Source organism: Luteimonas sp. A478, from assembly GCF_054052025.1.
Genome location: NZ_JBSVRF010000001.1, coordinates 683348 through 740650, shown reverse-complemented (window position 1 = coordinate 740650; position 57303 = coordinate 683348). Strand labels below are relative to the sequence as shown.

50 protein-coding genes and 2 tRNA genes (2 of these 52 only partly in view) are annotated in these 57303 nt (G+C 65.5%); 40 read left to right on the top strand and 12 right to left on the bottom strand.

All coding sequences use genetic code 11. The features are described 5' to 3' along the window. The 7 genes from pstC to ACW7G3_RS03405 form a co-directional block, all read right to left on the bottom strand. A protein-coding gene (gene pstC / locus ACW7G3_RS03435; protein WP_456972460.1) for a phosphate ABC transporter permease subunit PstC crosses the window boundary here: on the bottom strand, window positions 1-811 show its 5' portion. It extends 158 nt beyond the left edge of the window; only the first 811 of its 969 coding nucleotides appear in the window; the start codon lies at window positions 809-811; its stop codon lies off the left edge, out of view. Window positions 812-833: 22 nt separating this feature from the next. Then, complete coding sequence (gene pstS, locus ACW7G3_RS03430; RefSeq protein ID WP_456981058.1) at window positions 834-1904, bottom strand: phosphate ABC transporter substrate-binding protein PstS; 1071 nt, start codon at window positions 1902-1904, stop codon at window positions 834-836. 148 nt (window positions 1905-2052) lie between these two features. Next, window positions 2053-2172, bottom strand: a complete 120-nt coding sequence (locus tag ACW7G3_RS03425; protein WP_456972456.1) for a DUF2474 family protein — start codon at window positions 2170-2172, stop codon at window positions 2053-2055. Then, window positions 2169-3170, bottom strand: a complete 1002-nt coding sequence (gene cydB / locus ACW7G3_RS03420; protein WP_456972454.1) for a cytochrome d ubiquinol oxidase subunit II — start codon at window positions 3168-3170, stop codon at window positions 2169-2171. Before cydB ends, ACW7G3_RS03425 begins: the two co-directional genes overlap by 4 nt. 4 nt (window positions 3171-3174) lie before the next feature. Beyond that, window positions 3175-4629 (bottom strand): cytochrome ubiquinol oxidase subunit I, encoded by a 1455-nt coding sequence (locus ACW7G3_RS03415; protein WP_456981056.1) that lies wholly within the window; start codon window positions 4627-4629, stop codon window positions 3175-3177. Between the two features lie 71 nt (window positions 4630-4700). Further along, a complete protein-coding gene (gene greB / locus ACW7G3_RS03410; RefSeq protein ID WP_456972450.1) occupies window positions 4701-5207 on the bottom strand; it encodes a transcription elongation factor GreB in 507 nt (168 codons plus the stop codon). Between the two features lie 13 nt (window positions 5208-5220). Next, the gene (locus tag ACW7G3_RS03405) at window positions 5221-6729 is read right to left on the bottom strand and encodes a helicase HerA-like domain-containing protein (RefSeq protein ID WP_456981055.1); all 1509 of its coding nucleotides are present in this window, start codon (window positions 6727-6729) and stop codon (window positions 5221-5223) included. Window positions 6730-6895: 166 nt separating this feature from the next. Here ACW7G3_RS03405 and ACW7G3_RS03400 point away from each other — a divergent pair, with 166 nt between their 5' ends. Continuing rightward, the gene (locus ACW7G3_RS03400; RefSeq protein WP_456981053.1) at window positions 6896-8398 is read left to right on the top strand and encodes a transglycosylase SLT domain-containing protein; all 1503 of its coding nucleotides are present in this window, start codon (window positions 6896-6898) and stop codon (window positions 8396-8398) included. Between the two features lie 120 nt (window positions 8399-8518). Here the strand turns inward: ACW7G3_RS03400 and asd are convergent, their stop codons facing one another. Then, window positions 8519-9376: an archaetidylserine decarboxylase gene (asd, locus tag ACW7G3_RS03395; RefSeq protein ID WP_456981052.1), complete on the bottom strand. Its 858-nt coding sequence runs from the start codon at window positions 9374-9376 to the stop codon at window positions 8519-8521. Between the two features lie 16 nt (window positions 9377-9392). Further along, window positions 9393-10043: an SCO family protein gene (locus ACW7G3_RS03390; RefSeq protein WP_456981050.1), complete on the bottom strand. Its 651-nt coding sequence runs from the start codon at window positions 10041-10043 to the stop codon at window positions 9393-9395. A gap of 84 nt (window positions 10044-10127) precedes the next feature. Here ACW7G3_RS03390 and prmB point away from each other — a divergent pair, with 84 nt between their 5' ends. The 33 genes from prmB to rbfA all read left to right on the top strand — a co-directional run bounded on the left by prmB (window position 10128) and on the right by rbfA (window position 44089). Continuing rightward, the gene (gene prmB, locus ACW7G3_RS03385) at window positions 10128-11090 is read left to right on the top strand and encodes a 50S ribosomal protein L3 N(5)-glutamine methyltransferase (protein ID WP_456981049.1); all 963 of its coding nucleotides are present in this window, start codon (window positions 10128-10130) and stop codon (window positions 11088-11090) included. A gap of 4 nt (window positions 11091-11094) precedes the next feature. Further along, window positions 11095-12210, top strand: a complete 1116-nt coding sequence (aroC, locus tag ACW7G3_RS03380) for a chorismate synthase (protein WP_456981047.1) — start codon at window positions 11095-11097, stop codon at window positions 12208-12210. Continuing rightward, a complete protein-coding gene (locus tag ACW7G3_RS03375) occupies window positions 12203-13249 on the top strand; it encodes an aspartate-semialdehyde dehydrogenase (RefSeq protein ID WP_456981046.1) in 1047 nt (348 codons plus the stop codon). Before aroC ends, ACW7G3_RS03375 begins: the two co-directional genes overlap by 8 nt. A 58-nt stretch (window positions 13250-13307) precedes the next feature. Next, a complete protein-coding gene (locus tag ACW7G3_RS03370) occupies window positions 13308-15269 on the top strand; it encodes a FimV/HubP family polar landmark protein (protein WP_456981044.1) in 1962 nt (653 codons plus the stop codon). Window positions 15270-15304: 35 nt separating this feature from the next. Beyond that, on the top strand, window positions 15305-16087 hold the full coding sequence (gene truA / locus ACW7G3_RS03365; RefSeq protein ID WP_456981042.1) for a tRNA pseudouridine(38-40) synthase TruA: 783 nt from the start codon (window positions 15305-15307) through the stop codon (window positions 16085-16087). Beyond that, window positions 16084-16767, top strand: coding sequence for a phosphoribosylanthranilate isomerase (locus ACW7G3_RS03360; protein ID WP_456981041.1), 684 nt, complete (start codon window positions 16084-16086; stop codon window positions 16765-16767). Before truA ends, ACW7G3_RS03360 begins: the two co-directional genes overlap by 4 nt. Further along, on the top strand, window positions 16760-17971 hold the full coding sequence (trpB, locus tag ACW7G3_RS03355) for a tryptophan synthase subunit beta (protein WP_456981040.1): 1212 nt from the start codon (window positions 16760-16762) through the stop codon (window positions 17969-17971). Before ACW7G3_RS03360 ends, trpB begins: the two co-directional genes overlap by 8 nt. Then, a complete protein-coding gene (gene trpA / locus ACW7G3_RS03350; protein ID WP_456981038.1) occupies window positions 17968-18771 on the top strand; it encodes a tryptophan synthase subunit alpha in 804 nt (267 codons plus the stop codon). The genes trpB and trpA overlap by 4 nt, the downstream gene beginning before the upstream one ends. Before the next feature lie 146 nt (window positions 18772-18917). Then, window positions 18918-19808: an acetyl-CoA carboxylase, carboxyltransferase subunit beta gene (accD, locus tag ACW7G3_RS03345; protein ID WP_456972423.1), complete on the top strand. Its 891-nt coding sequence runs from the start codon at window positions 18918-18920 to the stop codon at window positions 19806-19808. After that, on the top strand, window positions 19805-21154 hold the full coding sequence (glmM, locus tag ACW7G3_RS03340; RefSeq protein ID WP_456981036.1) for a phosphoglucosamine mutase: 1350 nt from the start codon (window positions 19805-19807) through the stop codon (window positions 21152-21154). The genes accD and glmM overlap by 4 nt, the downstream gene beginning before the upstream one ends. A 19-nt stretch (window positions 21155-21173) precedes the next feature. Then, window positions 21174-22112 carry an isopenicillin N synthase family dioxygenase gene (locus ACW7G3_RS03335; RefSeq protein WP_456981034.1) on the top strand — a complete coding sequence of 313 codons (939 nt, stop codon included), beginning with the start codon at window positions 21174-21176 and terminating at the stop codon, window positions 22110-22112. Between the two features lie 78 nt (window positions 22113-22190). After that, window positions 22191-22943: a triose-phosphate isomerase gene (gene tpiA, locus ACW7G3_RS03330; protein WP_456972831.1), complete on the top strand. Its 753-nt coding sequence runs from the start codon at window positions 22191-22193 to the stop codon at window positions 22941-22943. Between the two features lie 17 nt (window positions 22944-22960). Continuing rightward, on the top strand, window positions 22961-23383 hold the full coding sequence (gene secG / locus ACW7G3_RS03325) for a preprotein translocase subunit SecG (protein ID WP_456981033.1): 423 nt from the start codon (window positions 22961-22963) through the stop codon (window positions 23381-23383). A gap of 48 nt (window positions 23384-23431) precedes the next feature. Continuing rightward, window positions 23432-23516, top strand: a tRNA-Leu gene (locus ACW7G3_RS03320). Window positions 23517-23760: 244 nt separating this feature from the next. After that, complete coding sequence (locus tag ACW7G3_RS03315; protein ID WP_456972415.1) at window positions 23761-24117, top strand: NADH-quinone oxidoreductase subunit A; 357 nt, start codon at window positions 23761-23763, stop codon at window positions 24115-24117. After that, window positions 24108-24695, top strand: a complete 588-nt coding sequence (locus ACW7G3_RS03310) for a NuoB/complex I 20 kDa subunit family protein (protein WP_456981032.1) — start codon at window positions 24108-24110, stop codon at window positions 24693-24695. The genes ACW7G3_RS03315 and ACW7G3_RS03310 overlap by 10 nt, the downstream gene beginning before the upstream one ends. Further along, window positions 24688-25476 (top strand): NADH-quinone oxidoreductase subunit C, encoded by a 789-nt coding sequence (locus ACW7G3_RS03305; RefSeq protein WP_456972410.1) that lies wholly within the window; start codon window positions 24688-24690, stop codon window positions 25474-25476. The genes ACW7G3_RS03310 and ACW7G3_RS03305 overlap by 8 nt, the downstream gene beginning before the upstream one ends. 77 nt (window positions 25477-25553) lie before the next feature. Further along, entirely contained in the window at window positions 25554-26783 is a 1230-nt protein-coding gene (locus ACW7G3_RS03300) for an NADH-quinone oxidoreductase subunit D (RefSeq protein ID WP_456981155.1), read from the top strand. A 5-nt stretch (window positions 26784-26788) separates the two neighbouring features. Beyond that, on the top strand, window positions 26789-27316 hold the full coding sequence (nuoE, locus tag ACW7G3_RS03295; protein ID WP_456981030.1) for an NADH-quinone oxidoreductase subunit NuoE: 528 nt from the start codon (window positions 26789-26791) through the stop codon (window positions 27314-27316). A gap of 11 nt (window positions 27317-27327) precedes the next feature. Then, entirely contained in the window at window positions 27328-28698 is a 1371-nt protein-coding gene (nuoF, locus tag ACW7G3_RS03290; RefSeq protein ID WP_456981153.1) for an NADH-quinone oxidoreductase subunit NuoF, read from the top strand. Then, the gene (nuoG, locus tag ACW7G3_RS03285) at window positions 28695-30941 is read left to right on the top strand and encodes an NADH-quinone oxidoreductase subunit NuoG (protein WP_456981028.1); all 2247 of its coding nucleotides are present in this window, start codon (window positions 28695-28697) and stop codon (window positions 30939-30941) included. Before nuoF ends, nuoG begins: the two co-directional genes overlap by 4 nt. Continuing rightward, window positions 30938-32035: an NADH-quinone oxidoreductase subunit NuoH gene (nuoH, locus tag ACW7G3_RS03280; RefSeq protein WP_456972404.1), complete on the top strand. Its 1098-nt coding sequence runs from the start codon at window positions 30938-30940 to the stop codon at window positions 32033-32035. The genes nuoG and nuoH overlap by 4 nt, the downstream gene beginning before the upstream one ends. Next, window positions 32032-32520 (top strand): NADH-quinone oxidoreductase subunit NuoI, encoded by a 489-nt coding sequence (nuoI, locus tag ACW7G3_RS03275; RefSeq protein WP_456972402.1) that lies wholly within the window; start codon window positions 32032-32034, stop codon window positions 32518-32520. Before nuoH ends, nuoI begins: the two co-directional genes overlap by 4 nt. A 4-nt stretch (window positions 32521-32524) precedes the next feature. Next, window positions 32525-33178 (top strand): NADH-quinone oxidoreductase subunit J, encoded by a 654-nt coding sequence (locus ACW7G3_RS03270; protein WP_456972400.1) that lies wholly within the window; start codon window positions 32525-32527, stop codon window positions 33176-33178. Continuing rightward, window positions 33175-33498 carry an NADH-quinone oxidoreductase subunit NuoK gene (nuoK, locus tag ACW7G3_RS03265; RefSeq protein WP_343256860.1) on the top strand — a complete coding sequence of 108 codons (324 nt, stop codon included), beginning with the start codon at window positions 33175-33177 and terminating at the stop codon, window positions 33496-33498. The genes ACW7G3_RS03270 and nuoK overlap by 4 nt, the downstream gene beginning before the upstream one ends. 7 nt (window positions 33499-33505) lie before the next feature. After that, entirely contained in the window at window positions 33506-35551 is a 2046-nt protein-coding gene (gene nuoL / locus ACW7G3_RS03260; protein WP_456981027.1) for an NADH-quinone oxidoreductase subunit L, read from the top strand. A 13-nt stretch (window positions 35552-35564) separates the two neighbouring features. Next, window positions 35565-37073, top strand: a complete 1509-nt coding sequence (locus tag ACW7G3_RS03255) for an NADH-quinone oxidoreductase subunit M (RefSeq protein ID WP_456972396.1) — start codon at window positions 35565-35567, stop codon at window positions 37071-37073. A gap of 13 nt (window positions 37074-37086) precedes the next feature. Beyond that, window positions 37087-38544, top strand: a complete 1458-nt coding sequence (nuoN, locus tag ACW7G3_RS03250; protein WP_456981025.1) for an NADH-quinone oxidoreductase subunit NuoN — start codon at window positions 37087-37089, stop codon at window positions 38542-38544. Between the two features lie 83 nt (window positions 38545-38627). Next, window positions 38628-38704: transfer RNA gene (locus tag ACW7G3_RS03245), tRNA-Met, on the top strand. A gap of 182 nt (window positions 38705-38886) precedes the next feature. After that, on the top strand, window positions 38887-39444 hold the full coding sequence (gene rimP, locus ACW7G3_RS03240; protein ID WP_456981023.1) for a ribosome maturation factor RimP: 558 nt from the start codon (window positions 38887-38889) through the stop codon (window positions 39442-39444). A 28-nt stretch (window positions 39445-39472) separates the two neighbouring features. After that, window positions 39473-40984: a transcription termination factor NusA gene (gene nusA, locus ACW7G3_RS03235; RefSeq protein WP_456981022.1), complete on the top strand. Its 1512-nt coding sequence runs from the start codon at window positions 39473-39475 to the stop codon at window positions 40982-40984. Between the two features lie 136 nt (window positions 40985-41120). After that, window positions 41121-43709: a translation initiation factor IF-2 gene (gene infB / locus ACW7G3_RS03230; protein WP_456981021.1), complete on the top strand. Its 2589-nt coding sequence runs from the start codon at window positions 41121-41123 to the stop codon at window positions 43707-43709. Between the two features lie 11 nt (window positions 43710-43720). After that, window positions 43721-44089, top strand: coding sequence for a 30S ribosome-binding factor RbfA (gene rbfA, locus ACW7G3_RS03225; protein ID WP_456972824.1), 369 nt, complete (start codon window positions 43721-43723; stop codon window positions 44087-44089). Window positions 44090-44098: 9 nt separating this feature from the next. Here the strand turns inward: rbfA and ACW7G3_RS03220 are convergent, their stop codons facing one another. Then, complete coding sequence (locus ACW7G3_RS03220) at window positions 44099-44452, bottom strand: hexameric tyrosine-coordinated heme protein (protein WP_456981019.1); 354 nt, start codon at window positions 44450-44452, stop codon at window positions 44099-44101. Between the two features lie 97 nt (window positions 44453-44549). On the opposite strand from ACW7G3_RS03220, the gene truB reads away from it, so the two are divergent. The 5 genes from truB to ACW7G3_RS03195 all read left to right on the top strand — a co-directional run bounded on the left by truB (window position 44550) and on the right by ACW7G3_RS03195 (window position 52946). Beyond that, complete coding sequence (gene truB, locus ACW7G3_RS03215) at window positions 44550-45509, top strand: tRNA pseudouridine(55) synthase TruB (protein WP_456981018.1); 960 nt, start codon at window positions 44550-44552, stop codon at window positions 45507-45509. Between the two features lie 174 nt (window positions 45510-45683). Continuing rightward, window positions 45684-45944, top strand: a complete 261-nt coding sequence (gene rpsO / locus ACW7G3_RS03210; RefSeq protein ID WP_456972382.1) for a 30S ribosomal protein S15 — start codon at window positions 45684-45686, stop codon at window positions 45942-45944. A 141-nt stretch (window positions 45945-46085) separates the two neighbouring features. After that, window positions 46086-48191, top strand: a complete 2106-nt coding sequence (pnp, locus tag ACW7G3_RS03205) for a polyribonucleotide nucleotidyltransferase (protein WP_456981017.1) — start codon at window positions 46086-46088, stop codon at window positions 48189-48191. A 204-nt stretch (window positions 48192-48395) separates the two neighbouring features. Next, window positions 48396-51881, top strand: a complete 3486-nt coding sequence (locus tag ACW7G3_RS03200) for a YadA-like family protein (protein ID WP_456981015.1) — start codon at window positions 48396-48398, stop codon at window positions 51879-51881. Between the two features lie 447 nt (window positions 51882-52328). Beyond that, on the top strand, window positions 52329-52946 hold the full coding sequence (locus tag ACW7G3_RS03195) for a hypothetical protein (RefSeq protein ID WP_456981014.1): 618 nt from the start codon (window positions 52329-52331) through the stop codon (window positions 52944-52946). Between the two features lie 21 nt (window positions 52947-52967). Here the strand turns inward: ACW7G3_RS03195 and ACW7G3_RS03190 are convergent, their stop codons facing one another. Then, window positions 52968-54365: a GntP family permease gene (locus ACW7G3_RS03190; protein WP_456981012.1), complete on the bottom strand. Its 1398-nt coding sequence runs from the start codon at window positions 54363-54365 to the stop codon at window positions 52968-52970. A gap of 179 nt (window positions 54366-54544) precedes the next feature. Here ACW7G3_RS03190 and ACW7G3_RS03185 point away from each other — a divergent pair, with 179 nt between their 5' ends. Further along, window positions 54545-56791, top strand: a complete 2247-nt coding sequence (locus ACW7G3_RS03185; protein ID WP_456981010.1) for a TonB-dependent receptor — start codon at window positions 54545-54547, stop codon at window positions 56789-56791. Between the two features lie 46 nt (window positions 56792-56837). Here the strand turns inward: ACW7G3_RS03185 and ACW7G3_RS03180 are convergent, their stop codons facing one another. Next, window positions 56838-57303: the 3' portion of a restriction endonuclease gene (locus ACW7G3_RS03180; RefSeq protein WP_456981008.1), read on the bottom strand. The gene runs 446 nt beyond the window's last position; 466 of the gene's 912 nt are visible here — the last part of the coding sequence; its start codon lies beyond the right edge, outside the window; it ends in the stop codon at window positions 56838-56840.

The window sequence follows — 57303 nt, the reverse complement described above, 5'->3', positions numbered from 1 at the left end:
TGGTGCCCGGCTCGAGCAGGGACGGCGACAGGCGCACGCTGTTGCCGATCACGAACGCGACCGCCATGGTCTCGCCCAGCGCACGGCCAAGACCCAGGAAGATGCCGCCGATCACCGCGGAGCGGGTGTAGGGCAGCACGATGTCCCAGCTCACTTCCCACTTGGTGGAGCCGAGCGCGTAGGCCGATTCCTTGAGCCGGGTAGGGACCGTCAGGAACACCTCGCGCATCACCGAAGTGATGAACGGGATCACCATGATCGCCAGCACGAAGCCGGCGGTAAGCGTGCCGATACCCAGCGGCGGGCCGCGGAACAGGATGCCGAAGCCGGGAATGGCGCCCAGGTACTGGTTGAGCCAGGGGGTGACGTACTCCGTCATCACCGGTACCAGCACGAACAGGCCCCACATGCCGTAGATGATCGAGGGAATTGCTGCCAGCAGTTCGATGGCGCTGGCGACGGGGCCACGGATCCAGCGCGGCGCCACTTCGGTCAGGAAGAAGGCGATGCCGAAGCTGATCGGCACCGCGATGATCATTGCGATCACCGCGGTGACAATCGTGCCGTAGATCGGCGCCAGGGCGCCGTAGCGGTTTTCAACCGGGTTCCAGTCGGAGGTGAGGAAGAACCTCCAGCCCTGTGACACCAGCGCGTCGCGACCGCCCCACAGCATGGACAGGGCGGCTGCCGCCAGGGCCAGCATCACCAGTACCACGGTGCCGCCCAGCACCAGCCGGAACAGCCGGTCGTTGCGGGTGTCGCGCTGGTCGTGGCGGGCCTTGGGGCCCGCTGGAATAACGGTGGTATTCATCCTGGAGCCGACCGGTCCGGTGTCAGTCGGCGCTGAAGCCGAATTCGCTGGCCCAGTAGGCCTCTACCTGGGTCACCAGGTCTGCGGGCAGCGGCACGTAGTGCAGGTCGCTTGCCTGCGAGGTGCCTTCCTTGAGGGCCCAGTTGAAGAACCCGAGGGCGGCCTGCGAGCGTGCAGCATCGGCAGGCTGCTTCGGCATCAGGATGAAGTTGGTGGCAGTGATCGGCCAGGCGTTCTCGCCCGGGGCATTGGTGATCACCAGGTTGAAGTCCGAAGCGCCTGCCCAGTCGGCGGTGGCAGCGGCGGCGGAGAACGTCTCCTCACTCGGTCCGACCCAGTTGCCGGCGGCATTCTGCAATGACGCGTAGGGCATGTCGTTCTGCAGCGCGTAGGCCAGTTCGACGTAGCCGATCGAGCCGCGGATCTGCTTCACGTACGAGGCCACGCCTTCGTTGCCCTTGCCGCCAACGCCGCTCGGCCACTGCAGCTGGGTGCCTTCGCCGATCCGGTCCTTCCAGCTGCTGCTGACCTTGGACAGGTAGTTGCTGAAGTTGAACGTGGTGCCCGATCCATCGGAGCGGTGCACGATGTTGATCTCAACTTCCGGCAGATCAATGTCCGGATTGAGCCCGGCGATGGCCGGATCGTTCCAGTTGCTGACTTCGCCAAGGAAGATATCGGCCAGGATGCCGCCGGTCAGGCGCAGCTCGCCCGGCTCGATGCCTTCCAGGTTGAACACCGGAACCACGCCGCCGATGGTGGAGGGGAACTGGCCCAGCCCCGCTTCAGCCAGTTCTTCACTGGATAGCGGCGCGTCGGACGAACCGAAATCCACGGTGGCGGCCTTGATCTGGGCAATGCCGCCACCCGATCCGATCGATTGGTAATTGACCCGGTGGCCGGTGGCTGCGTTGTAATCGGCCGACCAGCGCGACATCAGCGGATACACGAACGACGCGCCCGCGCCGGAGATTTCGCTGGAGGACGCGGCGCCCGGCTGGCCATCATCGCTCGACGGTTGGCATGCGGACAGTCCGAACACCAGCGGCAGGGACAGGGAGAGAATGGCAAGACGAACCGGCTGCAGTTTCATGCGTGCTCCAGGAGGAGTGCCGGCGTTGCCGGCGGATGACACCATGAAATGATGTTTTTGTTACAGCTTGATGACACCACGACGAAATACTGTCATCGAAGGCGTATTCGGGCGCTGTTGCGTGCTTGAGCCTGAACGTGACATGGACTCAGCCGATCCACAGGCGCAGGAACCAGGCCACGGTTCCCACCGTTGCCAGCCCAGCGACCCAGAGGGCGAACAGCCAGGCCAGCCGTTTCCACAGGGGGCCGGGACCGGTGGTGCTCAATGGTAACCCTGGTCACGGACCTTGCCGCGGAAGACCCAATAGGACCATCCGGTATAGGTGAGGATGATCGGGATCAATACCACGGCGCCCACCAGCATGAAGACCAGGCTCGAATCCGGTGAGGCCGCGTCATGGATGGTCAACGCCTGAGGCACCACGTACGGGAATACGCTGATGCCCAGACCCACGAAGGTCAGCGCAAACAGGGCAAGCGTGAGCAGGAACGGCGCCAGTTCGCGGCCCCGGCGCAGCGTGCGCCAGAACGCATAGGCCATCACCACCGTCAGCAGCGGCACCTGCGCGGCCAGGAAGACCGTTGGCGTGGTGGTCCACCGGTGGTGGTAGTCGTAGTCCAGCCCCACGGTTGCCAGGCTCACCAGCGCGATGCCGGCCAGCATGACCACGCCCAGGCGCGAGGCGTAGCGGCGGACTTTCGCCTGCAGCTCGCCCTCGGTCTTGAGCACCAGCCAGGTGGCGCCCAGCAGCGCGTAGCCGGCCACCACGCTGAGCCCGGTGAGCACGGTGAACGGCGTCAGCCAGTCCCACCAGCCCCCACCGTATTCACGCCCGTCGACCTCGATGCCCTGGATCAGGGCGCCGAGGATCATGCCCTGGGCCATTGCCGCCACCGTGGAGCCGCCGTTGAAGGCACCGTCCCACCACGCCCGATGCGCGGGGTCGCGTCCGCGCGCCTCGAACGCCACACCGCGGAACACCAGTGCCAGCACCATCGCTATCACCAGCGGGTAGACCGCGGTCATGATCACCCCGAACGCGAGCGGGAACGCGGCCATCAGGCCGCCCCCGCCGAGCACCAGCCAGGTTTCGTTGCCGTCCCACACCGGCGCGACGGTGTTGATCGCCTGATCACGCTCGCTGCCGATCCCGAGCGCCGGCAGGATGATGCCGATCCCGAGGTCGAACCCGTCCATCACCACGTAGGCGAACACCGCGAACAGCAGGATCAGGGCCCAGACCAGGGCAAGGTCGAGTTCCATGGCGTCAGTCCTCCCCGGCCATTTTCATCGCCGGTCCCGGGGTGATGCCGGCCGTGCGGATCGTGGCTTCGTCTTCGTCCATCGGCCGCTCGGACGGCTGCACGCCCTTGGCCATCAGACGCAGGATGTACAGCGTGCCCAGGCCGAAGACGATGAAGTAGACGATTATGAAGGCGATCAACGAAGTGCCCACCGCGGAGGCGTCCAGCGCGGAGGCGCTTTCGCGCGTGGTCATGAAGTTGTAGACCGTGTACGGCTGGCGGCCGACCTCGGTGGTGATCCAGCCGGCGATCACAGCCACGAAACCGGTCGGGGCCATCAGGACGGCCGCCCGGTGCAGGGCCGGCCAGTCATGCAGCCGTTTTCGCCAGCGCGCGTACAGGCTCCACGCGCCCAGGGCGATCATCAGCATTCCGATGCCGACCATCACCCGGAACGACCAGAACACCGGCCCCACCGGCGGCCGGGATTCCTCGGGGATCGTCTCCAAGCCATCCATCGGCGCGCTGGGGTCGTGCTGGAGGATAAGCGAACCCATCCCGGGAACCTGCAGTGCGTAGCGCACCTCGCCCGCCTCGGTATCGGGGATCCCGAACAGGATCAGGGGCGCGCCGTCCGGATAGCTCTGGTAGTGGCCCTCGATGGCCATGATCTTGGCTGGCTGGTGTTCAAGCGTGTTGAGCCCGTGGAAATCGCCGATCAACAGCTGCATCGGCGCCACGATCGCGGCCATCCACATCGCCATTGAGAACATCGTGCGCGCCCCGGCCAGGGAGCTGGTGGCCGCGGGGTCATCGCCATCCAGGCGCGTCCCGGCCCGACGCTGCTTGAGCAGGTGCCAGGCGCCCACGCCGCCTACCGCGAACGCCGTGGTCAGATAGGCACCGGTCAGGGTATGTGCGAGCCGGTACGGGAAGCTGGGATTGAAGATCACCTCCCACCAGTTGTCCGGGACGAACTGGCCGACATCATTGATGCTGAAACCCGTGGGCGTGTGCATCCAGCTGTTGGCGCTGAGGATCCAGAACGCCGACAGGAACGTGCCGAACGCCACCAGCAGGGTGGCCATGAAGTGCAGGCGCGGGCCGACCCGGTTCATGCCGAACAGCATCACCCCGAGGAACCCGGCTTCGAGGAAGAACGCGGTCATGACCTCGTAGGCCATCAACGGCCCGATGATCGGTCCGGCACGGTCGGAGAACACCGCCCAGTTGGTGCCGAACTGGTAGGTCATCACGATGCCCGAGACCACGCCCATGGCGAAGGCGACCGCGAAGATCTTTACCCAGAAGCGGAACAGGTCCAGATACACCTGTTTCTTCGTACGCAGCCAGCGCCACTCGAGCACGGCGAGGAAACTTGCCAGCCCGATGGTGAAGGCTGGAAAGATGAAGTGGAAGCTGATCGTGAACGCGAACTGGAGTCGCGCCAGGAACAAGGCGTCAAAGTTTTCGAACATGGCGAGGCGACGCTAGCACCGTCGATGTCAGCGTGGCGTTCACATCCGGGTCACTTTCCTCGGGGGCGCGGTTAATCCAATTCGTATTGGACGTCGATGATGACGAACGAGACGGTGCCGCCCGGCAGTTCCGCCTGGAACTCATCGTCAAGCCGCTTCTTGAGCATCGCCCGCGCCAACGGGGAATCGATGCTGATCCAGCCCTTGGGCGCGTCGGTCTCATCCGGGCCGACCACGCGGTAGCGAACGGTGTCGCCGCTGTCCTGGTCTTCAAGCTCCACGGTAGCGCCAAAGAACACCGCTTCCGGGTTCGACGGCACGGTGTCGACCACCCGCAGCGTCTGCAGCCGCTTGCTCAGGTAGCGCACCCGGCGGTCGATGCCGCCAAGCTGCTTCTTGCGGTAGGTGTATTCCGCGTTTTCGGACCGGTCGCCCTCGGCGGCGGCCGCGGCCAGGGCGCGCACCACTTCCGGGCGCTGCACGCGCCACAGGTCGTCCAGCTCGGCCTTCAGGCGGGCGTGGCCCTCGGGCGTGATCAGGGCCGTGCTCTTGGGTGGGGGCGGGCGCCAGCGGCTCATGTGGGTTGCCTGCTCACCGGATCCGGATGCTGCCGAGGATATTGCGCACAACGCGGTTGGTGACCGTGCGTGCAGCCTGTTTGCCGGCCGCCTGGACCACGCCCTGTCGGCGGGAGGTGCCGAACAGGAACTCGCTGACCATGCGGCCGATGCCGCCGCCCTCATCAGCGGCCTTGGCTTTGGCCTCAGGCGCGTTGGCCTGTGCAGGCATCTCCGCGGCGCGTTTCGCCAGGATCTCTGCCGCCGACTCCCGGTTGATCGCCGTGTCGTACTTGGCCCCCACCGGGCTGCCGGCGCGGATCCGCGCACGCTCCTCGCCGGTGATGGCGCCCATGCGGCAGCGCGGGGGCGCAATCACCGTGTGCTCAACTGGCATGGGGATGCCCCGGCCTCTATCAGATACGTCCTGCAACGTGGACACCAGGGCTTCGCCGGTGCCCAGTCGGGAAATCGTGTCCACCACGTCAAGGTCGGGATTGCCCACGAAGGTCTGGGCGGCAGTGCGCACCGCCTTCTGGTCGCGCGGTGTGAAGGCACGCAGGGCGTGCTGCACCCGGTTGCCAAGCTGGCCGAGGATTTCATCGGGCACGTCATCGGGGAACTGCGAGCAGAAGTACACGCCCACGCCCTTGGAGCGGATCAGGCGCACCACCTGCTCGATCCGCTGGCGCAGCGCCGTCGGCGCATCCTTGAACAGCAGGTGGGCCTCGTCGAACACGAACACCAGCTTCGGCTTGTCCAGGTCGCCCACCTCGGGCAGGGTTTCGAACAGTTCCGACAGCAGCCACAGCAGGAAGCTGGAATACAGGCGCGGGCGCAGCAGCAGCTGGTCGGCGGCAAGGATGCCGATCACCCCGCGGCCATTGGTAGTGGTGCGCATCAGGTCGGAAAGTTCCAGGGCAGGCTCGCCGAAGAACTGTCCGCCGCCGTCCTGTTCCAGCCGCAGCAGGGCGCGCTGGATCGCGCCCACCGACTGGGAATTCACCAGGCCGTATTCGGCCGAGACCGCCTTGCGCTCTTCGATGACCAGCGCCAGCAGGGCGCGCAGGTCGGCCAGGTCCAGCAGCAGCAGGCCGCGGTCATCGGCCAGCTTGAACACGATGTCGAGCACGCCGGACTGGGTGTCGTTGAGATCCAGGATCCGGCCCAGCAGGGTCGGACCCATCTCGGTCACCGTGGTCCGCACCGGGTGGCCGAGCTTGCCGTACAGGTCCCAAAGGATGGTGGGACTGCCTTCCACGGTGAAGCCGTCGATGCCCATCAGGTCGGCGCGCTTCTGCAGGCCCTCGTTGATCGTGCCGGGGACCGCCAGGCCGGCCACGTCGCCCTTCATGTCGGCCATGAACACCGGCACGCCGGCGCGAGAGAAGGACTCGGCCAGCATCATCAGGGTGACTGTCTTGCCGGTGCCGGTGGCGCCGGCCACCAGACCGTGGCGATTTCCGTAGCGGGGCAGCAGGTGCACGTTGCCGCTCTGCGGCGTGGTGACGGAACGGCCGACGAGGATGGGATCCGGCTGCATGGTCTGTCCTGACGATTGAATGCACAGGATTCTAGGCCATGCCGAGCCGGTCGGACCTCGGGCGCAGGTGGGGGGCAATGCCGGAACCGGCTGGCCGGACGAAAGGGGTTTGCCCACGCGTGGTGGGGGCGGCTAACCTGCGCGTCCGCCCCGAGCCGTCCCTGCCATGACCCTGCCTGCCGTGTCCGCTGTCCGCCTGTCCGCCATTGCTGTCCTGGGGCTGGCCCTGCTGTTTCCCCAAGCGGCCGATGCGCAGTCGCGCCGAGACCGGGAGGCCGCCGAGGCGTTGCAGCAGCGTATGGAGCAGGCCGAGGTCCGCTATCGCGAGGCCCTGGTGCGCGCGCGCAACCACGAACCGGATGCGGTGGCGGCAAGCGATGCCGCGCTGGAAGATATGGAAGACGTGATGGTGGAATGCGGAAAGCTACGCGGCTGCGAGCCCGCCGGGTTCGTCACTACCTTCAAGCGCCTGCTCAAGGCCGAGGCCGACGAAGCCTCGGCCGACCCGGGCGACGACGTGGATCCGTTCGACCCGGATCCGGACGGCATGTTGGCCGAAGGCGTGGCCGCGGATGTGCCAGAGGCCGCCCGTGCCGCAGCCCTGCTCAGCGATGGGCGCCGGTTCGTGGAGATGGTGCAGTTCAACCCGGCGGTGCAGGAGGGCATCCGCCGCTGGCTCACCGACATGCGCCACTCGCTGATCGTCAGCCACGAGAACTACCAGTACATGCGTCACGTGATGTGGCCGAACTTCGAGCGCGCCGGCCTGCCCGAAGCGCTGCTGTTCGGCATCCTGGCCAAGGAATCCACCGGCCGGGTGCATTCAACCTCGCGCGCCGGTGCCGCCGGGCCGCTGCAGTTCATGCCCGCCACCGGCCGGCGCTTTGGCCTCGGCCAGGACAGCACCGGCTTCGACACCCGCTACGACCCCTATGCCTCGGCTGAAGCCAGTGCGGCCTACCTCAATGAGCGCCTGGCCGAACTCAACAACGACATCGAGCTGGCCCTGGCCGGCTACAACGGCGGGGAAGGGCGCGCGCGCCGGATCCACCGCGAGAATGGCGGGCGCAGCTTCTGGGACGAGTCGGTCTACAGCCAGTTCCCGCCGGAAACCCGTGACTACGTGCCGATGGTGATCGCCGCGGCCTGGCTGTACCTGCACCCGCGCCGCTACGGCCTGGAGTTCCCGAAGATCAACGCGCGCCCGGAGCTGTTGCAGCTGGAGCGGGACACCTCAATCTACGAGCTGACCATTTGCCTCGGCAACGGCGGCACGCGCTACGGCTTCATGCGCATGCTGCGCAATCTCAACCCCCGTTACCGTGCCGATGACGTGATCCCGGCTGGCACCACCCTCAACGCCACCGCCGACGTGGCGCGTCTGTACGGCCGCTGGTGCACCCGCAGTGCGCGAGCCGACATCGCGCGCGAGCTGGTCAGCAGTGATCCGGGCAGCGCCGTGGTGCGTTCGGGCCCGCCGCCGCAGGCACCCCGTGCGGCAGCGACCGCGGTGCCTCGTGAGCATCGGGTGGGTAGGGGCGAAAACCTGGGGCGCATCGCCGATCAATACGGCTGCGATTTGCGGGCGCTGGCGCGCAGCAACAACCTGCGTGCCCCTGCGTATGCGTTGAGGGCAGGTCAGCGGCTCTCGCTGGAATCCTGCAGATAGCTCATCCGGTCCGCCGCCCGAATCATCAGGCCGGCGGGTGAGCACACGGGCAGGGCGTGTCCGGGACGTGGGTGAAATAACCTGCCGGCCCATCAGGCAAGCAGACGATGCCTACGCGGCTCAGCCGCGCCTGGTGGCCAGGCGCTGACCCAGGCGGACCGGGGTTTCCGGGCCCAGTTCCTCAGACAGTTCCGCAACGCCCGGCGGCAGCAGCACGACTACGGTGGAGCCGTAGTTGAAGCGGGCCATTTCCGCGAAGCGCTCGAGCGCGATGCCCTTGCCACGATAGTCCTTGCGGGTGATCCGCTTGCCGTAGGCGGGGATTTCCTCGCCGCCCCACACGGTTTCCACACCCGACACCAGCAAGGCGCCGACCATCACCATCGCCATAGGACCGAAGTCCGTGTCGAAGTGGCAGACCAGGCGCTCGTTGCGGGCAAACAGGCGCGGAACATGGCGCACGGCGGCGGGGCCGACGCTGAACAGCCGGCCGGGTACGTGCACGGTTTCGCGCAGGGTGCCGGTCCACGGCATGTGCACGCGATGGTAGTCGCGTGGCGACAGGTACACGGTGGCGAACGATCCGCCGTCGAAAATCTCCGCGGCGGCGGCATCACCCAGCAGTTCCGCGGCGGTGAACGACTGGCCCTTGGCCTGGAAGATCCGGCCTGCTTCATCCACATGGCCGATTGGTCCGCACTGGCTGATGCGCCCGTCGGCCGGCATCAGCAAGGCGGAAGGATCCGGATCCGGGGTGCGCGCGTCGGGGCGCAGTGCACGGGTGAAGAAGGCATTGAAACTGGGATAAGCGCGCGGATCGGGGTCGGCCGCTTCGGACAGGTCCACGTCGAAGCGCCGGACTACGGTATCGATCAGCCAGCGGCTGGTGCGCGGGCTCTGCGAATAGGCCATGCGCCGGGCAAGCGAGGACAGCAACCGGTGCGGCAGCACCCAGGTGAGCGCGGTAATCGGATCCATCAGGAAAGGCCTGGTGTCAGTTGCGCGAGGCTTCGGTGAGCATGCGCAGATCGGCGGCAATCGCCTCGGGCTCCAGCGGGCCCTGCAGCACGCCGGCCATGCGGGCCTGCGGGTCGAGGATGGCCATCGCCGACGAGTGGTCAATGCTGTACTGGTCTTCCGGCACGCCATCCGGCGCCGGCACCTTCATGAACACCAGTGACAGCGAACGGGTGAATTCTTCCAGCGCGGGAATATCGGCCGTTGCGCCCAAGGTGTCGCGGTGGAAGGCCGAGATGTAGTCGCCGATCCGGTCCGGGGTGTCGCGCTCCGGGTCAACCGAGACGAACAGCACGCGCGGGCGCACAGCATCGGGGATGTCTTCCCACTGCCGCTGCGCCTGGCCCAGCTGGGTCAGGGTCATCGGGCACACGTCGGGGCAGAAGGTGAAGCCGATGAACACGATGGTCCAGTGCCCGTGCAGCTCGCCGGGCAGCAGCTGGGTGCCATCCGACTGTTGCATGGCGAAATCGGGCAGCTCGCGCGGCTGCGGAAACAGGCTGATCGCCCGGGTTTCAGGCTGGGCGCCCGTGCTCCCGGGGCCGGAGAGGATCTTCTGTGCTGCGAGCAGGCCCAGGCCAGCGGCGAGGGCAACAACGAGGATGATGAGCGTGGTGCGATTGAACATTGTTCATTCCACTTGGGCCGCGTCCATCATACCCGCGTGGCCGATATACTTCCCTGTTCCATTGCCGCCGCGGACCACGCTGCCATGACCGATGAACTCCGTACCATCATCGACCTGATCCGCTACGGCGCCAGCCGCTTCAACGCGGCCGGGCTGACGTTCGGACACAGTTACGACAACGCCCTGGACGAAGCCACCCAGCTCACCCTGCACGCCCTGCATCTGCCGCACGACCTGTCGCCGGTGTACGGCCAGTCGCGGGTGACCCTGGCCGAGAAGGAAGATGTGCTGGCGCTGTTCCTGCGCCGGATCGAAGAGCGCGTGCCCGCCGCCTACCTGACCGGCGAAGCCTGGTTTGCCGGCCTGTCGTTCAAGTCCGACGAGCGGGCCCTGGTGCCGCGCTCGCCGATCGCCGAACTGATCCTTGAGGGGTTCGAACCCTGGCTGGGCGGGCGCGATGTGCGCCGGGCGCTGGACCTGTGCACCGGGTCGGGCTGCATCGCCATCGCCATGGCCCATTACAACCCGGACTGGCACGTGGACGGGGTGGACCTGAGCCCGGAGGCGCTGTCGCTGGCGCATGAGAACGTGGCCGCCCAGAACGTGGACAACATCCGCCTGCTGGAATCGGACCTGTTCGAGGGTCTCCACGGCGAGCGCTATGACCTTATCGTCACCAACCCGCCGTACGTCACCAACGACGAAACCGACGCGCTGCCGCCGGAGTACGTGCACGAACCCGAGCTGGGCCTGCGCGCCGGTGACGATGGCCTTGACCTGGTGCTGAAGATCCTGCGCGAAGCCCCGCTGCACCTGAGCGAGGACGGCATGCTGGTATGCGAGGTGGGCGATTCCGAGCGCGCCCTGGCGGCGCTGCTGCCGGAACTGCCGCTGGCGTGGGTCGATTTCAAAGTCGGACAGATGGGCGTGTTTGTTGCCGAACGGCGTGACCTGGTGCATCACAACGCCCGCATCAGCGAGCTGGCTGCCGCCCGTGAACCGGGCGCGGTCCGCGCCTCGGGGAGCGCCGGCTCCGACTTGTTCTGAGCCGGTGTCCAATACCTTCGGCCAACTGCTACGGGTCACCACCTTCGGTGAATCACACGGGCCGGCGATCGGCTGCGTGATCGATGGCTGCCCGCCGGGCATCGCAATCGCGTCGGAGGATTTCACGTCCGATCTGGCGCGTCGCGCCACCGGGCGCAGCCGCCACACCTCGGCGCGCCGCGAGGACGATGCGGTGGAAATCCTGTCAGGCGTGCATGAAGGCCGGACCACGGGGACGCCGCTGGCGCTGCTGATCCGCAACACGGACGCGCGCAGCAAGGATTACGACCGCATCACCGGGCAGTTCCGGCCCGGGCATGCGGACTATGTCTACTGGCATAAATACGGCATCCGCGATCCGCGCGGCGGCGGACGCGCCTCGGCGCGCGAGACCACCATGCGTGTGGCCGCCGCGGTGATCGCGAAGAAGTGGCTGGCCGAGCGCCATGGCGTGCGCGTGCGCGGCCACCTGGCGCAGATCGGCGAAATCGTTCCGCACAGCCACGACTGGGCAGCCGTCGAGACCAATCCATTCTTCTGGCCGGATGCCTCGCAGGTGCCGGAGCTGGAAGCCTTCATGGACGCGCTGCGCAAGTCCGGCGACTCGGTGGGTGGCAAGGTCCGGGTCGTGGCCGACGGCGTGCCGCCCGGCTGGGGCGCACCGGTCTACGGCAAGCTCGATGCCGGCCTGGCCGCAGCGATGATGTCGATCAACGCGGTCAAGGGCGTGGAGATCGGCGCCGGGTTCGACTCGGTGACCCAGAAGGGCAGCGAGCACCGCGATGTGATGACGCCCGAAGGCTTCCGCTCCAACCACGCCGGCGGCGTGCTGGGCGGCATCAGCAGCGGGCAGCAGGTGGAGTGCAGCGTGGCGTTCAAGCCCACCTCCAGCCTGCGTCTGCCGGTGGAAGGTCTGGATGAAGCGGGCGAGGTGGTGGATATCGTCACCACGGGCCGTCATGACCCTTGCGTCGGTATCCGCGCCACGCCTATCTGCGAAGCGATGATGGCGCTGGAATTGATGGACCAGGCGCTGCGCCACCGGGCGCAGTGCGGTGATGTGGACGGGATGGCGCCGCGGATCGCGGCTTCGGTCCCGGAGGTTGATGGAAATGAGTGAGCAGACCGGCAATCAGCAAACGGTAAGGCCGCTGAAGGTGGCGGTGGTTGGCGCAACCGGCGCCGTGGGCGAAACGATCCTCTCGATCCTGGCCGAGCGGAGGTTCCCGCTCGCAGGGCTGGTGGCCCTGGCCAGCGAGCGCTCTGCGGGCGGAACGGTCGATTTCGGCTTTGACGATGAGGTCGTTCTGCAGGACCTCGCGACATTTGATCCGGCAGGCATCGATATCGCATTTTTCGCGGCCGGCGGGACGGTGTCGCAGGAGCACGCGCCGCGGTTCGCGGCCGCCGGTGCGCTGGTGATCGACAACTCCTCCGCCTTCCGCCAGGACCCGGACGTGCCCTTGGTGGTAGCCGAGGTCAATCCCGGAGATCTGGCCCATCGGCCGCGCGGGATCATCGCCAACCCCAACTGCTCGACCATGCAGATGATGGTGGCCCTGGCGCCGATCCACCGCGCGGTGGGCATCAAGCGCATCAACGTGGCGACCTACCAGTCCGTGTCCGGAGCCGGGCGTGCGGCCATGGAGGAGCTGGGACGGCAGACGAGCGCCCTGCTGAACTTCCAGGGCGCGGTGCCGGAGCGGTTCCCGGTGCAGATCGCGTTCAACCTGATCCCGCACATCGATGAGTTCCTGGACAACGGCTACACCCGCGAGGAGATGAAGCTGGTGTGGGAAACCCGCAGGATCCTCGGCGACGACTCAATCCAGGTGAACGCAACCGCGGTGCGCGTGCCCGTGTTCTACGGACACTCGGAGGCGGTACACATCGAAACCCGCGACAAGATCGATGCTTCCAGCGTCCGCGGACTGCTGGAAGCCGCGCCCGGGGTCACCGTCGTGGACGAACGTGCGCCGGGTGGCTACCCCACGCCGGTCAGCCACGCATCCGGAGACGATCAGGTCTACGTCGGGCGGATCCGCGAGGACCTGTCGCATCCGCGCGGGCTCAATCTGTGGATCGTGTCCGACAACATCCGCAAGGGCGCCGCCCTGAATGCGGTGCAGATTGCCGAACTGGTTGCCGCGCGGCTGTGAAACATTGCGGACCGGCGCTGCAGGCGGCTAGAGTCGGAACGCGCAAAAGGGGACAGGCATGCCGATGACATGGAGATTCGCGTGGACGCTGGTGTTGGTGCTTATGGCCAGCCCCGCGTTCGCACTTGGGCTGGGTCAGATCCAGGTGCGCTCCCAGCACGGGGAGCCGCTGCTCGCGGAAATCCCGATCGTTTCCAGCGATCCCAATGAGCTGCGCCAGCTGCGTGTCGGCCTGGCTTCGCCTGAAACGTTCGCCCGCATCGGACTGCAGCCGCCGCAGGGAGTGGTGCGCAACCTGCAGTTCAACGTGGCCCTGGACGCTTCCGGCCGGCCAGTGGTCCGGGTCACCAGCAGCGCGCCGGTTGACCAGTCGCTGCTGACTTTCCTGATCGAGGCCGACTGGGGGCAGGGACGCCTGGTGCGTGAGTACTCGGCGCTGCTGGACGCCCCGGACGCCATCGCCGCGCCCGCGCAGCCATCCATCCAGGCGCCCGTGGTCGAGTCCGGTGACAGGATCATCCGGCCTGCGCAGGCAGCGTCTGCTTCTGCAGTTGCGGACGGACAGGAGGCAGTGGAACCCGAGGCCGCATCGGCGCCTGAAACCGTCGTCGGGGCGGACGATGCCGCGCCCGTGCAACCGGCTCCCGCGCCGGCTCCTGCTCCGATTGCTGCGACCCCGCCGCCGGCTGCTGCAGCCGTAGGCGGCGAGCTTGCCCCGGTCCAGGCCGGTGACACCCTCAGCACCATCGCCCAGCGCCTTGCCAGCGAGGAGGGCGTGACCACCAACCAGATGATGCTTGCGCTGTTGCGCACCAATTCGGGCGCTTTCATCGGCGGCAATATCAACCTGCTGCGCGAGGGTGCGGTGCTGCGCGTTCCCGACCGTGACGATGTGCTGCAGCAGTCGACGGCCCAGGCAACCGCCGAAGTGCGGAGCCACGTGGCCCGCTGGCGTGAAATGTCCGCCCCCCAGCCCCAGCCGATGGATCCGGCGACTGCTCCAGGCACGGCGACGGACCAGGCTGCGGACGAAATCGCCGAAGCTGCGCAGGCGCAGCGCGGCACCCAGACAGCCGATGCGCGGCTTGAAATCGCACCGTCGTCCTCAGCGGATGGCGGTCAGGCGGGAACACGATCCGGCATTGCCGCCGGTGGCGAGGGTGAGATGTTGCGACAGGAACTGCAGGAAACCCGGGAAACGCTGGCCGCCCGTGATGCGGAGGTCGATGAGCTCAAAATGCGGCTGGCCGATCTGGAGCAGCTGCAGGGCAAGCAGCAACAGCTGATCGAACTCAAGGACAGCGAGCTGGCCGCGGTGCAGCAGCGCCTGGCCGAGTCCAATCAGCAGTCCTCGCCCAGCCTGGCCCAGGCCAACGAATCTGGCGCCGGTGCGCCGGAGACGGCCCAGGGCGGCAGCGGCGCCTGGCTGTGGATCGGGTTGGGCGTGGTGCTGATCCTCGCCGCCGCCGTGGTCTGGCTCAAGAGCCGGCGCGACGGTGAATCATCCAGCGGGCCGACCGGGGCGGGTGGCCGCCGCCGAGCCACCGCCACGCCTGCCTGGCACGCGGGCAGCGCCGGCGTGGCCACAGGCGTCACGGCAGGGGGTGCTTTGTCCACTGAGGATGGCGCGCCTGCAGCCATGGATGCAGGCCATGAACCCGACGGGCCCGTCGTCGCGGCCGAAACAGACGACGGGCCTGGCGAGCCTGTCCCGGCAGCTGGGTCGTGGCAGGCCGAGGTCCCCGGGTCAGTCGTGGAAGACCCGCTTCCCCCAGCCGCGCCCGTGCCCGTACCGGAGCCCGAACCTGTCCCGGCCCGGACTCCGTCGGTGGCCGCAGACCTGGACGAGCCCTCTGCCCACGACCTGCTTGCCGGCGCCGGGGAGCGGCTGGAGCTGGCCAAGGCATACGTGGAACTGGGTGATATCGACACCGCCCGCGACCTGTTGGGGGAGGTGGTCGGATCCGGCAACCCGATTGAAGCTGCCGAAGCCGAGCGCCTGCTGGTCGAGCTGGCCTGACCGCCGCGGCTGCGACCGGGCCCGGAACTGCCACCATGCGTTTTGCGATAGGCGTTGAATACGACGGCAGTGAGTTCCATGGCTGGCAGCGACTGAGCCAGCCCGGCGAGCCCGGGCCTGCAACGATCCAGGGCGCGCTGGAGCAAGCATTGTCGCGGGTGGCGGACTCTCCGGTGGCCACCGTGTGCGCCGGACGCACAGACGCAGGCGTGCATGCCATCTGCCAGGTGGCCCATTTCGACAGCGATGTGCCGCGCCCGACGCGCGCCTGGGTGCTGGGCACAACCGGAAATCTTCCGCCTTCCGTTGCCGTGCGCTGGTGCGTGCCCGTGGCCGATGATTTCAGCGCCCGGTTCTCCGCCCGTGCGCGCCGCTACCGCTACCGCATCATCAACCGGCCGGTGCGTGCCGCGCTGCAGAGGCAGTACCTGGCCTGGGAGCGCAGGCCGCTGGATGCCGACGCCATGCACCGCGCTGCCCAGCTGCTGCTGGGCGAGCAGGATTTTTCCAGCTTCCGCACCGTGCATTGCCAGGCCGAACACGCACGGCGCGAGCTGCAATCCATCAGCGTTCGGCGCAGTGGCGATGAGGTGCTGGTGGATGTGCAGGCCAATGCGTTCCTGCACCACATGGTCCGCAACATCGTCGGCTCGCTGCTGGAAGTGGGGGCGGGCGAGCGTGAGCAGGGCTGGATCGGCGAGGTGCTGGCCGCCCGCGACCGGACCGTGGCCGGTCCCACCGCCCGCGCGGCGGGCCTGACCTTTCTCGGCCCGCTGTACCCTGCGCAATGGAACCTTCCCGGAGAAGTAAGCCAGTGAAACGGACCCTGTTCCGTACCAGGATCAAGTTCTGCGGCATGACCCGGGCAGGCGATGTCCGCCTGGCGGGCGAGCTGGGGGTGGATGCCGTCGGTTTCGTTTTCGCCCAGGGCAGCTCGCGCAGGCTGGAGCCGGAGGAAGCGCGTGCCCTTCGCGTCGCGCTGGCCCCGATGGTCAGCGCAGTGGCGGTGTTCCGCGACAACAGCCAGCGCGAGGTGCGCGAGGCGGTGCGCCAGGTGCGGCCCACTCTGCTGCAGTTCCACGGCGACGAGGAGGAAAGCTTCTGCCGCAGCTTCGGCGTACCCTATATCAAGGCCGTGGCGATGGCCGATGGTGCCGGCCGCGTGGATATGGACCAGCTGCGGTTGCGATGGCCTTCGGGCGTGGGCTTCCTGTTCGATGCCCATGGCAGCGAGGTGGAGCCGGGCAGCGGCCGCGGCTTTGACTGGTCGCGGTTGCCGACGGGAAGCGAAATTCCGTTCCTGCTGGCCGGCGGGCTGGACCCGGACAATATTTATGAGGCTGCGTTGGCGACCCTGCCCTGGGGAGTGGACGTGGCCAGTGGAATTGAAAGCGCGCCGGGCATCAAGGACGGCGAGCTGATGCGACGGTTCGTTGAACAGGTACGCCGCGCAGACTGCCAGGAGATCGGCGACGAGCCGCGGAACGGGAATGACTGAAACAATCGATTACCGGGCATGGCCCGATGCAAACGGCCGCTTCGGCCGTTTTGGTGGCCGCTTCGTGGCCGAGACCCTGATCGGCCCGCTGGAAGAATTGGCCGCGGCCTATGACGCCGCCCGCGTGGATCCGGAGTTCATCGAGGCATTCGAGCAGGACCTGAAGCACTACGTGGGCCGCGAAAGCCCGATCTACCATGCCCGCCGGCTGAGTGAAGAGACGGGCGGCGCGCGCATCCTGCTCAAGCGCGAAGACCTGAACCATACCGGCGCGCACAAGATCAACAACACCATCGGCCAGGCGCTGCTGGCGACCCGCATGGGCAAGCGCCGGATCATCGCCGAGACCGGTGCCGGACAGCACGGCGTGGCCACAGCCACGGTGGCCGCGCGGCTCGGGCTGGAGTGCGTGGTCTACATGGGCGCCACGGACATCGAGCGGCAGAAGATCAACGTCTACCGGATGAAGCTGCTGGGCGCCGAGGTGGTGCCGGTGACGTCCGGCTCGGCCACCCTGAAGGACGCGCTCAACGAAGCCATGCGCGACTGGGTGACCAACGTGGTCGATACCTTCTACATCATCGGCACCGTGGCCGGGCCTGATCCGTATCCGCGCATGGTGCGCGATTTCAACGCCGTGGTCGGGCGCGAGGCCCGTGCCCAGGTGCTGGAGCAGTATGGCCGCCTGCCGGATGTGATTACCGCTTGCGTGGGCGGTGGCAGTAATGCGATCGGAATTTTTCACGCGTTCCTCAATGACCGCGATGTGCGCATCGTCGGTGCCGAAGCGGCGGGCGAGGGCATTTCCACGGGCCGCCACGCGGCGTCACTGTCCGCAGGCCGGCCGGGCGTGCTGCATGGCAACCGCACCTACCTGCTGTGCGATGACGATGGCCAGATCAGCCACACCCATTCGATATCGGCGGGCCTGGACTATCCGGGCGTGGGCCCGGAGCACGCGTTCCTCAAGGACACCGGGCGCGCCGAATACGTGGGCGTGACCGATGACGAGGCGTTGGCCGCCTTCCACACGCTGGCCCGCACCGAGGGCATCCTGCCCGCACTGGAATCCAGCCATGCGGTGGCCCAGGCAATCAAGCTGGCGCGGGAGCTGCCGCGAGACGGGATCGTGCTGTGCAACCTGTCCGGTCGCGGCGACAAGGACGTGCATACCATCGCCGCGCGCGAAGGGGTGGAGGTATGAGCCGCCTGGACCTCCGCTTTGCGCAACTGGCAGGAACTGGCCGCAAGGCATTGATTCCCTTCATCACTGCTGGCGATCCCTCGCTTGAGGCGCTGGTGCCGGTGATGCACGCCTCGGTTGCCGCCGGCGCGAACGTGATCGAGCTCGGCATGCCATTTTCAGACCCCATGGCGGATGGCCCGGTGATCCAGCGCGCCTCCGAGCGTGCATTGGCGCGGGGAGCGGGCCCGGACTACGTGTTCGACGCCGTGCGGACCTTCCGCGAGCGCGATCCGGACACCCCGGTGGTGCTGATGGGCTATCTGAATCCGGTGGAGATCCGCGGGCCGGAGCGCTATGCCCGCCAGGCCGCCGAGGCCGGCGTGGACGGCGTGCTGCTGGTGGACCTGCCGCCGGAAGAGGCTGATGAATATCGTGATGCGTTCGGACAGGCCGGCGTTGCGCTGATCCTGCTGCTCTCGCCGACCACGGGTCCGGAGCGGCTGGAGAAGCTGTGCGCGCTGGCCAACGGCTATCTTTACTACGTCAGTTTCGCCGGGGTCACCGGCGACTCGGGGCGCCTGGACGCGGGCGCCGCGGGTGAGCGCCTGCGTGTGATCCGCGAGCGGGCGGGCGTACCAGTGGTGGTGGGCTTTGGCATCCGCGATGCCGACAGCGCCCGGGCGATGGGAGCCGACGCCGATGGCGTGGTAGTCGGCAGCGCGCTGGTTTCGGCGATGGAAGAAGCTGACAGCCCGGGTGCCGCAGCGGCAGCCGCAGGTGCCTTCCTGGCCCCGCTGCGGGCCGCGCTGGACGCCTGAATACTTATCCGATCAACAGCTTGCAGGCGGTTGTGCACGCCGGGCCACAGGTGCTGGTCCGGCGGGCCGCCTGCTAGACTTGCGCATCCGCGCTGCCGGATGTTTCCGGCGCGCCGCCGTCGATCATCACAACGGACGAAAACGAATTGAGCTGGCTGAAAAAACTGATGCCCGGTGCCATCCGCACCGAAACCGGTGCCCCGCGCAAACGCAACGTGCCCGAGGGTCTGTGGGAAAAATGCGACCGCTGCGGCGCGATCCTGTATCGCCCGGAGCTGGAGCAGAACCTCGAGGTCTGCCCGAAGTGCAATGCCCACCGCGCCATCCGCGCGCGTGCACGGCTGCGCGGCTTCCTTGATCCGGGCGCCGGCACCGAGATCGGCGCCGAGCTTGGTCCAACCGATGTGCTCCGTTTCCGCGACCAGAAGCGCTACAGCGATCGCATCAAGGCCGCGCAGAAAGCCACGGGTGAGCGCGACGCGCTGGTGGTGCTGGAAGGCACGCTCAAGCAGCAGCCGATCGTGGCCGCCGCCTTCGACTTCGCCTTCATGGGCGGTTCGATGGGTTCGGTGGTCGGCGAGCGTTTCGCCCTCGGTGTCGAGCGCGCCCTGGAGCTGGGGTGCCCGTTCGTCTGTTTTGCCGCGAGCGGCGGAGCGCGCATGCAGGAGAGCCTGTTCTCGCTGATGCAGATGGCCAAGACGTCGGCCGCGCTTGGGCGCCTGCGTGCGGCCGGGCTGCCCTACATCTCGGTCATGACCCATCCGACCACCGGCGGCGTCTCCGCGTCGTTCGCCATGCTGGGTGACATCAACATGGCCGAACCGGAAGCGCTGATCGGCTTTGCCGGGCCGCGGGTGATCGAGCAGACCGTGCGCGAGACCCTGCCGGAAGGGTTCCAGCGCAGCGAGTTCCTGGTTGAGCACGGTGCGATCGACCAGATCTGCGACCGGCGCGAGCTTCGCGACCGCATCTCCCGCCTGCTGGCAATGATGATGAAGCAGCCGCAGCCCGCACCTGATCCCGAGGTGGCTGCGTGAGCCGGAAGTACTTTGGCACGGATGGTATCCGCGGCCGGGTCGGGCAGTCGCCGATTTCCGCGGACTTCGTGCTGCGCCTGGGCAACGCCTATGGCCATGCGCTGGTGGAAAGCAGGGAAGGGAGCCGCAAGCCGCTGGTGGTGATCGGCAAGGACACCCGCATCTCCAACTACATGTTCGAGGCGGCCCTTGAGGCCGGCCTGGTCGCGGCCGGGGTGAATGTGCAGCTGATGGGGCCGATGCCAACGCCGGCCGTCGCGCACCTGACCCGCTCGCTGCGCGCCGATGGCGGGATCGTGATCTCGGCCTCGCACAACCCGCACCACGACAACGGCATCAAGTTTTTCTCCCACGAAGGCGAAAAGCTGGACGATGCCACCGAGCTGGCGATCGAGTCCGCGCTGGAGCAGCCGTTCCGCACTGTGGACTCGGACAGGATCGGCAAGACCGTACGTACCCGCGATGCGGTGGGCCGTTATCTGGAAGCCTGCAAGGCGTCGCTGCCCCGTGGCTTCGATCTCAATGGCATGCACGTGGCCATGGACTGCGCCAATGGCGCCACCTACAAGGTCGGCCCGCTGGTGCTGCGCGAGCTGGGTGCCCGTGTGAACGCCATCGGTGCGGACCCGAACGGGTTGAACATCAACGACGGTGTGGGTACTACCCATCCCGACGCGCTGGTGAAGCACGTTGAGGCAACGGGCGCGGACCTGGGCATCGCCTTCGACGGCGACGGCGACCGGGTCATGTTCGTCGCGCCGGACGGGCGCATCGTCGACGGTGACGACCTGCTCTACATTCTTGCCTGCGACTGGCAGGAGACCGGGCGCCTTACGGGGCCGGTAGTGGGCACCCTGATGACCAACTACGGCTTCGAACGGGCCGTGGGTGAACGTGGCATCGGCTTCATCCGCGCGAAGGTGGGCGACCGCCACGTGCACCAGGCGCTGCTCGAGCACGATGGCGTGCTGGGTGGCGAAGCATCCGGGCACCTGCTGTGCCTGGATCGCGCCAGCACGGGTGACGGCATCGTTGCCGCGCTGCAGGTGCTGGAGGTGCTCAAGCGGCGTGGCATCAGCCTGCAGCAGGCACTGCAGGGCCTGGAAAAGGTCCCGCAGAAGACCGTGAACGTGCGCTATGAAAACGGCAAATTGCCGGTGGACGCGCCTGAAGTACACCAGGCCCTGGCCAGCGCCCAGTCCGCGGTGCAGGGCAGGGGCCGCGCCTTCCTGCGGCCGTCCGGCACCGAGCCGGTGGTGCGGGTGACGGTGGAAGCCGACGACGATGCGCTGATGCAGCAGACCCTTGATTCCCTGGCCGCGGTGGTACGCGCGGCCGCGGCCTGAACAATTGACGGAGATCGAAATGTCTTCACGCATTCCCACGCTGGATATCCGGCGTTTCGACAGCGACCGTGACGCCTTCGTGGCCGAACTGGGCGCCGCCTACCGCGAGTGGGGCTTCGCCGGCATCAACGGTCACGGCATTCCGCAGGCCGACATCGATGCCGCCTACGGGGCCTTCAAGTCGTTCTTCGCGCTGCCCGAAGAAGCCAAGATGAAATACCACGTGCCCGGCGGCGGCGGCGCGCGCGGCTACACCCCGTTCGGCGTGGAGACCGCAAAGGGCTCCAAGCACTTCGACCTCAAGGAGTTCTGGCACATCGGCCGGGAGATTTCCGACGATTCGAAGTACCGCGATGTGATGCCGCCGAACCAGTGGCCGGAGGAAGTGTCCGGGTTCCGCGAGCACGGCTACGGGCTGTACCAGGCCCTGGACGCGCTGGGTTCGCGCGTGCTGAGCGCCCTGGCGCTGCACATTGGCCTGGCGGAGGACTTCTTCGCCGACAAGACCAACTTCGGCAACTCGATCCTGCGGCCGATCCACTACCCGCCGATCACCGCCGACGACATTCCCAACGTGCGCGCAGGCGCGCATGGCGACATCAACTTCATCACCCTGCTGGTTGGTGCCAGCGCGGCCGGGCTGGAGGTGCTGTCGAAGCAGGGCGAGTGGGTACCGTTCACTTCCGAGGCCGACACGATCGTGGTCAATATCGGCGACATGCTTGAGCGCCTGACCAACCACACGTACCCGTCGACGATCCACCGTGTGGTGAACCCGCCGGGGGAGCAGGCGCGCAATCCGCGCTATTCGGTGCCGTTCTTCCTGCATCCGAACCCGGACTTCCTGATCGACGTGCTGCCCTCGTGCATCAGCGCCGACAACCCGAGCCGCTACCCCGAGCCGATCACCGCCCAGGGCTTCCTGGACGAGCGGCTGAAGGAAATCAAGCTCAAATAAGCACCGCCACCGGCGCCGGATCGCGTCCGGCGCCGGCGGATAGAATTGATACCCCTCATGACTTCATCTGGAGACGATATGCGCCCACGGATCGTGGCAGGAAACTGGAAGCTCAACGGTGATCGCGCGTTTGCCAACGCGCTGCTGCAGGGCATGACTGCCGTGGGCGTGGCTGAAGGCGTGCAGGCCATCGTGCTGCCGCCGTATCCCTACCTGCCGGAGCTGGTTGGCAACTGGAAGGGGCGCGGTTTCTCCTTCGGTGCCCAGGATGTGAGCGAACACCCCAACGGTGCCTACACCGGTGAAACCTCCGCGGCCATGCTGGCCGACGTAGGGGCCACGCATACTCTGGTGGGTCATTCGGAACGCCGTCAGTACCACGGTGAGGACAGCGCCGTGGTGGCGCGCAAGTTCATGGCGGCCAAGTCGGCCGGCCTGGTGCCGATCCTGTGCGTTGGCGAGACCCTTGAGGACCGCGAGGCGGGCAATACCCAGGCCGTGATCGGCAGCCAGCTGGCTCCCGTGTTCGAAATTGGCGGCGCGCAGGCGCTGGACGGGGCCATCGTTGCCTACGAGCCGGTCTGGGCCATCGGTACCGGGCGTACCGCAACCACGGAACAGGCGCAGGAAGTCCACGCGTTCATCCGTAGCGAGGCGGGCAGGCACGATGCTACAATCGCCGGCTCGCTGCCGATCCTCTATGGCGGCAGTTGCAAACCCGACAACGCCCCCGCGCTGTTTTCGCAGCCGGACGTAGACGGTGGGTTGATTGGCGGCGCCTCCCTGGCGGCCGCGGATTTCCTCGCCATCATCGCCGCTGCGGCGCGCTGACCAACGGACCCGATCCGATGCTGCTGTACGTACTCAACATCCTGTTCGTGCTCATCGCCATTTCCATGGTGGTGCTGATCCTCATGCAGCGCGGCTCCGGCGCCGCGGCCGGCTCCGGTTTCGGCGGTGGCGCTTCGGCGACCGTCTTCGGCGCACGTGGCTCGGCCAGTTTCCTGACCAAGGCGACCAAATGGCTGGCGATTGCGTTTTTCGCCGTCACCCTGGCCATGGCCTGGTTCGCCACCCGCAGCGCCAACCAGGGCCAGCTGCAGCAGGACATGGGCATCATGGGTTCGATCCCGACGGTGCCGCAGGCGCCCGTGGCTGATCCCGCCGTGCCCCAGGCGCCCGCGGTCACGCCGCCGGCCGGAGAGGCCTCCGTGCCCACCGTCCCCCAGGCACCGGCGGAACTCCCCGAGCAGGAGACGGGAGACAACTGACAGGGGGTACAATCCCCGGGTTGCGCAGGGTTTCAAAGCGGTTTCAATGCCCAGGTGGCGGAATTGGTAGACGCACTACCTTGAGGTGGTAGCGACGAGAGTCGTAGGGGTTCGAGTCCCCTCTTGGGCACCAACAACCACGCCGGCGCGATTAATCGCGCCAATATCGCAGCCCCGCCCAGCGCGGGGTATTTTGTCCGTGCGTAGACATTTACAATCCTTTACTCACCGGTACAGGATTGGTTACAATTGAACAGGTGGATCCGGTTGTTTCGGGTCCCGTTTTTTTTGACCTTCCATCATTGCGAAGGATGGTCTCCCGGCGCGAAAGCGCCCAGCGACGGCCGCGATGCGGCCGCTAGCCGAGAGAACAACGCGTGCTGGCCGAATACCTGCCCACTTTGCTGTTCCTGATCGTCGCCACAGGCATTGGCGTCGCCCTGCTGATCATTGGTCGGCTGCTCGGGCCAAGAAGCCCGAACGCAGAGAAGCTGTCGCCGTACGAATCGGGTTTCGAAGCTTTCGAAGATGCGCGCATGCAGTTCGATGTGCGTTATTACCTGATCGCGATCCAGTTCATCGTCTTCGACCTTGAAATCATCTTCATCCTCCCCTGGGCCACGGTCTTCCGCGACCTCGGCATGGTGGGACTGGTGGAGATGGGCATCTTCGTGGGCCTGCTGCTGCTGGGCTTCATTTATGTTTGGAAGAAGGGAGCCCTGGAATGGGAGTGACGCAGACAATCCGCAAGATTGCTGACATGGCCAGCAATCCGGAACCGGAGGCGCGGCTGGATGACATCCTGCGCCCTGGGGGTGACAACCCGCTGCTGGAGCGCGGATTCGTCACCACCAACGCGGACACCCTGTTGAACTGGGCGCGTACCGGCTCGATGTGGCCGGTCACGTTCGGCCTGGCCTGCTGCGCTGTGGAAATGATGCACGCCGGCGCCGCGCGCATGGACATGGACCGCTACGGCGTGATCTTCCGCCCGTCGCCGCGACAGGCCGACGTGATGATCGTGGCGGGAACGCTGGTCAACAAAATGGCCCCCGCGCTGCGCAAGGTCTACGACCAGATGCCCGACCCCAAGTGGGTGATTTCCATGGGCAGCTGCGCCAATGGCGGCGGTTACTACCACTATTCCTATTCGGTGGTGCGCGGCTGTGACCGGGTGATCCCGGTTGACGTGTACGTGCCTGGCTGCCCGCCGACCGCCGAGGCGCTGGTCTACGGCATCCTGCAGCTGCAGCGCAAGATCCGCCGCGCCAGCAACTTTGGTGATGAGCCGACGGGGCAGCGCAATGGCTGATCGGCATATGGCGCTGGCGGATCGCCTGCGTGAACGCTTCGCCGGAGCCGAGGTCAGCGTGACCGGCTCGCGCGCGGAAGCTGGAATCATGTTGCAGGCCGACCAGTGGCTGGCCGCTTGCCAGGCGCTGCGCGACGAGTTCGGCTTCGAGCAGCTGATCGACCTGTGCGGCGTGGACACCCTGGGGTACGGCACCGACGAGTGGGACACCGGCGTGTCCTCGCATGGGTACAGCCGCGGCGTTGTCGGTCGCGGCCCCGGGCGTTTCGCTTTCGGCCAGACCCATACCCAGCAGCTGGCGCAGCCGGCGGGCGAGGGCGCCGTGCCGGTGCCCGAGCGGCGCTTTGCCGCGGTGGTGCAGCTGCTGTCCGTACAGCACAACCTGCGCCTGCGGGTGACGGCGTTCGCCCCGGATGAAGAAGTGCCGATGCTGGAGTCGCTGACCGGTATCTGGCCGGTGGCCAACTGGTTCGAGCGCGAGGCGTTCGACCTGTTCGGCATCGTGTTCCAGGGCCACCCGGACCTGCGCCGGATCCTGACCGACTACGGTTTCGTCGGCCATCCGTTCCGCAAGGACTTCCCGCTGATCGGCAACGTCGAGGTCCGCTACGACCCGGAGCGCAAGCGCGTGGTGTACGAGCCGGTGACCTCGGTGGAGCCGCGGGTGACCGTGCCCAAGGTGATCCGCGACGACGCCCGCTACGCCACTTCGGCCGGTGAGCAGGTTGATTACAGCCCGACCACCGGTATCGGCCCGGCCGATGCAGGAGCAGTGAAATGAGTGCGGTTCCCAACCCTGGAACTGGAGCTGCTGACGTGAACATCGACTCCCCCGACCGGGAGATCCGCAGCTACACGATGAACTTCGGTCCCCAGCATCCGTCCGCGCACGGCGTGCTGCGCCTGATCCTGGAAATGGAAGGCGAGACGGTGCTGCGCGCCGATCCGCACGTGGGCCTGTTGCACCGCGCCACCGAGAAGCTGGCCGAGTCCAAGCCGTTCAACCATTCGATCGGCTACATGGACCGCCTCGACTACGTGTCGATGATGTGTAACGAGCACGCATACGTTCGCTCCATCGAGACCCTGATGGGGATCGAGGCGCCCGAGCGCGCGCAGTGGATCCGGACGCTGTTCGACGAAATCACCCGCATCCTCAACCACCTCATGTGGCTGGGCGGCAACGCGCTGGATCTGGGTGCGATGGCGGTCATGCTCTACGCGTTCCGCGAACGCGAGGAGCTGATGGACGTGTACGAGGCGGTGAGTGGCGCGCGCATGCACGCGTCGTACTACCGTCCCGGCGGCGTGTACCGCGACCTGCCGGACGCGATGCCGAAGTACCGCGAATCGCCGTGGCGCAAGGGTGCCAAGCTCAAGCGCTTCAACGAATGGCGCGAGGGCTCGATGCTGGACTTCCTGGAAGCCTTTGCGAAGGACTTCCCAGGCCGCATCGACGAGTACGAGACCCTGCTCACTGACAACCGCATCTGGAAGCAGCGCACCGTCGGCATTGGCGTGATTCCGCCGGAACAGGCGCTGGCCTGGGGCATGACCGGCCCGATGCTGCGCGGCTCCGGTGTGGAATGGGATCTACGCAAGACCCAGCCCTATGCCAAGTACGCGGAAGTCGACTTCGACATCGCAGTGGGCACCGAGGGCGACTGCTACGACCGTTACCTGGTGCGCATGGCCGAGATGCGCCAGTCGATCCGGATCGTCGAGCAGTGCGTGGCCTGGCTGAAGGCCAACCCCGGCCCGGTGATGGTCGACAACTACAAGGTTGCGCCTCCCTCCCGCGAGGAGATGAAGGACGACATGGAAGCGCTGATCCACCACTTCAAGCTGTTCAGCGAAGGCTACAGCGTGCCGGCGGGCGAGACCTACCAGGCAGTGGAGGCGCCCAAGGGCGAGTTCGGTTGCTATCTGGTTTCCGACGGCGCCAACAAGCCGTTCCGCGTGCACCTGCGCGCGCCGGGCTTCGCCCACCTGTCGTCCATGGACACGGTGGTCAGGGGACACATGCTGTCCGACGTGGTGGCCATGATCGGCACCTATGACGTCGTGTTCGGCGAGATCGACAGGTAAGGACGATGAAAGCGACAGGCAATTTCGAGAAGGCGCGCAACGTCGACCCGATGGTGGCGCTCAGTGACGACACCCGCGCGACGATTGACCATTGGGTGGGCCGTTTTCCCGCGGACCGCAAGCGCTCGGCGGTGATCCAGGCGCTGTTCGCCGCCCAGGAGCAGAACGGGGGCTGGCTGAGCGACGAGATCATCGCCGCAGTGGCCCGGTACCTTGATCTACCTCCGGTATGGGCTTACGAGGTGGCCAGCTTCTACTCGATGTTCATCATCGGCGAAGTCGGCCGCAACAACGTGGCCTTCTGCACCAACATCAGCTGCTGGCTCAACGGCGCCGATGCGCTGGTTGCCCACGCCGAAAAGAAGCTGGGCTGCAAGCTGGGCGAGAGCACGACCGATGGTCGCGTGTTCCTCAAGCGTGAGGAGGAGTGCGTGGCCGCTTGCTGCGGCGCGCCGGTACTCCTCATCAACGGCCATTACCACGAGAAGCTCACCACCGCGAAGGTGGACGAGCTGCTCGACGGACTGAAGTGAGTCGAAGCACGATGGCGCATTACTTCAACAAGGTTTCCGAGGGTCGCGGACCGGTTGGTCCGGCTCCCACGGAGCATCAGGCTGTCTACACGACGCTGCACTTCGACAAGCCCTGGTCCTATGAGAACTATCTCAAGACCGGCGGATACAGCGCGCTGCGCAAGGTGCTGGAAGAGAAAATCCCGCCGGCCGACGTGATCGAGATGGTCAAGCAGTCGGGCCTGCGTGGTCGTGGCGGCGCAGGCTTCCCGACCGGGCTGAAGTGGAGCTTCATGCCCAAGGATTCGGGCATGCAGAAGTACATCCTGTGCAATTCGGACGAGTCCGAGCCGGGCACCTGCAAGGACCGCGACATCCTGCGCTACAACCCGCATTCGGTGATCGAGGGCATGGCGATCGCCTGCTATGCCACCGGTTCCACCGTGGGCTACAACTACATGCGCGGCGAGTTCCACCACGAGCCTTTCGACCACGTCGAAGAGGCACTGGCCGAGGCCTACGCCAACGGCTGGCTGGGCAAGGACATCCTTGGCTCGGGCGTGGACATCGACATCATCAACGCGCTGGGCGCGGGCGCCTACATCTGCGGTGAGGAAACCGCGCTGATGGAGTCGCTGGAAGGCAAGATGGGCCTGCCGCGGTTCAAGCCGCCGTTCCCGGCCAACTTCGGCCTGTACGGCAAGCCGACCACGATCAACAACACCGAGACCTTTGCTTCGGTACCGGCGATCCTGCGCAACGGGCCGGAATGGTTCCTCAATCTGGGCAAGCCGAACAACGGCGGCTCAAAGATCTTCTCGGTGTCGGGGCATGTGCAGAAGCCGGGCAACTACGAAATTCGCATGGGTACCCCGTTCAGCGAACTTCTGGAGATCGCGGGAGGAGTGCCGCCGGGGCGCAAGCTCAAGGGCGTGATCCCGGGTGGCTCCTCGATGCCGGTACTGCCGGGCGAGACCATGATGGGTCTGACCATGGATTACGACAGCATCCAGAAGGCCGGCTCCGGCCTCGGCTCGGGCGCCGTGATCGTGATGGACGACACCACCTGCATGGTGCGTGCCTGCCAGCGCATCGCCCGCTTCTACATGATGGAAAGCTGTGGCCAGTGCACCCCGTGCCGCGAAGGCACCGGCTGGATGCATCGCATGATTACCCGCGTCGTTGACGGGCTGGCAACGGTTGATGACCTGCATGTGCTGCGTGCAGCGGCCGGGCAGATTGAAGGTCACACCATCTGTGCCTTCGGTGAAGCCGCGGCCTGGCCGGTGCAGGGTTTCCTGCGCCACTACTGGGACGAATTCGAATACAGGATCGTCAACGGCCGCTTCCTGGTCGATGACGAACGCAACGGCACCGTGGTGCCCAAGGCGGTAGTGGCATGAGCGCCCAGCCAGTCAATCCGAACCTTCCCCCGGACCACGTCACCGTCTTCATCGACGGTGTGGAAATGGCGGCGCCGAAGGGTTCGATGATCATCCAGGCCGCCGACAAGGCCGGGATCCAGATCCCCCGTTTCTGCTATCACGACAAGCTGGCGATCGCGGCCAACTGCCGCATGTGCTTGGTTGAAGTGGAAAAGATGCCCAAGCCGGCGCCGGCCTGTGCCACGCCGGTCATGGATGGCATGAAGATCTCCACCCGCAGCGAAAAGGCACTCAAGTCACAGCGCAACGTGATGGAATTCCTGCTGATCAACCATCCGCTGGATTGCCCGGTCTGCGACCAGGGCGGCGAATGCGAGCTGCAGGACCTGTCGATGGGTTATGGCCGCTCGGTGAGCCGCTTCGTCGAGCGCAAGCGCACCGTGGCCGACGAGAACCTCGGGCCGCTGGTTGCCAGCGAGATGACCCGCTGCATCCACTGCACCCGCTGCGTACGCGTGACCGAGGAAATCGCCGGCACGCATGAGCTGGGCACGATGTACCGAGGTGAGAACCGCCAGATCGGCACCTATGACGGCAAGCCGCTGACCACCGAGCTGTCCGGCAACGTGATCGACGTCTGCCCGGTAGGCGCGCTGACCAACAAGGTGTTCCAGTTCCGCGCACGCCCGTGGGAAATGATTGCCAAGGAGTCGCTGGGCTATCACGACCCGCTGGGCAGCAACCTGTTCGTGCACCTGCGCCGTGGCGAAGCCATGCGCGTGGTTCCGCGCGACAACGAAGAAGTCAACGAGTGCTGGCTGTCCGACCGCGACCGCTACTCGCACCAGGGCCTGTACGCCGCAGATCGCGCCACCGTGCCGATGCTGCGCGACGGCGATGCCTGGCGCGAGGCGTCTTGGGACGAAGCGCTGGGCCGTGCCGCGCAGATCCTGCGCGACAACGCCGCTGATGACCTGGGCATCCTGGTGCATCCGGCCACCTCGAACGAAGAGGGCGCGCTGTTGGCGCGGCTCGCACAGGGCCTGGGAACCGCCAACATCGATCACCGGATCGGTCAGGTGGATGCCGCAGGTGCCGGGGCGGCCGAACCGTTTGCCATGCCGGTAGCCGATGTTTCCACTGCCGACGTGGTGGTGATCGTGGGCAGCAACCTGCGCCACGAAGTGCCATTGCTGCACCAGCGCGTGCGCCAGGCCTGGCGCAAGGGCGCACAGGTACATGTGATCAACCCGGTCGATTTCGAATTCACCTTCGATATCGCCAGCAAGCGGATCGTCGCTCCGTCGCGTATTGCCGACGCGCTCGAATCCGGCGAGCTTGCCGGGATCCTGCGCAACGCCGACCGCGCCGCGGTGATTGTTGGCGCGCTGGCCGAGTCCGGTCCGCACGCAGCCACCATCCGTTCAGCGGTTGCCGCGCTGACCGGTTCCACCGGCGCCGCGCTGTGCCGGATCCCGCAGGGTGCGAACGCGCTCGGCCTGACCAGGGCGGGTGTGCTGCCGGCCTCGCGCGATGCCCGCACCATGCTGGTGGAGCCGCGCTCTGCCTATGTGCTGTACGGGATCGAGCCCGGGCTGGATTTCGCCGACCAGGCGCCTGCGCTGCAGGCACTCAAGGCCGCCCAGGTGGTTGCGTTCAGCCATTTTGCGTGCGAATCCACGCGGGCCGTGGCCGACGTGATCCTGCCGGTGGGCGCACTGCCCGAGATCGACGCGACCCTGACCAATCTCGACGGCCGCGACCAGAAGGCCGTGGCGGGAGCCAAGCTGCCGGGCGAGGCCCGTGCCGGCTGGCGCGTGCTGCGTGCCCTGGGTGGCAGCCTTGAGCTTCCGGGCTTCGAGTTCACCGATCTTGCCGGGCTTCGCGCCGGGATCAAGGCCGCTGGGGCCCCGCAGCACGACAGGTCGAAGGCCGTCGGTGCCAGCGTGGACGCTGGCAACAACGGCTTCGAGCTGGCTATCTCTCCGGCCATCTACCGCAGCGATGCGGTGGTCCGCAGGGCGGCAGCGCTGCAGGCGCACCCACTCACCCTTGGTCCTCAAATCAGCATCAATCCGGATGATGCACAACGCATTGGAGTGTCCAAAGACGCCATGGTGAAGGTTTCCAACCATGCCGGCACCGCCACCCTGAAGGCATCGGTCAGCGACCGCGTTGCTGCCGGTTCTGTCTGGGCTGAAAGCGGCTACGGTGCAACCGCTGCCCTGGCGGCCGGTCGCTTGGAGGTGCTGCCGGCATGAACACCGCGCAAGTTCTGACCCAGTGGCTGGCACCGCTGCACGAATTCCTGCTCGGGCTTGGGGCCATCGGCGTGGTCATCTGGATCGTGCTCAAGATCCTGGCCATCGCTGTGCCGGTGATCCTTGCTGTGGCGTTCTACGTCTGGTGGGAGCGCAAGCTCATGGGCTGGATGCACATCCGTCATGGGCCCAAGTACGTCGGCTTCGGGATCCTGCAGACGTTCGCGGACGTCTTCAAGCTCCTGTTCAAGGAAGTGATCCGGCCCACGCGGGCCAACCCGGTGCTGTTCTTCCTGGCTCCGTTGATCACCTTGGTACCGGCCTTCGCGGCTTGGGCCGTGGTGCCGTTCGACGTGCAGCTGGTGCTGTCCAACGCCAACGCCGGACTGCTGTACCTGCTGGCGATGACCGCGCTGGGCGTCTACGGCGTGATCCTCGCGGGTTGGGCGTCGAACTCGAAGTACGCCTTCCTTGGCGGCATGCGTGCCGCCGCACAGATGGTCAGCTACGAGATCCCGATGGGCTTCTCGCTGGTGGGCGTGCTGATCGCCGCCGGCAGCCTGAACCTGAGCGACATCGTGATGGCGCAGCAGGGTGGGGCAGGCTTGTTCAGCTGGTTCTGGCTGCCGCTTGCACCGCTGTTCGTGATCTATTTCGTCTCCGGCCTGGCCGAGACCAACCGCCTGCCGTTCGACGTGGTCGAGGGCGAGTCGGAGATTGTGGCCGGGCACATGGTGGAGTACTCCGGGTCGGCGTTCGCGCTGTTCTTCCTGGCCGAGTACGCCAACATGCTGTTGATCAGCTTCCTGACCGCTACGTTCTTCCTCGGTGGCTGGCTGTCGCCGCTCCCCGCGTCGTGGATCCCCGAGGTGCCGGTGCTTTCGGTGCTGCTGGGAGACGGCTGGTGGTGGCTGTTTGCCAAGGCGTTCTTCTTTGCCAGCTGTTTCGTGTGGTTCCGGGCCTCGTTCCCACGTTATCGCTATGACCAGATCATGCGCCTTGGCTGGCGGGTGTTCATCCCGATCAGCATCGCCTGGATCGTGGTGACCGCGCTGATGGCCTACTTCGGCATCCTGGAAGGAGTGCAGCGATGAACCGTTTTGCTAGCTGGTTCCGGAGCCTGTTCCTGCTGGAAATGCTCCGCGGCCTGGCGTTGACGTTCAAGTACCTGTGGCGGCCGAAGTACACGCTGATGTACCCGATGGAGAAGGTGCCCCAGTCACCCCGTTTCCGCGGGCTGCACGCACTGCGCCGCTACCCCAACGGGGAAGAGCGCTGTATTGCCTGCAAGCTGTGCGAGGCGGTGTGCCCGGCGCTGGCGATCACCATCGATTCGGAAAAGCGCGATGACAACACGCGCCGGACCACGCGCTACGACATTGACCTGTTCAAGTGCATCTATTGCGGGTTCTGCGAGGAATCGTGCCCCGTCGATTCGATCGTGCTGACCCACGTGCACGAATACCACTTTGAAAACCGCGGTGAGAACGTGGTCCAGAAGCAACAGCTGCTGGCGATCGGCGATCGGCTCGAGGCCGAGATCGCAGAACGCCGCACCGCCGACTCCGCATACAGGTAAGACGATGGACTTCGTAACGCTCGCATTTTTCGCGTTTGCCGCCATTGCCGTCATGGCCGCGGTGGGGGTGATCAGCGTCCGCAACCCGGTGCATTCGGTGTTGTTCCTGGTGCTGACCTTCTTCTCGGTCGCCTGCACCTGGATCCTCATCGGGGCCGAGTTCCTCGGCGTTGCCCTGGTGCTGGTCTATGTCGGCGCCATCATGGTGCTGTTCCTGTTCGTGGTGATGATGCTGGACATCAATATCGCGCCACTGCGGGAAGGCTACGTGCGCTACTTGCCCGTCGGGCTGGTGGTGGCGGTGACCATGCTCATCCAGATCCTGACCGTGTTGGGGCTGCACGCCCGCAGCGTGCCGTTCCCGGCGCAGCCGGAAGGGGCCGAAGCCGGCAATACCGCCTGGGTGGCCTACACGCTGTTCACCGATTACCTGCTGCCGTTTGAAATCGCGGCGCTGATCCTGACCGTGGCGGTGATCGCCGCGGTGACCCTGACGCTGACCCGCCGGGAAGGCACCAAGCGCCAGAATCTGGGCGAGCAGTCGAGGGTGCAGGCCGCTGATCGCGTACGCCTGGTCAGCATGAAGGCGGGCCCGACCCGCGGCACGGGCGATGTGCCCGCGGATGGACAGGCTCCGGACGGGGAGGACAAGCGATGAGTTTCCTTGGCGAGGGCCTGGCCCTGGGCCACTACCTGGCGCTGGGTGCGGTGCTGTTCTGCATCAGCGTTGCCGGCATTTTCCTCAACCGGAAGAACGTGATCGTGCTGCTGATGTCGATCGAACTGATGCTGCTGTCGGTCAACATCAACTTCGTCGCGTTCTCCCGCGAGCTCGGGGAAGCATCCGGCCAGGTGTTCGTGTTTTTCATCTTGACGGTGGCGGCCGCCGAGGCGGCGATCGGCCTGGCAATCCTGGTCGCGCTGTTCCGCAACCGGCAGACCATCAACGTCGCCGACATCGATCTGCTGAAGGGGTAGGCGGGCAATGGAACTTTCAACAACCCACCTGCTGGTCATCGTCCTGGCACCGCTGCTGGGCGCGATCATCGCGGGCCTGTTCGGACGCCAGGTAGGCCGCGCCGGCGCGCATACCGTCACCATCCTGGGCGTGGCGATCAGCTGCGCGCTTTCGGGCTGGGTGCTCTGGCAGCTGGTGCAGGGCGCCGCGTCTTATAACCAGAACGTGTACACCTACTTCGAGGTGGGCAGTTTCTCCGCCCACGTCGGGTTCATGGTGGACCGCCTGACCGCAATGATGATGGTGGTGGTGACCTTCGTGTCGCTGCTGGTGCACGTCTACACCATCGGTTACATGAAGGATGACCCGGGCTACCAGCGGTTCTTCAGCTACATTTCGCTGTTCACCTTCTCCATGCTCATGCTGGTGATGAGCAACAACTTCCTGCAGCTGTTCTTCGGCTGGGAAGCGGTCGGCCTGGTGTCGTATCTGCTGATCGGCTTCTGGTTCAAGAAGCCTTCCGCGGTGTTCGCCAACATGAAGGCGTTCCTGGTCAACCGGGTGGGTGACTTCGGCTTCCTGCTCGGCATCGGCGCCGTGGTCTACATGTTCGGCACGCTCGATTACGCGACCGTATTTGCCAGCGCCGACGCCACCGTGGGCGGCGGCCAGATCCTCGAGTTCCTGCCGGGCGTTGAGTGGTCCGCGGCCACGGTGATCTGCGTGCTGCTGTTCATCGGTGCCATGGGCAAGTCCGCGCAGGTGCCGCTGCACGTGTGGCTGCCGGATTCGATGGAAGGCCCGACCCCGATTTCGGCGCTGATCCACGCGGCCACGATGGTCACCGCGGGTATCTTCCTGGTTGCGCGGATGTCGCCGCTGTTCGAACTGAGCGATGCGGCGCTGGCGTTCGTGCTGTTCATTGGTGCAACGACGGCCTTCTTCACCGGCCTGATCGGCATCGTGCAGAGCGACATCAAACGCGTGGTGGCTTACTCGACGTTGTCGCAGCTGGGCTACATGACCGTGGCGCTGGGCGTGTCGGCCTACTCGGCGGCGGTGTTCCACCTGATGACGCACGCATTCTTCAAGGCGCTGCTGTTCCTGGGTGCCGGCTCGGTGATCATCGCCATGCACCATGAGCAGGACATGCGCCGCATGGGTGGCCTGCGCAAGTACATGCCGGTGACGTTCTGGACCATGGTGATCGGCACCCTGGCCCTGATCGGCACGCCGTTCTTCTCCGGCTTCTACTCCAAGGACACCATCATCGAAGCGGCCGGCCATGCTGCCGAGCGGATGGGTTGGGTAGGCACCTACGGATACTGGGCTGTGCTGGCGGGTGCGTTCATTACCAGCTTCTACAGTTTCCGCCTGCTGTACCTGACCTTCTTCGGCAAGGAGCGTTTCCGCGATGCGGCCCCGCACGCCGATGACGGGCACGATGAACACCATGGGCCGGTTGAGCCACGCGAGTCGCCTTGGGTGGTGACCCTGCCGCTGGTGCTGCTGGCCATCCCGTCCATCGCGATCGGTTTCTTCACCGCCGGGCCGATGCTGTTCGGCACCAACTGGGCGGGCACGATCGAGCAGGTGCCGTTCTTCACCGGCGCGATCGACCTGGCCGCGGCCCGCGATACGGTGGCCCTGCTGGGCGAGCAGCTCTGGCACGGCCCGGTGGCATTCGCGCTGCATGGGTTTGTCACCCCGGTGTTCTGGCTGACCGCGCTCGGCTTCGCATTGGCTACCGCGATGTACTGGTGGCGGCCGGAGCTGGCTGACCGCGCCAGGCAGGCCCTGCGCCTGCCGGTCAAGGTGCTTGAAAACAAGTACTGGGCTGACGATCTGTGGATCAAGGGCTTTGCCGGTGGCAGCCTTCAGCTGGGCCGGGTGTCCCGCTGGATCGACGAGAAAGTGATCGACGGTCTGATCGTGAATGGTGCGGTGCGCATTGTTGGCCTGGTGGCCTCGGTGTCGCGCCGCGCTCAGACCGGTCTCCTTTACCACTACGCATTCGTGATGATCATTGGCCTGGTGTTGCTCCTGGCCGTGCTTATCCGCCACTGGCGCTGACGGAAACAGATACGTGTCGAACTGGCCTCTTCTAAGTCTTCTGATCTGGCTCCCCATCCTGGGCGGCCTGTTTACTCTGGCATGCGGAAACGCACGACCGGGCGCTGCCCGTTGGGTCGCACTCGGGTCGGCGGTGGTGATCTTCCTGATCAGCCTCCTGCTGCTGACCGGATTCGATTTTGCCGCTCCCGGGCTGCAATTCCTGGAACGCAGGGAGTGGATCCCCGCGTTCGACATCCAGTACCACCTGGGTGCCGACGGGATTTCGGCAGCGCTGATCGTGCTGACCACGCTGACCACGGCGCTGGTGCTCATTGGCGCCTGGACTTCGATCAACACCCGGGTCAGCCAGTATTTCGCAGCCATGCTGATCCTGGAAGGCATGATGATCGGCGTGTTCTCGGCCGTGGACGCGATGCTGTTCTACGTGTTCTTCGAGGCCATGCTGATCCCGATGTTCATCATCATCGGTGTCTGGGGCGGGCCGCGGCGCGTCTACGCCACGATCAAGTTCTTCCTGTACACGTTCCTGGGCTCGATCTTCATGCTGATCGGCCTGATCTACCTGTACCAGAAGGGCGGCAGCTGGCAGCTTCCCGACCTGTACGCGCTGCCGCTGACCGCAACCGAGCAGATGTGGCTGTTCTTCGCCTTCATGGCCGGCTTCGCGATCAAGATCCCGATGTTCCCGGTGCACACCTGGCTTCCGGACGCGCACGTGGAAGCGCCGACCGGCGGCTCGGTGATCCTGGCTGCGATCATGCTGAAGATCGGTGGCTACGGCTTCATCCGTTTCTCGCTGCCGATCGTGCCGGACGCCGGCCAGGAATGGGCCTGGCTGATGATCCTGCTGTCGTTGATCGCGGTGGTCTACGTCGGCCTGGTCGCCCTGGTACAGGACGACATGAAGAAGCTGATCGCCTATTCGTCGGTCTCGCACATGGGCTTCGTGACCCTGGGTATCTTCCTGGCGTTCATCCTGGTGCGAAGCGGTGACGCCGACGCGGCCCGTTTGGGCCTGCAGGGCGCGATGGTGCAGATGATCAGCCACGGATTCATTTCCGGCGCCATGTTCAGCTGCGTTGGCATCCTCTATGACCGAATGCATACCCGGCGGATCCGCGATTACGGCGGGGTAGCCACCGTGATGCCCTGGTTCGCCGCATTCTTCGTGCTGTTCAGCATGGCCAACTCCGGCCTGCCGGGCACGTCCGGTTTCGTCGGCGAGTTCATGGTGATCATGGCCTCGTTCCAGGCCAGCCCGCTGATCGCTTTTGCAGCCGCGCTGACCCTGATCATCGGCGCCTCGTACTCGCTGTGGCTGGTCAAGCGGATCTTCTACGGCGAGGTTTCAAACGCCCACGTGGCAGGACTGAAGGACATCAATGGCCGCGAGGCCCTGGTGCTGGGCGTCTTTGCCGCTGGCGTGCTGGGGATCGGCGTTTGGCCGATGCCACTGACCAACCTGATGGAGCCATCCATCGCGCAACTGGCGGAACTGTTGACCGCCACCAAGCTTTGAGGATGATGTCGCGATGACGTTCGTAGCCCCAGTCCGCACCTTCGCCGAATTCGCACCGCTGCTCCCGGAGCTGACGGTGGTCGCCGGCGCGTTCGGACTGCTGATGCTGGATCTTTTCCTCGACGAGCGCCGCCGCGTGATTACCCACGCGCTGTCCGTCGCCACCCTGCTTATTGCCGCGGCTTTCATCGCTATGGGGGTAGGCGGGCAGGGCGAAGTGATGGAAGGCCTGTTCATTCGTGACACCGCCTCGGACGCTCTGAAGTTCGTCACCCTGCTGATTTCCGCGCTGGCGCTGGTGTACCTGTGGCCATTCATGCGCGAGCGGGGGCTGTACCGCGGCGAGATCTCGATCCTGGTGCTGTTTGCCGTGATCGGCATGATGCTGCTGGTTTCGGCCGGTAACCTGACCATGATCTACCTGGGCCTGGAGCTGCTGGCGCTGTGCTCGTACGCACTGGTTGCGGTGGACCGCAACAGCAAGCTGGCCACGGAAGCCGGCATGAAGTACTTCGTGCTGGGCTCGCTCTCCTCCGGGTTGCTGCTCTACGGTCTGTCGCTGATCTACGGCGCAACCGGCACGCTGTATCTGGACGCGATCAACGCTGCCGCCGCGACGGTGACCGGTGAAGACCGCACCCTGCTGCTGGCGGGCCTGGTGTTCTCGGTGGTCGGTGTGGCCTTCAAGTTCGGTGCGGCACCGTTCCACATGTGGCTTCCGGATACCTACCACGGCGCTTCCACACCGATCACGTTGTTTATCGGTTCGGCGCCCAAGCTGGCCGCGTTCGGTCTGGCCTGGCGCCTGTTCGAGCAGGGCCTGGGCCCGATGTCGGACAACTGGCAGCTGCTCCTGGCACTGCTCGCCGCGCTGTCGCTGGCGATCGGTAACCTGGTCGCCATCGCGCAGAGCAACCTGAAGCGGATGCTGGCCTATTCAACCGTTTCGCACGTGGGCTTCCTGTTCCTTGGAATTGCCGGCGGCGGGCCCGAAGGTTTCGCTGCAGCGATGTTCTACGCCATTGTCTACGCGATCATGTCGGCAGCGGCGTTCGGGGCCATCGTGATGCTGTCGAACAAGGGCTTCGAGGCGGACGAGATCGAGGACTACAAGGGTCTGAACGCGCGCAGCCCATGGATGGCCGCCCTGGTGCTGGTGATCATGGTGTCGCTGGCCGGCGTACCTCCGCTGCTGGGCTTCTGGGCCAAGCTGGCGGTGCTGCAAGCCGCGCTGGCAGGCGACTTCATGTGGCTGGCCATTGTCGGTGTGGTGTTCGCTGTGATCGGCGCGTTCTACTACCTGCGGGTGGTCAAGGTCATGTACTTTGATGAGCCGGCAGGGGAGCCGCTGGCACAGAGGCAGGGTGGTACACTACGCACCGTATTTGCGATCAATGCGCTCGCACTGCTGGGCCTGGGCCTGTTCTGGAGCCCGCTGATGGCCCTGTGCCAACAGGCGTTCGCGGGCTGACGGAAGTGGGGTCTGATGTTTGGGTCCTACTGGCCGTAAAGGCTTGCAATAAAAGTTAAACGCCTTCATAATAGTTCTTCTGTTGCGGGGTGGAGCAGTCTGGCAGCTCGTCGGGCTCATAACCCGAAGGTCGCAGGTTCAAATCCTGCCCCCGCTACCAGCTTTTCGCGATTGGTGGATAGCTTCCTCAAAAGAAGCTATCCGGCTTGATCCAGTCGCGGATGGGTTGAGTCACAGTGCACCTGCTCGCACTGTGATACCGAAATCCTGTGGTATCGGACAAGGGGCCCGCCGGGCCCTTTGTCTTTTCCGGCATTCGAACAACACCCGGAGGACTGGCCTTTGGCCGACAAGGCAAGCACGATCACACAGCTGCTGGCGCCCACAGTGGAGGCGCTGGGGCTTGAGCTGCTGGGCATTGAATATCTGCCTACGCCGGGCGGCTCGCTGGTGCGTCTATATATCGACAAGCCGGGCGCTGAGGCCGGTGCGGAGATGGAAGGGCAGGGCGTGACCGTGGATGACTGCGAGGCGGTCAGCCGTGAAGTATCGGCGCAGCTGGACGTTGAAGATCCGATCACCGGCAATTACACGCTGGAGGTCTCTTCTCCCGGCGTGGATCGGCCGCTGTTCACCCCTGCCCACTTCGAACGTTTCCTGGGCGAAGCGGTGAAGATCACCCTGAAGCTTCCCCATGAGGGGCGCCGCAGGTTGCAGGGGAAGGTCGTGGCTGCGGATGAGCAGACCGTACAGCTTGAGGTTGACGGTCAACCGTTCGAAGTCGCATTTGGAAACATCGAGCGGGCACGTTTGGTGCCCGACTGGGCGGCGCTGGGACTGGCCGTACCTGAAAACAACAGGCCCGGGCGCGGCAGGCGTCCCGGAAAGCGCAAACACTGAATCCCGAGATAGTCAGAGGCGTAACAGAATGAGCAAGGAACTGTTGATGGTCATCGACGCCGTCGCCAGCGAGAAAGGCGTACCGGAATCGGTGATCCTGGAGGCGATCGAAGCTGCGCTGGCCACTGCCGCCAAGAAGCGCTTCCCCGAGCAGGATGTCCTGACCCGGGTGTCGGTCGATCCCAAAGATGGCAGCTACGAGACGTTCCGCCGCTGGGAAGTGGTTGCAGACGATGAAGTGATGGAGTCGCCCGATCGCCAGCTCAGGCTGATGGACGCGCTCGACGAGGCCGAAGGCGTCGAAGTGGGCGATTACATCGAAGAGCAGGTCGAGAACGCCGAGTTCGGTCGCATCGCCGCCCAGGCTGCCAAGCAGGTGATCGTGCAGCGCGTCCGCGAAGCGGAGCGTGCGCAGGTTGTGGACGCGTGGAAGGATCGGGTTGGCGAGCTGGTGACCGGCGTGGTCAAGCGCGTCGAGCGCGGCAATGTGTTCGTGGACCTGGGTGGCAACGCCGAGGCCTTCATTCCCAAGGACAAGGCGATCCCGCGTGACGTGGTTCGCGCCGGCGACCGCATCCGCGGCTATCTCTACGACGTGCGCAGCGAGCCGCGCGGCCCGCAGCTGTTCATCAGCCGCGCCGCGCCCGAGTTCATGATCGAGCTGTTCAAGCTGGAAGTGCCGGAAGTCGGCCAGGGCCTGGTCGAGATCAAGGCGTGTGCCCGCGACCCTGGTGACCGTGCCAAGATCGCCGTGATCGCCTATGACAATCGCACCGACCCGATCGGCGCCTGCATCGGCATGCGCGGCTCGCGCGTCCAGGCGGTGTCCAATGAGCTCAACGGTGAGCGCGTGGACATCGTGCTGTGGTCGGACAACCCGCCGCAGTTCGTGATCAACGCCATGGCTCCGGCGGAAGTGCAGTCCATTGTCGTTGACGAGGACAAGCATTCCATGGACCTGGCGGTGGCTGAGGAGCTGTTGGCCAAGGCGATCGGCAAGGGCGGCCAGAACGTGCGCCTGGCCAGCCGCCTGACCGGCTGGCAGCTCAACGTGATGACCCAGGACCAGGTGGTCGCCAAGTCCGAAGCCGAGCAGACCGCTGCCCGTGAGCTGTTTCAGGAAAAGCTGGAAGTCGACGAGGAAATCGCCGGAATCCTGGTGGCCGAAGGTTTCGGCACGGTGGAGGAAATCGCCTACGTGCCGGTCGGGGAATTGCTGGCGATCGAGGGCTTCGACGAGGATATCGTCGAGGAACTGCGCGCCCGCGCCCGCGAGTCTCTGCTCAACGATGCCTTGGCTTTTGAGGCCGAGTTGAGCGAGAACGGACCCTCCGAAGAGCTTCTGGCGCTGGAGGGCATGGAAGAGGCGGTTGCCTACGGACTGGCCTCGCACGGCGTGCGTACCGTGGAAGACCTGTCGGAGCTGGGCACCGATGAATTGCTCGACTTCGGCGTCGAGGGCCTGGACGAGGAGCGCGCAGGTGCGCTGATCCTTTCCGCTCGCGCCGACGAAATCGCTCGATTGGAGGCTGAAGGCTGATCAGCCGACCGCCCGTGGCAACCGGGATTGCACCGGGCCCGCCCCAAGGGCGGGAACCGGAAGATTCTCCCGGCAACCGTTAGAATTGAACCATCCCGCGGTGGCAGAACGCCGTCGCCCTGGACACGGAATCCGAATGTCGCAACAAACCACCATCCGAAAGCTGGCCGCCCTGGTGAATACACCGGTCGAGAAACTGCTGGAACAGCTGGCCGAGGCCGGCATGGAGTTCAGCGATCCCGACCAGGTCGTGACCAGCACCGAGAAGGTGAAGCTGCTCGGCTTTCTCCGGCGCACCCAAGGCGCCGGTGCGCAGAGCAGCAGTACTGCTGCCGCGCCGAAAAAAATCACGCTCAACCGCAGCCGCAAGCAGGAGCTGACCGTGGGCGGCGGGCGTAACCGCCAGACCGTCGACGTGGTCGTGCGCAAGAAGGTCACCCTGGTCAAGCCTACCGAGCAGCAGACTGCCGCCGCAGCCGCGGCCGTGGCGGCCGCTGGCGGGGATGACGAGCGTGCGGAGATCCTTCGCAAGCTCGAGGAATCCAGGCAGCAGAACCTGCAGGAACAGCAGCGTCTGGCCGAAGAGGACCAGCGCCGGGTTGAAGATGCCGAGCGCAAGCGCCAGGAAGAGGCCGCCGAGGTCGAACGCGTGCGCAAGGAGGCTGAAGAAGCCGCGGCTCCGCCGCCTGCCGAAGAGGAGGCGCCTGCGCGCAAGCCTGTGCACGGCAAGCCTGCGCCTGCACGTGAGGATCGGGCCAGCCAGCGGCCGAAGACCCCGCGTGCTGCGCACACCAAGGGTCGCGGTGGCGAGAAGGAAGGGGGCGCAGCCCGCTTTGCCGGCCAGCTGCACCTGAGCGCGGACGATCGCGCCCGTCGCTCGACCGCCCGCAAGGGTCGTCCGCGCCGTCAGGTTGGCCAGGCCCGCTCAGGTGCCGGTCCACACGGATTCGAAAGGCCCACAGCGCCGGTCGTGCGTGAGGTGGAAGTGGGCGATGCCATCACTGTCGCGGAATTGGCGCAACAGCTGGCCATGAAGGGCGGCGATGTGGTCAAGACCCTGTTCAAGATGGGTGTGATGGCCACCATCAACCAGTCCATCGACCATGACACCGCGGTGCTGGTCACCGAGGAACTGGGCCACGTGGCTGTGCGCGCCGGTCTTGATGACGCCGAGAGCGAACTGCTTGCCCACGTGGGTGAAGTTCACGGCGACGCGGTTGCGCGGCCGCCGGTGGTCACCATCATGGGCCACGTTGATCACGGCAAGACGTCGCTGCTCGATCACATCCGCAGCACGCGTATCGCCACCGGCGAGGCCGGCGGGATCACCCAGCACATCGGCGCTTACCACGTGGAAACCGACAAGGGCGTGGTCAGCTTCCTGGACACCCCGGGTCACGCGGCGTTCTCCTCGATGCGCGCCCGTGGCGCCAAGCTGACCGATATCGTGGTGATCGTGGTCGCCGCCGACGATGGCGTGATGCCGCAAACGGTCGAAGCGATCCAGCACGCGCGTGCCGCCGAGGTGCCGCTGATCATCGCGATCAACAAGATCGACAAGTCCACCGCGGATCCCAGCCGGATCAAGAACGAGCTGTTGGAACACGAGGTGGTCTCCGAAGAGTTCGGTGGCGATATCCAGATGGTGGAGATCTCCGCCAAGACCGGGCTGGGCATCGACGATCTGCTGGACGCAATCCTGCTGCAGGCCGAACTGCTGGAGCTGACCGCGGTTGGCGAAGGCCGGGCCGTTGGTACGGTGATCGAATCCTCGCTCGACAAGGGGCGTGGCCCGGTGGCCACCGTCCTGGTGCAGCAGGGCCAGCTTGGCGTTGGCGACTTCCTGGTCTGCGGTGTTCATTTCGGCCGGGTCCGTGCCCTGTTCGACGAGACCGGGCAGAACGTGGAAAATGCCGGCCCGTCGATTCCGGTCCAGTTGCTTGGCCTGTCCGGCGTGCCCGATGCGGGTGACGACTTCGCGGTGGTCGAGGATGAGCGCCTGGCGCGTGAAGTGGCCCAGGAGCGCGAACAGCGCCAGCGCGAAAGCCGTCTGGTGCAGACCGCCGGCAGCCGCATGGAAGACATCATGGCGCAGATGGGCCAGGCGGAGCAGCTGCAGCTGAACCTGGTCATCAAGGCCGATGTGCAGGGTTCGGTGGAGGCGCTGAAGCAGGCGCTGACGGCGCTGTCCAACGAGCACATCCGGATCAACATCATTGTTTCCGGCGTGGGTGGCATCAACGAGTCCGATGCCAACGCCGCGGCCACCGCCAAGGCGACCATCATCGGCTTCAACGTGCGTGCCGACGCGTCCGCGCGCAAGGTGATCGAAACCAGCAACCTCGACCTGCGCTACTTCTCGATCATCTATGACGTGATCGACCAGGTGAAGCAGGTGGCCTCGGGCATCCTGGGCGTGGAGATCCGCGAAGAGATCATCGGCACAGCCGAGGTTCGCGAGGTTTTCCGCAGCTCCAGGTTCGGCGCCGTGGCCGGTTCCATGGTCGTGGAAGGCGTGGTCCGGCGGAACAAGCCGATCCGCGTGCTGCGCGACGATACCGTCATCTTCGAAGGCGAGCTGGAATCGCTGCGCCGGTTCAAGGAAGACGTGGACGAAGTGCGCGAGAACACAGAGTGCGGTATCGGCGTGAAGGCCTACAACGATGTGCAGCCGGGCGACAAGATCGAGTGCTTCGAGCGCATCGAGGTACAGCGGACGCTGTAACCGCTGTAGTCATCCATATGAAGTCATTCAATCGCACCGATCGCATCTCCGCCCAGCTCCGCCGTGAGCTGGGCACCCTGGTGCGTGCGGCGGTGGACGAACATCGTCTGCCGTCGGTCAGCGTGTCGGACGTGGAGGTCACCCGCGACCTGGCCCATGCCAAGGTGTTCGTGACTGCTCTGCAGGCCGAGCGCTCCGAGGAGGCCATCAAGGGCCTGCGTGGGCTGGCCGGTGAGATCCGTTATCGCCTGGCACGCCAGGTCAAGCTTCGGCACGTGCCGGAGCTGCACTTTCACTACGACGACTCGGTCGATCGTGGCGAAAGGATCAACGAGCTGTTGCGCGAAGTGCGTCCGGCGGACGATCAGCCGGACGAATAGCGGCGGGCGTCAGTCGCCCGGCGTGGTTGCCGGCTGGCGATCGCGCCAATAATTGTTCGCCTCGGCAATGATCCGGAACTCGGCGGTCACCATGGCAGCCGCCTGCATCAGCATTTCCGGATCCTCTTCGTATTTCTCCCGGACCCGCCGCTTGGCGTCGTCATCGCGCTGGATCGAGCCGATGGTCTTGCGCGCCAGGGTGATCGCCAGCTGGCGGCCCTGTAATGGGGTTTCCGTGATCAGGCTGGGCACGTAGTCTTCCTGCGCCGTGGCCTGCATGGACGGAGTGTCGCCGGCGACAGCGGAGCCCGGCTGGGCAGCCGCGCAGCCCAGCAGGACGGCAGCCAGTGCGTACGTTTTCATCATCGGAACCTCCCAGCGTCGAGGGCCTCCAGTATGGCTCTGTCGGACGCGCAATGGTCCTGATCCAGGTCAAGGGCTGAACGCCTACAATCCACACATGTCACGACCCCCACGAATCAAATTCCGGAAGCTCGACGGCATCCTGCTGCTCGACAAGCCGCAGGGCCCCAGTTCCAACCAGGCCCTGCAGCGTGCACGGCGCCTGTTTCAGGCTGAGAAGGGCGGCCATACGGGCAGTCTGGACCCACTGGCCACAGGCTTGCTGCCACTGTGCTTCGGCGAGGCCACCAAGCTCGCCGGCGGCCTGCTCGGCGCCCACAAGGCGTACGACACCGTCGCCCGGCTGGGGGTGGTGACCGACACCGACGATGCGATGGGACAGCCGCTGCGCGAGCGTCCGGTGCCGGACCTGTCCGTGGCCACCATTGAATCCGCGCTCGCGGCGCTGACGGGGCGACTGCAGCAGCGCCCGCCGATCTATTCCGCGCTCAAGCGCGGCGGTGAGCCGCTGTACGCCAAGGCGCGGCGGGGCGAAGTAGTGGAGGTGGAGCCCCGCGAAGTGGAGGTTGTCTCCTTCCAGCTGCTCCCTGGCAGTGAGCTGTTCAGCGGCGACGGGCCATTGCTGCGGCTGCGGGTCGAGTGCGGCTCAGGCACCTATGTACGCAGCCTGGCGCGCGACCTGGGCGAAGCCCTTGGATGCGGGGCCCATGTGGCCGAGCTGCGCAGGCTGTGGGTCGAGCCCTTCACGCGGCCCAGGATGTGGACAATGGAAGAGCTGGAGCAGCTCGCCGAGGGTGGCCTTGGGCAGCTGGAAGCCTGCCTGCTGCCGGTCGAGGCAGGGATGGCGGGATGGCCGCGGGTTGCCGTGGATGCCGCTCAGGCGCGGCGGCTGGCATTCGGTCAGGCGGTGGAAGGCGACTTTGGACCCTGCGCGGAGGTGGCGATATTCAATCCGGACGGGCGGGCACTGGGCCTGGGAACCGTGGATGAAGGCGGCGGGCTGCGCCCGCGCAGACTGTTTTCGTGGGCCGGCCCGCAGGGCGGCGATACGGCCTGATCCTTGTTGTCAGCCCGCATAGCGGCTACAATTTCACAGCTTTTTCAAGCAAATCCACCGTCCGTCCGGGCGGTGGCACTTCAGCAAGCGGCGGGCCTTGTGGTGCGTCGTCGATTCCCCGAAAAGGGCTTGTTCGACACCGTTCCTGCGGGCCGCGCGTCAAGAGGCAAAACCATGTCAATCGACAACAGCAAGATCATCGCCGAGCACCAGCGTGGCGAAAACGATACCGGTTCTCCCGAGGTCCAGGTGGCCCTGCTCAGTGCACGCATCGCGCACCTGACGGAGCACTTCAAGACCCACAAGAAAGATCACCACAGCCGGCGCGGCCTGCTGCAGATGGTCAACCGCAGGCGCCGTCTGCTCGACTATCTGCACGGCAAGGATGCCAAGCGCTACCGCGAGCTGATCGAGAAGCTCGGCCTGCGTCGCTGATCCAGTTTTACCGCCGCGGCGCAGAGATGCGCCGCGGCTTGTTTTTTTTCACCAACTTTCCGCGCCGCTGCAAGTCGCGGCCACCCGTACCGGGCAGGGGTCCGTTGCGGTTCATCGCAAGAGTTTCAAGGGAATTCCAACGTGTCGAAAGTTACCAAGAGCTTCCAGTACGGTAGTCGTACGGTCACCATCGAGACCGGCGAGGTCGCCCGGCAGGCTGGCGGCGCAGTCATGATCTCCTGCGAGGGCACGACGCTGCTGGTCAGCGCGGTCGCCAACAAAACCGCACGCGAAGGACAGGACTTCTTCCCGCTCACCGTCGACTACCAGGAGAAGTTCTACGCCGGTGGCCGCATCCCGGGTGGTTTCTTCAAGCGTGAGGGTCGCCAGACCGAGAAGGAGACGCTGACCTCGCGCCTGATCGACCGCCCGATCCGCCCGCTATTCCCTGATGGCTTCCGCAACGAAGTGCAGATCATCGCCACCGTGATGTCGATGAACCCCGAGGTGGACGGAGACATCCTGGCCCTGATCGGCGCCTCGGCCGCGCTGTCGCTGTCGGGCGCGCCCTTTGACGGCCCGATCGGTGCCGCCAAGGTCGGCTACAAGGACGGCGAGTACCTGCTCAACCCGACCGTGTCGGAGCTGCTGGATTCGGACCTGGAACTCATCGTTGCCGGTACCGCCAACGCGGTGCTGATGGTTGAGTCCGAGGCGAAGGAACTGTCGGAAGACGTGATGCTGGGTGCGGTGATGTTCGGCCACCAGCAGATGCAGGTCGCCATCGACACCATCAACGAGCTGGTTGCCGAAGCCGGCAAGCCGAAGTGGACCTGGAGTGCGCCCGCCGCCGACGAAGGCATTGTCAGTGCGCTGACCAACGCGATCGGCGATCGCCTCGCCGGTGCCTTCCAGGTGAGCGACAAGCTCGAGCGCAAGGACGCCATCTCGCAGCTGAAGAAGTCGATCCTGGAGGCGCTGGCTCCGGAAGCAGAAGCCAAGGCCTGGAACACGGGCGAGCTTTCCAAGGAGTTCAGCGAGCAGGAATACCAGACCATGCGCAAGTCGGTGCTGTCGACCAAGGTGCGCATCGACGGTCGCGCGCCCGACACCGTGCGTCCGATCGCTTCCAAGGTCGGAATGCTGCCCCGCGTGCACGGCTCTTCGCTGTTCACCCGCGGCGAGACCCAGGCGATCGTCGCGGTCACGCTGGGCACCGCCCGCGATGGCCAGATCATCGACGCCGTGGGCGGCGAGTACAAGGAACACTTCCTGTTCCACTACAACTTCCCCCCCTACTCGGTGGGTGAAGCCGGCCGCATGATGGGCCCGAAGCGTCGCGAGATCGGCCACGGCCGCCTTGCCAAGCGCGGCGTGCTTGCCGTGATGCCGACGATGGAAGAGTTCCCGTACACCATCCGCGTGGTGGCTGAGATCACCGAATCCAATGGTTCGTCCTCGATGGCCTCGGTCTGTGGCGCCTCGCTGGCGATGATGGACGCGGGCGTGCCGATCAAGGCGCCGGTGGCCGGTATCGCCATGGGCCTGGTGAAGGAAGGCGACGACTACGTCGTGCTGTCCGACATCCTCGGTGACGAAGATCACCTGGGCGACATGGACTTCAAGGTTGCCGGTACCAGCAATGGCATCTCGGCGCTGCAGATGGACATCAAGATCCAGGGCATCACCGAAGACATCATGAAGGCCGCGCTGGCCCAGGCGAAGCAGGGCCGCCTGCACATCCTGAACGAAATGGAAGCTGCGCTGACCGCTCCGCGCTCGGAGCTGAGCGAGTTCGCGCCGCGCCTGATCACCATCAAGATCCACCCCGACAAGATCCGTGAGGTCATCGGCAAGGGCGGTTCGGTGATCCAGGCGATCACCAAGGAAACCGGCACCCAGATCGACATCCAGGACGACGGTACGATCACCATCGCATCGGTCGATGCCGCCGCCGGCAAGGCCGCCAAGGACCGCATCGAGCAGATCACCTCGGACGTCGAGCCGGGCCGGATCTACGAGGGCAAGGTGGTCAAGCTGATGGACTTCGGTGCGTTCGTGACCATCTCCCCCGGCAAGGACGGCCTGGTGCACGTGTCGCAGATCTCCAACGAACGCGTCGAGAAGGTCAGCGACGTGCTCAAGGAAGGCGACGTGGTCAAGGTCAAGGTGCTGGAAGTCGACAAGCAGGGCCGCATCCGTCTGTCGATGAAGGCAGTGGAAGACGGCGAGGGCGTGACGGAGTAATCCGCGCGTTCCAGGTTGTTGAAAAAGGCGGGCTTCGGCCCGCCTTTTTTGTGGGCGTCTTTCGGAAATGTCCGCTACCCAGCCCGTCGGGCGTCTATAGGGGTTGGCCACCGATTCCAGCATTTCCTGCAGGAAAGGTGCCAGGTGACGTTCGCGCGGATGTCGAGACATCCGCCCCCGATGGACCGAAGGAGATATCCCAGCATGCGTTTTGCCCTTGTTTGCCACACCAGCAACACCCCACCCCCCGTCCTCCGCAAGTTCCGCCGCACCCCGGTTGCACTGGCCCTGCTGCTGATGCTGGGCGCACCGATGGCGGCGATGGCCGTCGATCCGGTCTGTCTCAATCCTGACGGTACGCCGAACCCTGGCGCCGGCACCGACCAGGGCGCGGAAAATACTGGCCACGACAACTCCACCTGCTCCTCGGGAGCCAGTGCATTTGGCCAAGGGAATAACGTCACGGGTGGCGCCAGCAGCGCGTTCGGTTTCAAGAACACGGTCCATGCCGGCGGCAGCAGTGCGTTTGGCGCCGACAACACGATCACCGCAGCCCGCAGCAACGCGTTCGGCAGGTTCAACGAAGCCAACGGTGAGGACAGCAATGCATTTGGCTCCCAAAACACTTCCTCGGGGTTTGGCAGCAACGCCTTTGGTAGGGGCAACACCAGCATCGGCCGCTTTAGCAATGCACTCGGCAGCTTCAACCAGGCCGCTGGCACATCCAGCAGCGCATTCGGCCATTTCAGCTTTGCGAATGGTGACGACAGCAGCGCGTTTGGCAATACGAACACCGCCACTGGCCACAGGTCCACTGCCGTGGGCTATCGAAGTGTCGCCAGCGGCCCCGACAGCGTTGCGGTAGGCGGCTGGCTGGATGCCAATAACGACGGCGTCAGGGATACCGACGAAGTCACCCTTGCCAGCGGCACCAACGCCAGCGCATTTGGCAGTGGCTCGCAGGCCACGGGTGATTACAGCACGGCAGTAGGCGTTTCCAATCTCGCCAGCGGCGCCGGAAGCAGTGCCGTTGGAGCCGATAACTTGGCCAGCGGATCGCTCAGCAGTGCGGTGGGCAACAGCAACCAGGCCGTCGGCGACAGCAGCAGTGCGTTTGGCTATTTGAATACAGCCACCGGCGATGCCAGCGCCGCGGTCGGTGCAGCCAACCTCGCCGAGGGAGATTACTCCGTCGCGTTCGGTATTTCCTCTCAGGCACTCGGCGAGCGCAGTACGGCGGCGGGTCTTGCCAGCCTGGCCAGCGGCGATCTCAGCGCCGCGTCCGGCATATTCAACCGTGCTGAGGGCGATCACTCCGTCGCGTTCGGTTCAGCAGTTCTTGCCAGCGGGACCGGCAGCCTGGCCATGGGCAGCTGGTACGACCGCAATGGCGACCTCAGCATCGATGCCAACGAAAGGACAGTCGCCGCTGGTGAGTATTCCGCCGCGTTCGGCATCAACGCGCAGGCGCTGGGCGATAGCAGCACGGCAGTAGGCTTTAACAACCTCGCGAGCGGCGCCAACGCCAGCGCATTTGGCAGTGACTCGCAGGCCACGGGCGATTCTAGTGCCGCGTTTGGTGCAGCCTCTCTTGCCAGCGGCGTGGCGAGCATTGCTGTTGGCTATCAAAACGAGGCCAGCAATGAGATGAGCAGCGCGCTCGGCATCTTCAACATCGCCAGCGGCGGCGTAAGCAGTGCTGTTGGAGTCGAGAACTTGGCCAGCGGACTGCGCAGCAGTGCGGTGGGCGACAATAATCAAGCCAGTGACCGGAGCAGCTCGGCGTTTGGCAACAGCAACCAGGCCGTCGGCGACGGCAGCAGTGCGTTTGGCTATATGAATACAGCCACCGGCGTTGTTAGCGCCGCGGTCGGTGTAGCCAACCAGGCCGTCGGCGACGGCAGCAGTGCGTTTGGCTATATGAATACAGCCACCGGCGATGCCAGCGCCGCGGTCGGTGTATCCAACCTCACCGAGGGTGATTTCTCCGTCGCGTTCGGTAGTGCCTCTCAGGCACTCGGCGAGCGCAGTACGGCGGTGGGTCTTCACAACCTGGCCAGCGGGGACGAGTCCAGTGCGTTCGGATTCGACAACGTGGCCACGGGCAGGTATAGCGCTGCGTTCGGATACGGAAATACGAGCTCCGGCATAGTCAGCTCCTCTATTGGCACTCTCAACAGGGCCATTGGCGCGCAAAGCGCTGCGCTCGGTGTCGGCAACTGGGCCGATGGCGACTCCAGCGCGGCGATCGGGGTCGGATCATTGGCCGAGGGGACCGGCAGCGTTGCGGTAGGAGGCTGGTACGACCGCAATGGCGATGGTGTGGTGGATGCGGACGAGGGCGCTCGCGCCGAAGGCGACCATGCGGCTGCTTTTGGCAGCGGTGCACAGGCTGCCGGCGACCGCAGCAGTGCGATCGGTGCCGGTGCCGTGGCCGAATTCGCCGGCAGCGTGGCGCTGGGGGCTGATTCGGTGGCCGATCGCGCCAACGCAGTGTCGGTGGGCAGCACCGGCGCGGAGCGGCAGATCGTCAACGTGGCCGATGCCACACAGGCAACCGACGCGGTCAATTTGAGGCAGTTGCAGGCGGTCGCTGGCGGAGGAGTCACCGAAGCGCAGGTGCAAACCATCGCCGATGCGGGTGACGTGCAGACCCTGGCCGATGCCCAGGCCTATACCGACGCCCAGGTGATCGCGGCTGGCAGCATCACCGAAACCCAGGTGCAGGCGATTGCCGATGCGGGTGATGCCCAAATGCTGGGAGATGCCAACGCTTACGCCGATGCTGGTGATGCGCAAACCCTGGTGGATGCCAGTGCGTATGCTGATGCCGGCGATGCGCAAACGCTTGCCGACGCCAAGGCGCATGCGGATACCGGTGCAGCCCAGGTTCTGACCAACGCCAATGCCTATACCGACACCGGAACGGCACAGTCGCTCGCCGATGCGAAGGCTTACATCGATGCCCAGGTGATTTCGGCCGGCAGCATCACCGAGACGCAGGTGCAGGCCATTGCCGACACTGGTGATGCGCAGACGCTGGCAGAATCCAAGGCCTACACCGACACTGGAACGGCGCAGACGCTGGCAGAATCCAAAGCCTACACCGACACCGGTACGGCGCAGACGCTGGCAGAATCCAAGGCCTACACCGACACCGGTACGGCGCAGACGCTGGCAGAATCCAAGGCCTACACCGACACTGGAACAGCGCAGACGCTGGCAGAGTCCAAGGCCTACACCGACACTGGAACGGCGCAGACGCTGGCGGAATCCAAGGCCTACACCGACACCGGTACGGCACAGACCTTGGCAGAGGCCAAGGCCCACGCCAACAGCGGCGATACGGCGACGCTGAACTCTGCCAACCGCTATACCGACCAGCAGGTTGCGGCGTTCAGCCAGGGACTGGATCAGGTCCGAGGCGAAATGGACCAGCGGTTCCACCGGGTGGATCGCCGGCTCGACCGGCTCGGCGCCACCACCGCGGCCTACGCTGGCTTGGCGGCCAACACGGCCGGCTTGGGCGGCATGAACAACATCGGCGTAGGCGTGGGATCGCAGGGCGGTGAGCAGGCGCTGGCGATCGGTTACCGTCGCGCCATCGGCAACCGCGCCAGCGTGTCGCTGGGCGGTGCCCTTGCCGGCAGCGAGAAGAGTGTATCCGCGGGTGCCGGCTTCAGCTGGTAAGTACGTGCCGATGATCGGAAAAAGAGAAAGGCGGGCCAACGCCCGCCTTTCTTGTATTTGGTGATCATTCGCTGATGGGCGCAACGATGCGTCCCTGGACGCGGCACCGGCCTGGTCAGCGGACCCGGAAGCGCCTCGTCCGCGCATTCGCAGCGTAGCTGCGCAGATAGCTGCGCGCCGTGCGGCGGCGTTCGGAAGGACGGTTGGTGGGCTGGGTGGAAGTGGAAGCAGCGTTGGCGTGAAGGGGGGTAAGAAATAACTGCATCAGTTTTTATAGACTCCTTTTGTAAGTGATTGAATTTAAGGGTTTAATTGTACCTGAATAGGCGAATTATTGCCACTGGTGGGAGGTGCCGCCGTTCAGGGACTGCCGACTGCGGCAACCGGGTGGGGCTGGAGCGCCGGCGGTATACTCCCGCCACCCCGTCACCCTTCTTTGGAGAAGCCATGAAGCCGTCCCCTGCCTGTGCATCGTCAATCCTCGCGTTGGGACTGGCACTGTCGTTCTCCGCATGTGCGGGCCCGGCCCCCATGCAGGACCCGGCCAGGTTGGCAGGGTTGGAGCAGGGTGCGCAGGAGCGGGTACTGGAGGCCGAGGTCGCCTGGGAAGGCCAGGTAACGGCGCTGGACGCCGACGAGCGGCTGGTCTCCGTACGCGACGCCGATGGCACGGAGCGCACGCTCAGGATCGAAGAACAGGTCCAGCGCCTGGAGCAGATGCAGGTGGGCGACCGGGTGCAGGTGTACTACCGTCGGGGACTGGTATTCGATATGCAGCCCGCCGGAAGCGTGGAGCCGGGCGCGTATATCTGGGAGGACGAGCAGCATCCGGACCCGGTCAGGCCCGGGGTCGTCGACCGCGAAGTGGTGGTAGTGCTTTCACCGCTGGTGGCGATCGATACCGACGCCAATACCCTGTCGGTGCAGTCCCCCAACGGCAGCATCCACGTGCTGGAAGTTGAAGAGCCGCGCCATCGCGAGGCGCTGCCGCGACTGCAGGTTGGCGATCTGCTGCGGATCCAGTTCCGTCGTGTGCTGGCCGTGCGGGTGCTGCCGGAAAGCTGATCCGGCGTACCGGCGAAACGCTCAGACCCAGCCGGTCAGGTAGTACAGCCCGATCATCACGAACACCACCGAGGTGCCGATAACGGTGATGGCGAAGATGTCGCCGTAGGACTGCCGGTGGGTGAGGCCGGTGACGGCCAGCAGGGTGATCACCGCGCCGTTGTGGGGCAGGGTGTCCATGCCGCCGGAGGCCATGGCGGCAATCCGGTGAAGCACGTCCATCGGAATGCCCGCCGCATCCGCGTTGGCAATGAAGCTGTCTGACATCGCCGCAAGCGCAATGCTCATGCCACCAGAAGCCGAGCCGGTGATGCCGGCCAGAGCGGTGACCGTCACCGCTTCATTGACCAGCGGGTCGGGAATGGCGTTGAGGGTGTTGGCCACCAACATGAAGCCGGGCAGGGCCGCGATTACCGCGCCAAAGCCGTACTCGGATGCGGTGTTCATCGAGGCCAGCAGGGCGCCGCCGATCGCCGCCCGGGTGCCCTCGGCGAACTTCGTGGTCACCGGCCGCCAGGCCAGGAACAGTACCGCCAGGATTCCCACCAGCAGGGCGCCCTGCACCGCCCAGATCGCAGCTACGCGCGAAACCTCCTGCACGATGGGCTCCGCATTGCCCATGGAAGAAGGATTGAAGCTGTGGCTGCCGCCGTATAGGTGCGGGATCAGATCGGTGAACAGCTTGTTCGACACCCCCACCAGCACCAGTGGCAGCAGCGCCACCAGCGGATGGGCCAGCCGGTCACCGACGAACGCTTCGGGTTCGTTGAGCAGATTTTCGCCGTAGCCTTCCCCGGCCGCCGCGGCCCTGCGCCGGCGCCACTCCAGGTAGGTGATGCCCCCGGCCAGGATCAGCACCGATCCGATCGTGCCCAGCACCGGCGCCGCCCAGGAGTCGGTGCCGAAGAAGGCCGTGGGAATGATGTTCTGGATCTGCGGCGTGCCCGGCAGCGCCATCATGGTGAAGGTGAAAGCACCCAGCGCGATCGTGCCGGGAATCAGGCGCTTGGGAATGGCCGCCTGGCGGAACAGCTCGGCCGCGAACGGGTATACCGCGAACACCACCACAAACAGTGACACCCCGCCGTAGGTGAGCAGGGCGCAGACGGTCACGATCGACAGCATCGCCCGCTGCGGCCCGAACAGGCGGATGGTGGCGGCCACGATCGACTTGGAAAAGCCCGAGATCTCGATCAGCTTGCCGAACACCGCACCCAGCAGGAACACCGGAAAATACAGCTTCAGGAAGCCGACCATGCGGTCCATGAACAGGCCGGTGAACATGGGCGCGACCAGCTCCGGATCGGTCAGCAGGACGGCACCCATCGCTGCAACGGGTGCAAACAGGATCACGCTGTGACCGCGGTAGGCCACAAACATCAGGAAGCTCAGCGCGCCGAGCACGATCAGCAGGGACATGAATCTCTTCCGGTGCGGAAATGGCGATGGCCAGTGTCACCGTGCGCCGCTTGCGCTCCCATTGTCCGAAGGTACAAGTGCCGCCTTGCGGGCGCGCCCATAGTCTTGTCAGCGTGGCCGAGGGGCCTGGGCGCGTCCCGTCGGGACGCCATATCTGCAGATTCGTGGGGAGAGACTTGATGAAACGCAGCATACTGAGCGCGGCGATCGTGTTGGGCATGGCATCGTTCCCGGTGCTCGCGCAGGAGCAGGCCGCGGCGCCCGGTGGGCAGCAGGCGGATGCGACCACGCTGGACAAGATCACCGTGACCGCGCGCCGGCGTGCGGAGTCCATCCAGGACGTCCCGGTCGCGGTCAGCGCCTTCAGCGAGGACGAACTGCAGAACCTGCAAGCCAGCGACGTCAGCGGGCTGCAGGGCGCCGTTCCAAACATGAACATCGTCCAGGGCCGTGGTTCGGCCAACAGCGTCAACGTCTTCATTCGCGGCATCGGCCAGCCGGACGCGCTGCAGACGTTTGATCCAGGCGTGGGCATGTACGTGGACGACGTGTACTACTCGCGCATCAACGGTGCGCTGTTCTCACTGTTCGATATCCAGCAGGTGGAAGTGCTGCGCGGCCCGCAGGGCACGCTTTACGGCAAGAACTCCACCGGTGGTGCGATCAAGCTGACCACCCGCAATCCCTTCGACGACACCGGCGGCGCGATCGAGTTGACCGGTGGTTCGCATGGCCGTGCCGAAGGGCGCTTCTACGTGGGCGGCGAGCTCAATGACGTGGTTGCCGCCAGCCTGGCCGGTGCATGGCTGACCCATGACGGCTTCATCGATGATCGCGCCGGCCAGCGTGACTTCAACAACGACGACACCAAGGCGGTCAGGGCCAAGCTTGCCGTGCGCCCCAGTGATACGTTCCGAGCGACCTTCTCACTCGACCACACGCGGCAGAAAGCCGCCCTGTCGATGGGCAGGCCGATGGCACCGTTGCTGCAGACCGATCTTGGGCTGGGCACCATTGTGGAGTTGCTGCCGCCCGCCAGCGGCGAGTTCGACTACACCGCGGAAACGTCCTTCCGTCCCGACCAGGGCCAGTCAATGGAGCACACCGGTGCCTCGGCGACGCTGGAGTGGGATATCAACAGCCAGTGGCTGTTCAAAAGCATCAGTGCCTGGCGCAAGCTGAAGACCAACTCGTTCATCGACATCGACGCATCGGAATACCAGCTGGGTGATGTGCTGGTGGCGATCGACCAGGAGCAGCTGAGCCAGGAGTTCCAGCTGCAGTTCGACAACGGCTCCAACCTGCAGGCGACCTTCGGCGCGTACTACATGCAGGAAGACGTGCCGTCCTACCAGGAAGCCTATGCGGATCACCTGTTTGCCCTGGTCGGTACGCCGATCAGCTTCCTGCGCACCATCGAGGACGACCTCTCCACCGAGAGCATCGCCGCATTCGCGCATGTGAACTGGGAGTTCGTGCCCACGTGGACGTTGGCGCTGGGGCTGCGTTACTCCAAGGACACCAAGGATTACTGGCGGACCACCAGCACCTTCTGGGGCGCGCCGTTCGAGGCCATCAGTCTCGATCCGGAATCCACCGTCGATGACAAGGCTTCGTGGTCGGCCTGGACGCCGTCGGTCAGCCTGCAGAAGCAGTTCAACGACAACCTGATGGGTTACGTGTCGGCCAACCGCGGCTTCAAGTCCGGTGGCTTCAACGGGCGTGCCAACTCGGCGCTGGATGCGGCCAACCCGATCTTTGATCCCGAGTTCGTCTGGACGTACGAAGCGGGCGTGAAGGCCAGTTCGGCTGACAACCGCCTGCGCGGCAGCGTGGCGGCGTTCTGGAGTGACTATTCGGACTTCCAGGCGCGGGTGACGCAGGACGCCAGCACGTTCCCGGTGCTCAATGCAGCGGAGCTGGAGATCAAGGGCATTGAATTCGAAGGCGTGGCGCTGCTTGGCGACACAACCACTCTGAGTGCGCAGCTCGGTTGGCTGGATGCCCAGTACACGGATTTCCAGGACTTCCGCATGGATCCCGCCTATCCGCTGTACGACCCGACCCTGACCCATGACCACGTGCCTTTCTCGCCGGATTGGACCGCGCGGGTGGCCCTGCAGCACGGCTTCCCGCTGGCCAACGGCGGCATGATCAGCGTTGGTGGTGATGTGTCCTACCGCGGGGATACGTGGCTGTCGGTCGACAACCGCGAGGTGCTCAGCCAGGACGCCTATACGCTGGTGGGCCTGTACAGCGTATGGGATTCACCCAGCTATGCCTGGCAAGTGCGCGCGGGCGTGCGCAACCTGACTGACAAGGTCTACAAGGTGGAAGGGCAGGAGTTTTCCAGCGTGGGCAACATCCAGACCGCGTACTACGGCTGGGAGCGCAACTGGTACCTGTCGCTGCGTTACAACTTCTGAGGCGTTGACCGATCCGGCTCTTGGAGGCCGGACCGGATGATCCAGCTCAGTAAGTGCGGCACTGGCGGAAGCGGACCGGAAGGCCGCTTCCAGCCGGGGGCGTGAGCTGGATACGGGAGGTGGCCAGCTCCGGGAAGCGTTCCAGCAGTTGGCAGATGCTCGGCATCGCGTCCTCGTTGGCATCAAGGAGCTGCAGTTCCAGGGTGGATTGGGTGGACCACAGGGCGTGGCTGACCATGGGCAGGGTGGCTGCGGCCCTCATCACGGTATCGCGCTGCTCCTGGATGGGAAGCTGGGTTTCCAGGGTTTCGGTGACAGGCGCCTCGGCGGCCCACGTATCCGCAGCCCGGGAAGCGGCTGGAATCGGTGCCGCCGCCCTTGCCTGTGGCTCCGGCTCGGGCAGGAACATGAACGTGGCAACGCCGGCCAGCAGGCCGACCAGCCAGCAAGCCAGCACGCGCTGCCGGGCGCGGGCTGTGGTGGCACTGCGAATGGCGGACAGCTGCTCCGCA

What these genes read in the sequence shown, in the direction of transcription:
- nuoN (WP_456981025.1), top strand. Translation starts at nt 37,087, where the DNA reads ATGACGTTCGTAGCCCCAGTCCGCACCTTCGCCGAATTCGCACCGCTG.
- rpsO (WP_456972382.1), top strand. Translation starts at nt 45,684, where the DNA reads ATGTCAATCGACAACAGCAAGATCATCGCCGAGCACCAGCGTGGCGAA.
- truB (WP_456981018.1), top strand. Translation starts at nt 44,550, where the DNA reads ATGTCACGACCCCCACGAATCAAATTCCGGAAGCTCGACGGCATCCTG.
- ACW7G3_RS03390 (WP_456981050.1), bottom strand. Translation starts at nt 10,043, where the DNA reads ATGTTCAATCGCACCACGCTCATCATCCTCGTTGTTGCCCTCGCCGCT.
- ACW7G3_RS03415 (WP_456981056.1), bottom strand. Translation starts at nt 4,629, where the DNA reads ATGTTCGAAAACTTTGACGCCTTGTTCCTGGCGCGACTCCAGTTCGCG.
- nuoG (WP_456981028.1), top strand. Translation starts at nt 28,695, where the DNA reads ATGAGCGCCCAGCCAGTCAATCCGAACCTTCCCCCGGACCACGTCACC.
- ACW7G3_RS03300 (WP_456981155.1), top strand. Translation starts at nt 25,554, where the DNA reads ATGAACTTCGGTCCCCAGCATCCGTCCGCGCACGGCGTGCTGCGCCTG.
- ACW7G3_RS03190 (WP_456981012.1), bottom strand. Translation starts at nt 54,365, where the DNA reads ATGTCCCTGCTGATCGTGCTCGGCGCGCTGAGCTTCCTGATGTTTGTG.
- truA (WP_456981042.1), top strand. Translation starts at nt 15,305, where the DNA reads ATGCGTTTTGCGATAGGCGTTGAATACGACGGCAGTGAGTTCCATGGC.
- ACW7G3_RS03375 (WP_456981046.1), top strand. Translation starts at nt 12,203, where the DNA reads ATGAGTGAGCAGACCGGCAATCAGCAAACGGTAAGGCCGCTGAAGGTG.
- greB (WP_456972450.1), bottom strand. Translation starts at nt 5,207, where the DNA reads ATGAGCCGCTGGCGCCCGCCCCCACCCAAGAGCACGGCCCTGATCACG.
- ACW7G3_RS03335 (WP_456981034.1), top strand. Translation starts at nt 21,174, where the DNA reads ATGTCTTCACGCATTCCCACGCTGGATATCCGGCGTTTCGACAGCGAC.
- trpB (WP_456981040.1), top strand. Translation starts at nt 16,760, where the DNA reads ATGACTGAAACAATCGATTACCGGGCATGGCCCGATGCAAACGGCCGC.
- ACW7G3_RS03195 (WP_456981014.1), top strand. Translation starts at nt 52,329, where the DNA reads ATGAAGCCGTCCCCTGCCTGTGCATCGTCAATCCTCGCGTTGGGACTG.
- ACW7G3_RS03270 (WP_456972400.1), top strand. Translation starts at nt 32,525, where the DNA reads ATGGACTTCGTAACGCTCGCATTTTTCGCGTTTGCCGCCATTGCCGTC.
- nuoI (WP_456972402.1), top strand. Translation starts at nt 32,032, where the DNA reads ATGAACCGTTTTGCTAGCTGGTTCCGGAGCCTGTTCCTGCTGGAAATG.
- nuoK (WP_343256860.1), top strand. Translation starts at nt 33,175, where the DNA reads ATGAGTTTCCTTGGCGAGGGCCTGGCCCTGGGCCACTACCTGGCGCTG.
- tpiA (WP_456972831.1), top strand. Translation starts at nt 22,191, where the DNA reads ATGCGCCCACGGATCGTGGCAGGAAACTGGAAGCTCAACGGTGATCGC.
- infB (WP_456981021.1), top strand. Translation starts at nt 41,121, where the DNA reads ATGTCGCAACAAACCACCATCCGAAAGCTGGCCGCCCTGGTGAATACA.
- ACW7G3_RS03310 (WP_456981032.1), top strand. Translation starts at nt 24,108, where the DNA reads ATGGGAGTGACGCAGACAATCCGCAAGATTGCTGACATGGCCAGCAAT.
- nusA (WP_456981022.1), top strand. Translation starts at nt 39,473, where the DNA reads ATGAGCAAGGAACTGTTGATGGTCATCGACGCCGTCGCCAGCGAGAAA.
- ACW7G3_RS03200 (WP_456981015.1), top strand. Translation starts at nt 48,396, where the DNA reads ATGCGTTTTGCCCTTGTTTGCCACACCAGCAACACCCCACCCCCCGTC.
- nuoH (WP_456972404.1), top strand. Translation starts at nt 30,938, where the DNA reads ATGAACACCGCGCAAGTTCTGACCCAGTGGCTGGCACCGCTGCACGAA.
- nuoF (WP_456981153.1), top strand. Translation starts at nt 27,328, where the DNA reads ATGGCGCATTACTTCAACAAGGTTTCCGAGGGTCGCGGACCGGTTGGT.
- cydB (WP_456972454.1), bottom strand. Translation starts at nt 3,170, where the DNA reads ATGGAACTCGACCTTGCCCTGGTCTGGGCCCTGATCCTGCTGTTCGCG.
- ACW7G3_RS03220 (WP_456981019.1), bottom strand. Translation starts at nt 44,452, where the DNA reads ATGAAAACGTACGCACTGGCTGCCGTCCTGCTGGGCTGCGCGGCTGCC.
- trpA (WP_456981038.1), top strand. Translation starts at nt 17,968, where the DNA reads ATGAGCCGCCTGGACCTCCGCTTTGCGCAACTGGCAGGAACTGGCCGC.
- ACW7G3_RS03185 (WP_456981010.1), top strand. Translation starts at nt 54,545, where the DNA reads ATGAAACGCAGCATACTGAGCGCGGCGATCGTGTTGGGCATGGCATCG.
- nuoL (WP_456981027.1), top strand. Translation starts at nt 33,506, where the DNA reads ATGGAACTTTCAACAACCCACCTGCTGGTCATCGTCCTGGCACCGCTG.
- ACW7G3_RS03305 (WP_456972410.1), top strand. Translation starts at nt 24,688, where the DNA reads ATGGCTGATCGGCATATGGCGCTGGCGGATCGCCTGCGTGAACGCTTC.
- ACW7G3_RS03370 (WP_456981044.1), top strand. Translation starts at nt 13,308, where the DNA reads ATGCCGATGACATGGAGATTCGCGTGGACGCTGGTGTTGGTGCTTATG.
- ACW7G3_RS03400 (WP_456981053.1), top strand. Translation starts at nt 6,896, where the DNA reads ATGACCCTGCCTGCCGTGTCCGCTGTCCGCCTGTCCGCCATTGCTGTC.
- ACW7G3_RS03405 (WP_456981055.1), bottom strand. Translation starts at nt 6,729, where the DNA reads ATGCAGCCGGATCCCATCCTCGTCGGCCGTTCCGTCACCACGCCGCAG.
- secG (WP_456981033.1), top strand. Translation starts at nt 22,961, where the DNA reads ATGCTGCTGTACGTACTCAACATCCTGTTCGTGCTCATCGCCATTTCC.
- asd (WP_456981052.1), bottom strand. Translation starts at nt 9,376, where the DNA reads ATGGATCCGATTACCGCGCTCACCTGGGTGCTGCCGCACCGGTTGCTG.
- pstS (WP_456981058.1), bottom strand. Translation starts at nt 1,904, where the DNA reads ATGAAACTGCAGCCGGTTCGTCTTGCCATTCTCTCCCTGTCCCTGCCG.
- nuoE (WP_456981030.1), top strand. Translation starts at nt 26,789, where the DNA reads ATGAAAGCGACAGGCAATTTCGAGAAGGCGCGCAACGTCGACCCGATG.
- prmB (WP_456981049.1), top strand. Translation starts at nt 10,128, where the DNA reads ATGACCGATGAACTCCGTACCATCATCGACCTGATCCGCTACGGCGCC.